General features: G+C 65.2%; 52 protein-coding genes (2 of these 52 only partly in view). 19 read left to right on the top strand and 33 right to left on the bottom strand.

Translation table 11 applies throughout. The annotated features are described in order from the left end of the window. A protein-coding gene (locus O6P39_RS18375) for a hybrid sensor histidine kinase/response regulator (protein WP_275607896.1) crosses the window boundary here: on the bottom strand, positions 1–871 show its 5' end (the start). 890 nt of this gene lie to the left of the window's left edge; 871 of the gene's 1,761 nt are visible here — the first part of the coding sequence; its start codon is at positions 869–871; its stop codon lies off the left edge, out of view. Positions 872–896: 25 nt separating this feature from the next. Here O6P39_RS18375 and O6P39_RS18370 point away from each other — a divergent pair, with 25 nt between their 5' ends. Beyond that, positions 897–1,553, top strand: a complete 657-nt coding sequence (locus O6P39_RS18370) for a response regulator transcription factor (protein ID WP_275607895.1) — start codon at positions 897–899, stop codon at positions 1,551–1,553. A 211-nt stretch (positions 1,554–1,764) separates the two neighbouring features. Further along, on the top strand, positions 1,765–2,397 hold the full coding sequence (locus O6P39_RS18365; RefSeq protein ID WP_275607894.1) for a LysE family translocator: 633 nt from the start codon (positions 1,765–1,767) through the stop codon (positions 2,395–2,397). 46 nt (positions 2,398–2,443) lie between these two features. On the opposite strand, the gene O6P39_RS18360 is transcribed toward O6P39_RS18365, so the two are convergent. Both O6P39_RS18360 and O6P39_RS18355 read right to left on the bottom strand, forming a co-directional pair. Further along, positions 2,444–2,725, bottom strand: coding sequence for a peptidylprolyl isomerase (locus O6P39_RS18360; protein WP_152222096.1), 282 nt, complete (start codon positions 2,723–2,725; stop codon positions 2,444–2,446). Between the two features lie 273 nt (positions 2,726–2,998). Then, the gene (locus O6P39_RS18355; RefSeq protein ID WP_275607893.1) at positions 2,999–3,589 is read right to left on the bottom strand and encodes an NAD(P)H-dependent oxidoreductase; all 591 of its coding nucleotides are present in this window, start codon (positions 3,587–3,589) and stop codon (positions 2,999–3,001) included. Positions 3,590–3,758: 169 nt separating this feature from the next. On the opposite strand from O6P39_RS18355, the gene O6P39_RS18350 reads away from it, so the two are divergent. Then, positions 3,759–4,058, top strand: a complete 300-nt coding sequence (locus O6P39_RS18350; RefSeq protein WP_275607892.1) for a putative quinol monooxygenase — start codon at positions 3,759–3,761, stop codon at positions 4,056–4,058. A 7-nt stretch (positions 4,059–4,065) separates the two neighbouring features. Here O6P39_RS18350 and O6P39_RS18345 read toward each other — a convergent pair whose 3' ends face one another. Beyond that, complete coding sequence (locus tag O6P39_RS18345; RefSeq protein WP_275607891.1) at positions 4,066–5,508, bottom strand: sensor domain-containing diguanylate cyclase; 1,443 nt, start codon at positions 5,506–5,508, stop codon at positions 4,066–4,068. A gap of 238 nt (positions 5,509–5,746) precedes the next feature. Here O6P39_RS18345 and O6P39_RS18340 point away from each other — a divergent pair, with 238 nt between their 5' ends. Further along, entirely contained in the window at positions 5,747–6,595 is an 849-nt protein-coding gene (locus tag O6P39_RS18340) for a CAP domain-containing protein (RefSeq protein ID WP_275607890.1), read from the top strand. Positions 6,596–6,599: 4 nt separating this feature from the next. Here O6P39_RS18340 and O6P39_RS18335 read toward each other — a convergent pair whose 3' ends face one another. The 4 genes from O6P39_RS18335 to O6P39_RS18320 form a co-directional block, all read right to left on the bottom strand. Beyond that, complete coding sequence (locus O6P39_RS18335; protein WP_275607889.1) at positions 6,600–7,121, bottom strand: hypothetical protein; 522 nt, start codon at positions 7,119–7,121, stop codon at positions 6,600–6,602. A gap of 340 nt (positions 7,122–7,461) precedes the next feature. Beyond that, complete coding sequence (locus O6P39_RS18330) at positions 7,462–8,298, bottom strand: bifunctional allantoicase/(S)-ureidoglycine aminohydrolase (protein WP_152222109.1); 837 nt, start codon at positions 8,296–8,298, stop codon at positions 7,462–7,464. 184 nt (positions 8,299–8,482) lie between these two features. After that, positions 8,483–9,367, bottom strand: a complete 885-nt coding sequence (locus tag O6P39_RS18325; protein ID WP_275607888.1) for a LysR family transcriptional regulator — start codon at positions 9,365–9,367, stop codon at positions 8,483–8,485. A gap of 73 nt (positions 9,368–9,440) precedes the next feature. Beyond that, complete coding sequence (locus O6P39_RS18320; protein ID WP_275607887.1) at positions 9,441–9,683, bottom strand: hypothetical protein; 243 nt, start codon at positions 9,681–9,683, stop codon at positions 9,441–9,443. A gap of 224 nt (positions 9,684–9,907) precedes the next feature. Here O6P39_RS18320 and O6P39_RS18315 point away from each other — a divergent pair, with 224 nt between their 5' ends. Next, the gene (locus O6P39_RS18315) at positions 9,908–10,231 is read left to right on the top strand and encodes a hypothetical protein (protein WP_275607886.1); all 324 of its coding nucleotides are present in this window, start codon (positions 9,908–9,910) and stop codon (positions 10,229–10,231) included. Between the two features lie 845 nt (positions 10,232–11,076). Here O6P39_RS18315 and O6P39_RS18310 read toward each other — a convergent pair. The 4 genes from O6P39_RS18310 to O6P39_RS18295 all read right to left on the bottom strand — a co-directional run bounded on the left by O6P39_RS18310 (position 11,077) and on the right by O6P39_RS18295 (position 17,253). Further along, a complete protein-coding gene (locus tag O6P39_RS18310; protein WP_275607885.1) occupies positions 11,077–11,544 on the bottom strand; it encodes a Bro-N domain-containing protein in 468 nt (155 codons plus the stop codon). A gap of 625 nt (positions 11,545–12,169) precedes the next feature. Beyond that, a complete protein-coding gene (locus tag O6P39_RS18305) occupies positions 12,170–12,391 on the bottom strand; it encodes a DUF2188 domain-containing protein (protein ID WP_275607884.1) in 222 nt (73 codons plus the stop codon). Positions 12,392–12,778: 387 nt separating this feature from the next. Next, positions 12,779–14,026 (bottom strand): ribonucleotide-diphosphate reductase subunit beta, encoded by a 1,248-nt coding sequence (locus O6P39_RS18300; RefSeq protein ID WP_275607883.1) that lies wholly within the window; start codon positions 14,024–14,026, stop codon positions 12,779–12,781. A gap of 335 nt (positions 14,027–14,361) precedes the next feature. After that, on the bottom strand, positions 14,362–17,253 hold the full coding sequence (locus tag O6P39_RS18295) for a ribonucleoside-diphosphate reductase subunit alpha (protein WP_275607882.1): 2,892 nt from the start codon (positions 17,251–17,253) through the stop codon (positions 14,362–14,364). Between the two features lie 770 nt (positions 17,254–18,023). Here O6P39_RS18295 and O6P39_RS18290 point away from each other — a divergent pair. The 6 genes from O6P39_RS18290 to modC all read left to right on the top strand — a co-directional run bounded on the left by O6P39_RS18290 (position 18,024) and on the right by modC (position 23,752). Next, entirely contained in the window at positions 18,024–18,728 is a 705-nt protein-coding gene (locus O6P39_RS18290; protein ID WP_275607881.1) for a response regulator, read from the top strand. A gap of 45 nt (positions 18,729–18,773) precedes the next feature. Beyond that, positions 18,774–19,289 (top strand): GNAT family N-acetyltransferase, encoded by a 516-nt coding sequence (locus tag O6P39_RS18285; RefSeq protein ID WP_275607880.1) that lies wholly within the window; start codon positions 18,774–18,776, stop codon positions 19,287–19,289. Then, positions 19,286–20,905 (top strand): ATP-binding protein, encoded by a 1,620-nt coding sequence (locus tag O6P39_RS18280; protein WP_275607879.1) that lies wholly within the window; start codon positions 19,286–19,288, stop codon positions 20,903–20,905. Before O6P39_RS18285 ends, O6P39_RS18280 begins: the two co-directional genes overlap by 4 nt. Positions 20,906–21,180: 275 nt before the next feature. Then, a complete protein-coding gene (gene modA / locus O6P39_RS18275) occupies positions 21,181–21,936 on the top strand; it encodes a molybdate ABC transporter substrate-binding protein (protein WP_275607878.1) in 756 nt (251 codons plus the stop codon). 24 nt (positions 21,937–21,960) lie between these two features. After that, positions 21,961–22,641 (top strand): molybdate ABC transporter permease subunit, encoded by a 681-nt coding sequence (gene modB, locus O6P39_RS18270; RefSeq protein WP_275607877.1) that lies wholly within the window; start codon positions 21,961–21,963, stop codon positions 22,639–22,641. Between the two features lie 7 nt (positions 22,642–22,648). Beyond that, complete coding sequence (gene modC / locus O6P39_RS18265; RefSeq protein WP_275607876.1) at positions 22,649–23,752, top strand: molybdenum ABC transporter ATP-binding protein; 1,104 nt, start codon at positions 22,649–22,651, stop codon at positions 23,750–23,752. A 243-nt stretch (positions 23,753–23,995) separates the two neighbouring features. On the opposite strand, the gene O6P39_RS18260 is transcribed toward modC, so the two are convergent. Both O6P39_RS18260 and O6P39_RS18255 read right to left on the bottom strand, forming a co-directional pair. Further along, on the bottom strand, positions 23,996–24,709 hold the full coding sequence (locus tag O6P39_RS18260; protein ID WP_275607875.1) for a 4'-phosphopantetheinyl transferase superfamily protein: 714 nt from the start codon (positions 24,707–24,709) through the stop codon (positions 23,996–23,998). 257 nt (positions 24,710–24,966) lie between these two features. Then, complete coding sequence (locus tag O6P39_RS18255) at positions 24,967–25,758, bottom strand: dienelactone hydrolase family protein (RefSeq protein WP_275607874.1); 792 nt, start codon at positions 25,756–25,758, stop codon at positions 24,967–24,969. Between the two features lie 169 nt (positions 25,759–25,927). On the opposite strand from O6P39_RS18255, the gene O6P39_RS18250 reads away from it, so the two are divergent. Both O6P39_RS18250 and O6P39_RS18245 read left to right on the top strand, forming a co-directional pair. Further along, entirely contained in the window at positions 25,928–26,599 is a 672-nt protein-coding gene (locus O6P39_RS18250; RefSeq protein ID WP_275607873.1) for a polysaccharide lyase family 7 protein, read from the top strand. A 17-nt stretch (positions 26,600–26,616) separates the two neighbouring features. Continuing rightward, positions 26,617–27,804, top strand: coding sequence for a lytic murein transglycosylase (locus O6P39_RS18245; RefSeq protein ID WP_275611979.1), 1,188 nt, complete (start codon positions 26,617–26,619; stop codon positions 27,802–27,804). 226 nt (positions 27,805–28,030) lie between these two features. On the opposite strand, the gene O6P39_RS18240 is transcribed toward O6P39_RS18245, so the two are convergent. From O6P39_RS18240 to napE, 6 genes are read right to left on the bottom strand one after another with little or no spacing between them, the layout of a single operon-like run. Continuing rightward, positions 28,031–28,630 carry a cytochrome c3 family protein gene (locus tag O6P39_RS18240; RefSeq protein ID WP_275607872.1) on the bottom strand — a complete coding sequence of 200 codons (600 nt, stop codon included), beginning with the start codon at positions 28,628–28,630 and terminating at the stop codon, positions 28,031–28,033. Positions 28,631–28,640: 10 nt separating this feature from the next. After that, positions 28,641–29,126, bottom strand: coding sequence for a nitrate reductase cytochrome c-type subunit (locus tag O6P39_RS18235; protein WP_275607871.1), 486 nt, complete (start codon positions 29,124–29,126; stop codon positions 28,641–28,643). A gap of 10 nt (positions 29,127–29,136) precedes the next feature. Further along, a complete protein-coding gene (gene napA / locus O6P39_RS18230) occupies positions 29,137–31,641 on the bottom strand; it encodes a nitrate reductase catalytic subunit NapA (protein WP_275607870.1) in 2,505 nt (834 codons plus the stop codon). After that, on the bottom strand, positions 31,638–31,940 hold the full coding sequence (locus O6P39_RS18225; RefSeq protein WP_331320122.1) for a chaperone NapD: 303 nt from the start codon (positions 31,938–31,940) through the stop codon (positions 31,638–31,640). Before O6P39_RS18225 ends, napA begins: the two co-directional genes overlap by 4 nt. 7 nt (positions 31,941–31,947) lie before the next feature. Continuing rightward, positions 31,948–32,424, bottom strand: a complete 477-nt coding sequence (gene napF, locus O6P39_RS18220) for a ferredoxin-type protein NapF (protein WP_275607868.1) — start codon at positions 32,422–32,424, stop codon at positions 31,948–31,950. Between the two features lie 10 nt (positions 32,425–32,434). After that, complete coding sequence (napE, locus tag O6P39_RS18215; protein WP_275607867.1) at positions 32,435–32,602, bottom strand: periplasmic nitrate reductase, NapE protein; 168 nt, start codon at positions 32,600–32,602, stop codon at positions 32,435–32,437. 201 nt (positions 32,603–32,803) lie between these two features. Between napE and O6P39_RS18210 the strand changes: the two genes are divergently transcribed. The 3 genes from O6P39_RS18210 to O6P39_RS18200 are packed head-to-tail and all read left to right on the top strand — an operon-like array spanning position 32,804 to position 35,488. Next, complete coding sequence (locus O6P39_RS18210) at positions 32,804–33,415, top strand: hypothetical protein (RefSeq protein ID WP_275607866.1); 612 nt, start codon at positions 32,804–32,806, stop codon at positions 33,413–33,415. 55 nt (positions 33,416–33,470) lie between these two features. After that, positions 33,471–34,148, top strand: coding sequence for a response regulator (locus O6P39_RS18205; RefSeq protein ID WP_275607865.1), 678 nt, complete (start codon positions 33,471–33,473; stop codon positions 34,146–34,148). After that, on the top strand, positions 34,145–35,488 hold the full coding sequence (locus tag O6P39_RS18200; RefSeq protein ID WP_275607864.1) for an ATP-binding protein: 1,344 nt from the start codon (positions 34,145–34,147) through the stop codon (positions 35,486–35,488). The genes O6P39_RS18205 and O6P39_RS18200 overlap by 4 nt, the downstream gene beginning before the upstream one ends. A 381-nt stretch (positions 35,489–35,869) precedes the next feature. On the opposite strand, the gene O6P39_RS18195 is transcribed toward O6P39_RS18200, so the two are convergent. Continuing rightward, positions 35,870–36,871 (bottom strand): AraC family transcriptional regulator, encoded by a 1,002-nt coding sequence (locus O6P39_RS18195; RefSeq protein WP_275607863.1) that lies wholly within the window; start codon positions 36,869–36,871, stop codon positions 35,870–35,872. A 370-nt stretch (positions 36,872–37,241) separates the two neighbouring features. Between O6P39_RS18195 and O6P39_RS18190 the strand changes: the two genes are divergently transcribed. After that, positions 37,242–38,543, top strand: a complete 1,302-nt coding sequence (locus O6P39_RS18190) for a dicarboxylate/amino acid:cation symporter (protein ID WP_275607862.1) — start codon at positions 37,242–37,244, stop codon at positions 38,541–38,543. Positions 38,544–39,187: 644 nt separating this feature from the next. On the opposite strand, the gene O6P39_RS18185 is transcribed toward O6P39_RS18190, so the two are convergent. From O6P39_RS18185 to O6P39_RS18175, 3 genes are all read right to left on the bottom strand, one after another. Further along, the gene (locus O6P39_RS18185) at positions 39,188–40,579 is read right to left on the bottom strand and encodes an adenylate/guanylate cyclase domain-containing protein (protein WP_275607861.1); all 1,392 of its coding nucleotides are present in this window, start codon (positions 40,577–40,579) and stop codon (positions 39,188–39,190) included. A 141-nt stretch (positions 40,580–40,720) separates the two neighbouring features. Continuing rightward, complete coding sequence (locus O6P39_RS18180; protein ID WP_275607860.1) at positions 40,721–41,305, bottom strand: HD domain-containing protein; 585 nt, start codon at positions 41,303–41,305, stop codon at positions 40,721–40,723. Between the two features lie 143 nt (positions 41,306–41,448). Continuing rightward, positions 41,449–42,252, bottom strand: a complete 804-nt coding sequence (locus O6P39_RS18175; protein ID WP_275607859.1) for a LuxR family transcriptional regulator — start codon at positions 42,250–42,252, stop codon at positions 41,449–41,451. A gap of 197 nt (positions 42,253–42,449) precedes the next feature. Here O6P39_RS18175 and O6P39_RS18170 point away from each other — a divergent pair, with 197 nt between their 5' ends. Beyond that, a complete protein-coding gene (locus O6P39_RS18170) occupies positions 42,450–43,814 on the top strand; it encodes an APC family permease (RefSeq protein ID WP_275607858.1) in 1,365 nt (454 codons plus the stop codon). A 15-nt stretch (positions 43,815–43,829) separates the two neighbouring features. Continuing rightward, positions 43,830–44,927, top strand: coding sequence for a P1 family peptidase (locus tag O6P39_RS18165; protein ID WP_275607857.1), 1,098 nt, complete (start codon positions 43,830–43,832; stop codon positions 44,925–44,927). A 193-nt stretch (positions 44,928–45,120) separates the two neighbouring features. Here O6P39_RS18165 and O6P39_RS18160 read toward each other — a convergent pair whose 3' ends face one another. The 9 genes from O6P39_RS18160 to gcl form a co-directional block, all read right to left on the bottom strand. Continuing rightward, the gene (locus O6P39_RS18160; protein WP_275607856.1) at positions 45,121–46,119 is read right to left on the bottom strand and encodes a sulfate ABC transporter substrate-binding protein; all 999 of its coding nucleotides are present in this window, start codon (positions 46,117–46,119) and stop codon (positions 45,121–45,123) included. Positions 46,120–46,305: 186 nt separating this feature from the next. After that, positions 46,306–47,553, bottom strand: a complete 1,248-nt coding sequence (sstT, locus tag O6P39_RS18155; RefSeq protein ID WP_275607855.1) for a serine/threonine transporter SstT — start codon at positions 47,551–47,553, stop codon at positions 46,306–46,308. A 205-nt stretch (positions 47,554–47,758) separates the two neighbouring features. Then, complete coding sequence (gene dapF / locus O6P39_RS18150) at positions 47,759–48,595, bottom strand: diaminopimelate epimerase (RefSeq protein ID WP_275607854.1); 837 nt, start codon at positions 48,593–48,595, stop codon at positions 47,759–47,761. 32 nt (positions 48,596–48,627) lie between these two features. Further along, on the bottom strand, positions 48,628–49,530 hold the full coding sequence (locus O6P39_RS18145; RefSeq protein ID WP_275607853.1) for an urea transporter: 903 nt from the start codon (positions 49,528–49,530) through the stop codon (positions 48,628–48,630). 418 nt (positions 49,531–49,948) lie between these two features. Beyond that, positions 49,949–51,379: a pyruvate kinase gene (gene pyk, locus O6P39_RS18140; RefSeq protein WP_275607852.1), complete on the bottom strand. Its 1,431-nt coding sequence runs from the start codon at positions 51,377–51,379 to the stop codon at positions 49,949–49,951. Beyond that, a complete protein-coding gene (locus O6P39_RS18135) occupies positions 51,376–52,647 on the bottom strand; it encodes a glycerate kinase (RefSeq protein WP_275607851.1) in 1,272 nt (423 codons plus the stop codon). Before O6P39_RS18135 ends, pyk begins: the two co-directional genes overlap by 4 nt. A 278-nt stretch (positions 52,648–52,925) precedes the next feature. Then, positions 52,926–53,816 carry a 2-hydroxy-3-oxopropionate reductase gene (locus O6P39_RS18130; RefSeq protein ID WP_275607850.1) on the bottom strand — a complete coding sequence of 297 codons (891 nt, stop codon included), beginning with the start codon at positions 53,814–53,816 and terminating at the stop codon, positions 52,926–52,928. Between the two features lie 105 nt (positions 53,817–53,921). Beyond that, the gene (gene hyi, locus O6P39_RS18125) at positions 53,922–54,704 is read right to left on the bottom strand and encodes a hydroxypyruvate isomerase (RefSeq protein WP_275607849.1); all 783 of its coding nucleotides are present in this window, start codon (positions 54,702–54,704) and stop codon (positions 53,922–53,924) included. Between the two features lie 96 nt (positions 54,705–54,800). Beyond that, on the bottom strand, positions 54,801–56,240 hold the 3' portion of the coding sequence (gene gcl / locus O6P39_RS18120; RefSeq protein ID WP_275607848.1) for a glyoxylate carboligase. It continues 336 nt past the right edge of the window; 1,440 of the gene's 1,776 nt are visible here — the last part of the coding sequence; its start codon lies off the right edge, out of view; the stop codon is at positions 54,801–54,803.

Genomic DNA, 56,240 nt, shown 5'->3' with positions numbered 1-56,240 from the left:
GCTCGCGGGCCAGCGGCACCACGCCGGCGTCGAGACGGGAGATGTCCAGCAGGCCGTTGAGCAGGCTGCCCAGGTTGCCGAGCATGGCGCGCAGGCGCGTGGCGATATCCCGTGCCTGCACGGCATTCACCGGCCCGCGCTCGGCCAGCGAGGCGAGGGCGCCGACGAACAGGCCCAGGGCGTGAATCGGCTGGCGCAGGTCATGGCTGGCGGCGGCGAGGAAGCGGGTCTTGGCGCGATCGGCGGCCTGGGCGCGGTCGCGCTGCTCGCGCAGGTCCTGCACCAGTTCCGAGTTCTGCTGGCGCAGGCGAATGGTTTCGCACAGGCTGCGGTAGGTCACCCGGCTGTAATACAGGTTCACCCCGGCCAGGCAGGCGATGAAGAAGCTGTAGGTGGTGAACTGCTCGCCAGCCTGGCTCAGGCACAGCACCAGCAATGGCAGGAGCATGGCGGCGAGCGAGCCGATGTAGGCCGGCGGATAGGCCGACAGCGATGGTACCGCGCCGCACACCAGGCCCGTCAGCACGATGCAGGTGAAGGCGAACAGTTGCGGGTCGCCATGGGCGAAGCCGGCCCAGCCGAGCCAGCCCCACAGCAGGCTGCTGGCCCATGACAGCAGGGTGGCCGTCCAGGGCCAATACTTGCCCGGCGTGCCCGCGGGGGCTTGCCGGAAATACGCGCGTGCCAGGACAATCCGCCCCAGCGTCAGCACATAGAGCGCGGCCAGCCAGACGCCCATCATCGTCGGTGACAGGGCGGCCCGGAAGATGTACAGCACGGGCAGGGGTATCACCAGGTTGGCGAACAGCACGGCATAGGACTGGCGGAACAACAGATCGACCAGTTCGCGCTGATGAAGGCGGCTGTGCATTTCGATGGCCTCAAGGAGACGAACGATGGAAGGGAAGCGCTTGCGGGTGCTGATCGCCGACGACCACGGCATCGTGCGCGACGGGCTGCGCCTGCTGCTCTCGACCCTGGAACAGGTGGAGGTGGTCGGTGAGGCCGGCGACGGCATTCGCTTGCAGGCGCTGCTGGCGGAGTGCCCGGCCGACCTGTTGCTGCTGGATCTGAACATGCCGGGGCTCAATCGCCTGCAGGTCATCCACGAACTGCGCCAGCGCCACCCGCGCCTGAAGATCCTGGTGCTCACCGCCAACACCGAGCTGGCCACCGTGCGCTCGGTGCTCGATGCCGGTGTGCAGGGCTACCTGAGCAAGGGCGAGGAATCCGGCGAGCTGCTCGAAGCGATCGACGCCCTGCGTGCCGGGCAGACGTACCTGGCGCGTAGCCTGCGGTTCATCCTCGATAGCCCCCACGTGCGCCCGCGCGACGAAGCCGACTTGCTGGCGGCGGTGGAACTGACCAAGCGTGAACGGCAGATTCTCACCCTGGCCGCCCAGGGCCGCAGCGCGCGGGAGATCGCCGAGCACTTCAGCATCAGCCCGCTCACCGTGCGCAAGCACCGCGAGAACCTGATGCGCAAGCTCGACCTGCACAGCCCCGCGGAACTGACTGCCTACGCCGTGCGCCTGGGTGTCCCCAGCGCCTGATCCTTGCCTGTGCGTGCCACGCGTGCGAGGGCGCATGCCGTCGATTCCTTGCAACCTGTGGGAACACAGCCTAGCGCCGCCCTGGCGTGGAAAAAATACGGCAACCGCCGTATGTGCGTAGCGGGATCACGTCCCTAACCTTCCCGTCACTGGCTCGCCGCTCCCTTGTGAGGCGCCAGACCCCACTCGCGATCAAGGGAAGGATCAGATCATGCTGCAATCTGCCTACTGGGCCTCGTTCGCCTTGGCGACGTTGGCCTTTGCCTGCATGCCAGGCCCCGCCATCCTCTACATGACCTCGCAGACCCTCGCCCACGGCCGTCGCTCCGGCCTGCATGCGGCACTGGGCATCCACCTGGGCTGCTACGTGCACATCCTCGCTGCCAGCGCCGGGCTCGCCGCGTTGCTGCACCATGCGCCCACCCTGTACCTGGCGCTGAAGCTGGCCGGTGCGGCCTACCTGATCTGGTTGGGCGGCTCGATGATCCTGGGCCAGCGCCGACTGCTCGAAGGCGCTGAGGAAGCGGCCGAGGCGCATCCGCAGGTGCTGCGCGACAGCATCGTGGTGGAGATGCTCAACCCCAAGACCGCGCTGTTCTTCCTGACCTTCCTGCCACAGTTCGTCGACCCGGCCGCCAGCCTGCCGGTGGGCCTGCAGTTCTTCATCCTCGGGGTGATCGTCAACCTGGTGTTCTCCAGCGCCGACGTGCTCGCCGTGCTGTTCGCCTCGCTGCTGCTGGGCGTACTGGGTGAAGGGCGCGGCAAGCGCCTGATGCCGCGTGTGTGCGGCTCGATACTGGTGGGGCTGGGGGTGATGCTGGCGGCCCGGGGCGGACCGGTGTGAGGGGAGGCGCCGCGCCCATCGACGGGCACGGCGCGGGCGAAGCGGATCAGTCCTCGCGGCTGGTCACTTCCACCAGGTGGTAGCCGAACTGGGTCTTCACCGGACCCTGGACGACGTTCAGCGGGGCGCTGAACACGACCTGGTCGAACTCGCGGACCATCTGGCCCGGACGGAAGCTGCCCAGGTCACCGCCGCTGCGGCCCGACGGGCAGGTGGAGTTGTCGCGGGCCACCTGGGCGAAATCGGCGCCGCCTTCGATGGCAGCTTTGAGTTCATTGCACTTGGCTTCGCTGGAAACCAGGATGTGACGGGCGGATGCACGGGCCATGGGATAACTCCTGAACAGGCAGTAGGAAAGGGCGAAGCCTAGCTGATTCGCGGGCGGAACCCAATGCCGGGCGTCCAGTGGTGCAGGAGATCAAGAGCCCCTCACCCTAACCCTCTCCCGCAAGCGGGAGAGGGGACTGTTCGGTGCAGGATGAGGCCATGGTGTCAGCCGGCACTGACTGCTCCCTCTCCCTGAGGGAGAGGGCTGGGGTGAGGGGAAACCGCAGGCTCGGACTTTCCCGGACGCAGGCCGTTGCACCTGCGAGAAGCGCAGTCAGGCCTGGGTGCCAAACACCTCGGCCAAGTGCCGCCGGTAGCGCTCCACATCGCCCTCGATATCCGGACGCTTCATCACGTCCACGCAGAGGAAGGTCGGCAGCGGGCTCATGCCCAGGAACTGGTTGGCCTTGTGGAAGGGGAAGTACACCGCGTCCACGCCCTTGCCCTCGAAGAAATCGGTCGGATCGTCGAAGGCTTGCTGCGGCGCGTTCCAGGTGGCCGAGATCATGTACTGCTTGCCCTGCAGCAGGCCGCCGCTGCCGTACTTCTGCGAGGCGTCGGAGCGGGTGCGGCCGTCGTTGGCGTAGAGGCTGCCGTGGCCGGCGGTGAACACCTCGTCCAGGTACTGCTTCACGGTCCAGGGCGCGCCCATCCACCAGCCTGGCATCTGGTAGATCACCACGTCGGCCCAGAGGATCTTCTGCACTTCTTCGGCAATGTCGTAGCCGCCGTCGACGAAGGTTTCCTTCACGTCGCAACCGGCACGGTCGAGGTACGCGATGGCGGCCTCATGCAGGGTGGCGTTGTAGCGGCCGTCGGAATGGGCGAACTGCTTGCCGCCATTGATCAGCAGGATCTTTTTCATCGAAGGGAGTCTCAAAATGACAAATTCTGGATGGCGGCAGGATATCGACGTGCACGAAGCGGAAAAACCCGTTTCCGGACAAAGGATACGTGCGTGAGACTCACGAATGCTGAGCATTGATTTGCGTCAGGATAGGCAATCTTTCCCGCCCATCCCGGAGCCAATCTTCATGTACGCCTTCATCCTCCAGGCCCACACTCGTCCGGAACAATCCGACGCCTTCGAGAACCTGTTCCGTGCCTACCTCGCACCGAGCCGCGCCGAAGACGGCTGCGTCCAGTACCACATGCTGCGCGATGCCCATGATCCGACCCTGTTCACCTTCTTCGAGGTCTGGCAGAGCCGCGAGCATCTGGCCGTGCACACCGCCCTGCCGCACATGCGCGAATTCCATGAACGGCGCATGGACTACCTGCGCCGCGATTTCGACATTCAGGAAGTCGAGGTGATGGCGCCGCTCGCGGGCTGAGGCGTACTCAGGCCACCACCTGGTTGCGTCCCGCCGCCTTGGCCTTGTAGAGGTTCGCATCCGCCGCTGCGATCAGCGTTTCGATGCTGTCCGCCGGGGTTGCCGAGGTGCTCGCTACGCCGACGCTCACGGTCACCACGCCGAGTTTGCCCTTGGCGTGGGGCAGGGCGGTTTCCTCCACGGCGCGGCGGATCGATTCGGCCACGCGCTCGGCGGCAGAGAGGTCGCAGCCGGGCAGGATGACCACGAATTCCTCGCCGCCGTAACGCGCCACGCCATCCTCCGCGCGGCGGCAGCCCTGGCGGATGAGGTGTGCCACGTTGACCAGCGCCAGGTCGCCGCGGGGGTGGCCGTAGTGGTCGTTGTAGGCCTTGAACTGGTCGATATCCAGCATCAGCACCGCCAGGTGGCCGTCACCGCCGCGGCGGCGCTGCCATTCGAATTGCGCCTTCTCGTCGAACCAGCGGCGGTTGTGCAGGCCGGTCAGCGGATCGGTGTCGGCCTCGGCGCGCAGGCGGTCTTCCTTGGCGTCGCGGCGGCGCAGATGGCGACTGAGGCGGAAGGCGAAGAAGATCGTCGCGCTGTTGATCGCCAGCAGCAGCCCGCTGGTGATCCAGTTGCGTGCGCTCCAGGTCTGGAAGATTTCCTCCCGGTACAACTCGACCGATACCGTCACTGGGTAGTCGCCAACGCGCCGATAGCCGCGCCAGTAGGCATCCGAACCATTGGACTGCTGGCGGAAAAACTCCTTCTCGCCGCTGTCGACGAAGCTGCGGAACATCCTGGCCTCATCCTCGCGGTTGCGCGTTGGCGCCGCCGGCCACTGTGCCAGGGCGGTGCCGTCGAGCAGGCGGATCGACACCACCTCGTTCTTGCCCAGGTCCAGTTCGCGGACGAAGGTTTCCAGATGCCGCAGTTCCTTGATCGCCGCGACCACGCCGAGAACCTTGCCGTCCTTGTCCTGCACGGCGCGGCTGAGCGCGGTGCTGGGCGAGGGCGTCGGATAGGAGGGCATGAACGGGTGACTCAGGAACAGGCGCGAAGGGTTGGCACGCGGGCCCTTGAAATACTCGCGCCGGGACAGGTCCCTGTGCGCCTCGCTGACGTGGTTGAGGTCCACCAGCAAGTGGCCGTTCGCGTCGGTCACCACCAGCGTGCCCGCCATCATGGAACTGGCGGCGTGCCCCTGCACCAGTTCCTGCAGCACCTGCCGGGACAGCTCGGGGGTGGCCGAGCCGGCAATGACGTTGGAGAGTGTCTGCAGCGTCTGCAGATGCACATCCAGGTCGCGGTGGAGATCCCGCTCCACCAGTATCAGGGTGTTCTTGCCGCTGGCTTGGGCATAGGCCAGCGCATCCTGCCTCATCTGCAGCATGTGCCAGCCGGCCAGCAGCGACGCAGCCACCGCCAGCAGGAAAGTAATGAAGAAAATCCGGCGCGGGTAGAACACAGCACCTCCCGCCTTGTTCGGAGCCTGTTTGGAAAACGCTCGGTTATTTTCATTGTCCGACAGGCTGGAGGGCGTGCAATCGAAGTCAATCAAAGCCTTGTCACAAATCAGGTCGCCCCGAGAAATAACCCACGTGCAGGCCGCAAAGGCTCCTGACGCGGCCCGGATTGCTCGCCAACGCAGCCAAACGCCAAAGAATCACGCATCATGTACGCCATTTCGCCAAGGGGAATCCCGCATGGGTGCCACGTCGTTCATCCCGCGTAGCCTTCTGTTCTCGCTGGGTCTGCTGTCCGCCACCTTCGCCATTGCCGCCGACCAGGAGCAACTGGTTGACGCCATCAACGCCTATCGCGGCGAGGTGCAGTCCTGCGCCGGCAGCGCCTCGCAGGCCTTGCCGCCGCTGGCGGTGGAGCAGCGCCTGGCGATCCCCGCCGGCGTCGGCGACTGGAAGACCGCGCTGAACCAGACCGGCTATCCCATGAGCAGCGTGCGCATGCTCAGCCTCACCGGTCCGCGCGACGCGAACGCGGCGATGAAGGCGCTGCAGGAAAGCTTCTGCCAGGTGCTGCTCGACCCGCAGTTCGTCGACATTGGCGTGAACCGCGAGGGCGACGACTGGCGCATTCTCCTCGGCCGTCCGCTGCTGCAAGGCAAGCTCGGCACCTGGGAGGCCGAAGGCCAGCAACTGCTGCAGGCGATCAACGCCGCCCGCGGCCAGGCTCGCCAGTGCGGCGGGCAGAACTTCGGCAACGCTCCCGCGCTGACCTGGAACGCCACCCTCGGCAGCATCGCCGAAGGCCATAGCCGCGACATGGCCAACAACAACTACTTCGACCACAAGGGCCGCGATGGCAGTACCCCCGGCGATCGTGCGGAGCTGGGCGGCTACAGCTTCCAGCAGATCGGCGAGAACATCGCCGCCGGCCAGGGCAATGCGCGCAAGGTGGTGGACAGCTGGCTGTCCAGCCCCGGCCATTGCGCCAATCTGATGAACCCGCAGTTCCGCGAACTGGGCGCGGCCTACGCCGCCGACCCGAAGAGCGACGCCGGCATCTACTGGACGGCGATGTTCGGATCGCCCTGAGCCGTCACCGACCGCCGCTGACAGAGCCTGGCTCGCCGGCCTGGCGCTTCACCTTCGCCGCGAGGATGGCCGCCTCCACCGCCGCCAGCGTGCCCGAGGCGGGGGGCCGCTCGAAGACGCGGCTCTCGGCGAGCGAGGAGACGCGCTCGCCGCCGTCCAGCGTGAACTCCACGAACGCCAGGTGCTCCGACCAGGAGCGATAGCGCCGCACCATGAACAGGCTGTGGCGGCTGCGTACCGAGCTGATCTTTTCCAGGGGGATCTGCCGGTGGCTGTCCTTGCCGCACAGCACCAGCTCGCCCTTGTCGATGAAGGCCGGCTCGGCTCGCGAGACCCGCAGCCATTCCACCGTGAAGCGCCCGACCAGCACCAGCAGGCACAGCGGCAGGGCGGAAAACAGCGCGATTACGCCGCTGAACAGCTTGATCAGCGTGAAGGCGACCATTGCCAGCAGGATCAGCAGGGTGACGGCGCGGTAGAAATGGACGTTGTCGAACTCGGTCTGCGGCAAGAACCGAACTTCCATGTGCATGCTTCCTCGGCGAGTACGAAATGTCTATCAGCCAGACTTTTTTAGCAGACCGCGCGCCGCTTGCCACGCGAGGCGCGTCACGGTACGCAGGGACGTAGGGCGTATACCGTTCCGCGTTATACGCCGATTGACCATGGCTTCGCGGGACTTCGAGTTCAGCTGCGGAGCCAGTGCTGGTCGAGGTGAGTCGGCGTACAACCGCGAACGGTTGTACGCCCTACCGAATCCCGGCCACTCAACCCCGAATGCCACCCAAAGAAAAACCGGCGCCTTGGCGCCGGTTTTTCATGTGTCGCTGCGGTAGTCAGAGAGACTTCCCGCCCGAACCTTTCGCTCAGTGCGCTTGGTTCAGGGTCAGGCGCATATGACGGTTCACATCCTTGTACAGCAGGTAGCGGAAGCGACCAGGGCCACCGGAGTAGCAAGCCTGCGGGCAGAAGGCGCGCAGCCACATGAAGTCGCCGGCTTCCACTTCGACCCAGTCCTGGTTCAGGCGGTAGACCGCCTTGCCTTCCAGCACGTACAGGCCGTGTTCCATCACGTGGGTTTCAGCGAAGGGAATCACGCCGCCCGGCTCGAAGTTCACGATGTTGACGTGCATGTCATGACGCATGTCGCTCATGTCGACGAAGCGGGTGGTGCTCCAGCGGCCTTCGGTATCCGGCATCACCTTCGGCTCAATGTCCTGCTCGTTGGTGACGAAGGCTTCCGGCAGCGGTACGCCGTCGACCTTCTGGTAGTGCTTGCGGATCCAGTGGAAGCGGGTGTGCTGGCCGGAGGTGTTGCGCACCTTGTAGTCCGCGCCCGGCGGAATGAAGGCGTAGCCACCCGGCTGCATGTTGTGGACCTGGCCTTGCAGGGTCAGGGTCAGCTCGCCTTCGACGATGAACAGCACCGCTTCTGCGTTGACGTCCTGCTCCGGCTTGTCGCTGCCGCCGTTGGGGGCCAGCTCGACGATGTACTGGGAGAAGGTCTCGGCAAAGCCGGACAGCGGGCGGGCGATGACCCACATGCGCATGTTGTCCCAGAAGGGCAGGTGGCTGGTGACGATGTCACGCATCACGCCCTTGGGGATCACGGCATAGGCTTCGGTGAACATCGCGCGGTCGGTGAGCAGCTCGGTCTGTGCCGGGTGCCCGCCGTGCGGCGCGTAATAGCTGGTTTTGGCCATGGGGGATTTCCTCATTGTTGTCTTGCTGCCCGTCGCATCGCGCCGGGGCGAACAATTCGTGCAGAGCGGCGCGCTGCCTGAGCGCTAGCCGTCGCTGAGAGCCACGATATCCAGCGGCGTGTTCATGCACAAATTAAATGTTGGAATCCGCCGTATTCATTTATCGAATGTGAGGGCGCGCCGCTCAGCCCTGCGTGTCCTGGGCCAGAACCCGCGACAGCACACGGGCGAGCTCCTTCACCTTGGGGTCCGCCGCCGGGCGATGCAGCAGCGCCACTTCGAACACATCCACCGAGGGCAGGCCGGTGTTCTTCGGCAGCACCGTGTGCTCTGCCGTCACCGCCCGTTGCGGCAGCAGACCGATGCCCATGCCGTCGGCAATGGCCGACTGGATGCCGGAGAGGCTCGAACTGGTGAAGCTGATATGCCAGCGTCGACCCACGGCCTCCAGCGCGGCGATCATCTCGTCGCGGTACACCCCGCGCGGCGGGAAGGTGACGATGGGCAGCGGGTCCAGCTCGATGCAGGGGTTCTTCGCGCTGTCCACCCAGCGCGTCTTCTCCGGCCAGCAGGCCACCGCCTCACGGGCGTTCTGCCGTTGCTTGAGCAGCACCAGGTCCAGCTCGCCGCGGTCGTAGCTGGCGGAAATATCGCGGCTCAATCCGCTGGTCACCTCCAGCTTCACCTGTGGATAGCGCCGGTTGAAGGCCGCCAACTGCTCGGTGGTGCGGCCGCTGGCGAAGTCATCCGGCACGCCGATGCGCACCGTCAGCGCCACCGTGGCGCCGGACAGCGCCTCGACCATCTCGTCGTTCAGCGCCAGCAGGCGCCGCGCATAACCCAGCAGCGTCTCCCCGGCGTCGGTGGGCAGCACATCGCGGTTGCCGCGCTCCAGCAGGCGATGGCCGGCCATTTCTTCCAGGCGGCGGATCTTCTGGCTGATGGTGGACTGGGTGGAGTGCAGGCGCGTGGCGGCCGTGGTGAAGCTGCCGCAGTCGGCCACCGTGACGATGGCCCGGAGCAGGTCGAGGTCGAACAGGCGGGTATTCGATTTTTCACTTTCGCTCATGGCGGTATCGACTTTCTGAATGTCGATTCCGCTTTTAACAGCTCCACCTCGATGCGGCAATCATCCCTGGCGGTTAGCTGTCGGTGAACTTCGACCAAGGGTCTGCCGACCCCGCACGCCGGTCGCCCTTGCGGCGATCCGCCTCGAAACGGATGCTCTGGCGCCGGTCGGTGCCGCTGCGGCGGTCCTTGCCGTGGCGGGTATCGACCATGAATTTCGGTTTGGCAGGCGCAGCAGGCTCGGCCGGGGCCGCCTCGTCCGGTTCAAGGGGAACCAGGCTGAGTTCGTCGAGGTTCAGTTTGCCATCGGTGCTCATCGCGTCACTCCTGTGCATCGCACAGCACTGAGCGTAGATCAGGGCAGCACATTTGTAGGAGCGAGCCTGCTCGCGAACTCGCGCCATTTGTCAGCATCCGCTCCCGGGGCGATCTCGGAGTACCAGGGGATATTTATGTGGCCAGTGCGCAGAACGATGTCGAATCCGCCATCTAGACTCTCCATGCCCAAGACATACCCCGTGGAATCACAAGGAGCGTCACCATGAAAGGTCTTTCCAAACTTCTGCCGCTGCTGGCAGTTACCGCCGCGCTGTCCGGTTGCATGAGCGATCAGGAATTCATCGCCTCCAACCAGCAGGCCGCCATCGGCGCCACCGAGTCGCGGGCGAAGTTCGAGCTCAATTGCCAGCAGGTGACGTCCAGCATCCTGTCGAGCAAGGTCACGCAGAACCGCATTGGCTACCAGCGCACCGAATACACCATCGGCGTTCGCGGCTGCGGTCGGCAGGCGACCTACCTTACCTATTGCCTTGATGCCACCAACTGCAATGCACTGAGCGATACCGCCCGCGTGGGGAACGAGTGAGTCTGCGCCGCTTCGGTGTGTGCTGAGAGTTTTTGTTTCGCCCCCTCGGGCGAGTCACTTTTCTCAAACGCCAGAAAAGTAACCAAAAGGGCTCGTCCCGGCATCCGGCCCCGGCTTCGCCGGGGTTCCCTCCTTCCGGCATCGCTCCGAGGGTCGGCGTAGAAGGGCCATCCATGGCCCTCTACGCCTCTCGCGGCATCCATGCCGCTCGCCCCTCTGCGCAATACCTCCACTCGGCCTCCTGACGGGACTCTGCGCGCGCCGGCAACTTTGGCTGCTTTATGCTGGATTGCTCTTCGTAGGAGCGAGCTTGCTCGCGAACCGCCTAACGCCGGTGCGGCCGGGTAATTCTGTTCGCGAGCAAGCTCGCTCCTACAGGTGTTCGTCCTGCAACGTGGGCGCAATGGTGGGCCTTCGCGGACAAGGTCCGCTCCTACGAAAGCATGCGCACCGCTCTGGCTCTGGATTTAAAGATTTCCAGAGAAATATCCGAGCGCGCCGGAGCGCCCCTTCAGGAGGCCGAGTGGAATCGGAGTTTCAGGGGTTGAGCGGCATGGATGCCGCGAGAGCCGCGATGGGCCAGGGATGGCCCTTCGCGGCGGGCCCCTGAAACTTCGATGGAACGAGGGAAGTCCCGCGAAGCGGGACCCGGATGCAGGGGCAAGCCTTCTTGGTTACTTCTTCGGCGTTTGGAAGAAGTGACTCGCCCGAGGGGGCGAAACAAAATCCCCCAGCACACACCGAAGCGGCGCATACACACCCAACCCGAAGCAAACAAAATCGCGGGCATGGCCCGCGACCCGTCACCACACGAAACGATGGGTTTCGCTCCGCTCTACACCATCCTACGAGGCCCCCTCCGGCCCCGGACTCAATACCGGCCACTGCTGATACGGCACCCAGACCACCCCCTGCCACTTCAACACCGACAAGCTCGTCGGCCCCTGGAGTATTTCCCGGCGCGGCTCGCCAAGGCTGATGGCGTGCTGGTCACGCAGGGCGGGGATGACGTGCAGCGAGAGCCACTGGCGGATGCTGCGGTTTTCCGGGTGGAAGTAATGGATCAGCGTGGCGTACATCGCCGATTCGCTGAGCAGCAGTTCATCGATGTACTCGCCGCTGCCGTCGAGCATCCAGGCGTGGCGGAACTGGTCCTCGTCCAGGTTGCGCTCCACGCGTTCGGCCAGCAGCGGAAAGCCGATCAGCCGGCCCAGGTCGTGGGCGCAGAACCAGCACTGGTCTTCCAGCAGCACGGCGCGCAGCTGGCGCTTGTGGCGGGTGAATACGGTGGGGATCAGGACCTCTTCAGACATGACGCACCTCCGGAAGGGAGGGGGAAGCGGTTGGGTACAGCGAAGCGCCTTCGGGGCGAAGGCTGGGGGCGAAAGGCATATCCATTACCTCTGGTCGCTTCTTAGGGCGTAATTGGAGTCGGGAGCTAAGAAACCCACCAGAGACGGGCCGGACGTATTCCCCTTGCGGGTCTTGTATTAGCCCACTCCCGACAGCGCGAGTGACCTTTCTTGCGGACGTGGCTAGGCCGCGGGCGCAAAAAAGCCGCAAAAGCTATCGGGTGCGGTGGACCGCTCTGGTTTAAGGCGTTTCTTAGGCGCCGGGAGCGAGGGTAGGGCGTTGGATAGCGAGGGTCAACTGCGCTGCGCATAACTGGCAAGCAGTTATGCGCAGCTGAGCCTTTTTAGGCCGTCGGAGATTTATTGGCAGTGGACTGTCGAGAGCTGAAGGCTCTCCAAGCTTCTGATGCACCGAAGCAAATCAGTGCAACCGGAAGCCCCCATTTAACGTCTGCACCGATAAGTCCGAAGACTTCGCACAAATACAGAACGCCAGAGATAAGAACAAATATCCCAAAAAACATAGCGATAACTCCTGTGCAGTGAATAGGTTGGAAGGCTCGTCCTTGAGCCAGGCACAGCGGTTTCAGCCTTTGGGCGGGTAGGGATCATTTCCGTAGCTATTACGCTCGCGGATCTGCCCCTTTTCATTGTGGATAAAGAGCTCGCTCTTCTGGTTGATCGCAATACCGCGAGCATGCTCAATCGCTTCGGCCTGGGTGTCGAACTCCTTGGTTACCTTGGAGTTTCCCTCACCTTTAACGGCCCAGTTGTCGCCATGTGGGACAACATGTTGATTTTTACTCATGAGAATTTCCTCATCGAACGTTTATGGACGAGCCCACTGGTTGGGCTCTGAGTGGGTGCTGGCGGAGCTTCCTCGTCAGCTGAGGTGCTGGCTCCGACGGCTAGCCGTTGACACCGCCTCAGGGTTGTCCATAATCACGTCCCGCATTTCCCCAAATGCTTACGTGATTTTGGTTAACCCCTGATCACGGCCCGTGTAGGTGGGCTTCGTTCACCTGCGCGGTAAAGACCCCCGGCATCCGTGACAGCGGGTGCCGGGGTTTTTTGTTTCTAGTCCATTCTGATTTCTCAGAAACAGCTGGCGCGTCCTTGTGCCACACATCGACTACGTCTTGCTTCAAAACACTCCTAATGCCCTTCCGTGGGCTTTTATGGTCTTGCCCCTAATTCAGTCCCAGCTCAGCGCGCCGCCGGTCTGGTACTCGATCACGCGGGTCTCGAAGAAGTTTTTCTCCTTCTTCAGGTCCATGATTTCGCTCATCCACGGGAACGGGTTGCTGGTGCCCGGGTATTCCTCTTTGAGGCCGATCTGGGTCAGGCGGCGGTTGGCGATGAACTTGAGGTAGTCCTCCATCATCGCGGCATTCATGCCCAGTACGCCGCGCGGCATGGTGTCGCGAGCGTATTCGATCTCCAGCTGGGTGCCCTGGAGGATCATCTGGGTGGCCTCGTCCTTCATCTGGGCATCCCACAGGTGCGGGTTTTCGATCTTGATCTGGTTGATCACGTCGATGCCGAAGTTCAGGTGCATGGATTCGTCGCGCAGGATGTACTGGAACTGCTCGGCGGTGCCGGTCATCTTGTTGCGGCGGCCCATGGAGAGGATCTGGGTGAAACCGCAGTAGAAGAAGATGCCTTCCAGGACGCAGTAGTAGGCAATCAGGTTGCGCAGGAACTGGCGGTCGGTCTCCGGGGTACCGGTCTGGAACTTGGGATCGGAGATCGAGCGGGTGTACTTCAGGCCCCAGGAGGCTTTCTTCGCGACCGAAGGGATCTCGTGGTACATGTTGAAGATTTCGCCCTCGTCCATGCCCAGCGACTCGATGCAGTACTGGTAGGCGTGGGTGTGGATCGCTTCCTCGAAGGCCTGGCGCAGGATGTACTGGCGGCACTCGGGGTTGGTGATCAGGCGGTAGACGGCCAGCACCAGGTTGTTGGCGACCAGGGAGTCGGCGGTGGAGAAGAAGCCGAGGTTGCGCATGACGATGCGGCGCTCGTCTTCGGACAGGCCGTCCTTGCTCTTCCACAGGGCAATGTCGGCGTTCATGTTCACTTCCTGGGGCATCCAGTGGTTGGCGCAACCATCCAGATACTTCTGCCAGGCCCAGTCGTACTTGAAAGGTACGAGCTGGTTGAGGTCGGCGCGGGCGTTGATCATCTGCTTGTCGCCGACTTGTACGCGGGCGGCGGAGCCTTCGAGATCGTCCAGGCCTTCCTGGATGTCCAGGGCGTCGAGGGCCTGCTTGGCACGGGCGACGGCGTCGGAGTCGGCGGCGGAAACGGCGCGGGCTTCTTCAACCGAGCCGGCGGCTTCGGAGTCAAGCTTGTCAGCGCTTTGCGCGGCGGCCTGGGCGACTGCCGGGGCGGCCTTGGTTTCGGTGGCGTCTTCTTTGTCGAATTCGTCCCAGCTCAGCATGGGTCCTCTCCTGTTCTGGATGGCCGTTCTGTGGCGGCCTGATGTCTGGTGGCGTGTGTGAGTGCACGCTAAGAGCTTGTGCTTCTTCCGCTGGCGAATCATCGCGGGCGGGGGAGGCTGTTGTTCTGAGGGCGACGGGGCCCTGAAGAGCCCCTCACCCTAGCCCTCTCCCAGAGGGAGAGGGGACTTTGAAACTCCGTGGTTTCGGCGGTGCCTCGGAGCGAGGCCGCGCTAGGCGCCTGGTAGGTCGGAGCCCCTGAGCGTACGACTGTACGTGATGGGGGCCGACCTGCCGGGCAACGACGCGCGGACCGTTCCGAGGGCCGCTTACACCCTTACTGGCAGGCTTCGCAGTCGGGGTTGTCGATGCTGCAGGCCTTGGGTACAGGGGCCGGCTGCGGCGCGGCGGCCGGAGCGGCTTGCAGGCCTTCGTCGCCACCGGCCGACACGGCGTTGAGCTTGCCGGTGTTGATGGTGGACTTCTCGGTGCTGGTGGCGGCCAGGGCACGGAGGTAGTAGGTGGTCTTCAGACCACGGTACCAGGCCATGCGGTAGGTCACGTCCAGCTTCTTGCCCGAGGCGCCGGCGATGTAGAGGTTCAGGGACTGGGCCTGATCGATCCACTTCTGGCGGCGGCTGGCGGCGTCGACGATCCACTTGGTCTCGACTTCGAAGGCGGTGGCGTACAGGTCCTTCAGGTCTTGCGGGATGCGCTCGATCTGCTGCACGGAGCCGTCGTAGTACTTCAGGTCGTTGACCATGACCGGGTCCCACAGGCCACGCACTTTCAGGTCGCGAACCAGGTAGGGGTTGATCACGGTGAACTCGCCGGAGAGGTTCGATTTCACGTACAGGTTCTGGTAGGTCGGCTCGATGGACTGCGATACGCCGGTGATGTTGGCGATGGTCGCGGTCGGCGCGATGGCCATGATGTTCGAGTTACGGATGCCTTTCTGTACGCGAGCACGTACCGGAGCCCAGTCGAGGGATTCGGTCAGGTCGACGTCGATGTACTTCTGGCCACGGGCTTCGATGAGGATCTGCTGGGAGTCCAGCGGCAGGATGCCCTTGGACCACAGGGAGCCGTCGAAGGTCTCGTAGGCGCCACGCTCGTCGGCCAGGTCACAGGAAGCCTGGATGGCGAAGTAGCTCACCGCTTCCATGGACTTGTCGGCGAACTCGATGGCAGCGTCGGAGCCGTACGGGATGTGCTGCAGGTACAGCGCATCCTGGAAGCCCATGATGCCCAGGCCGACCGGACGGTGCTTGAGGTTCGAGTTGCGAGCCTGCGGGACCGAGTAGTAGTTGATGTCGATAACGTTATCGAGCATGCGCACGGCGGTCTTCACGGTCTTCTCGAGCTTGGCGGTGTCCAGCTTGCCGTCGACGATGTGGTTGACCAGGTTGATCGAGCCCAGGTTGCAGACGGCGATTTCGTCGGCATTGGTGTTCAGGGTGATCTCGGTGCACAGGTTCGAGCTGTGGACCACGCCCACATGCTGCTGCGGGCTGCGCAGGTTGCACGGGTCCTTGAAGGTCAGCCACGGGTGGCCGGTCTCGAAGAGCATGGAGAGCATCTTGCGCCACAGGTCCTTGGCCTGGACGACCTTGAACACCTTGATCTTGTTGTACTCGGTCAGGGCTTCGTAATACTCGTAGCGCTCTTCGAAGGCCTTGCCGGTCAGATCGTGCAGGTCCGGTACTTCGGACGGGGAGAACAGGGTCCACTTGCCGTCGTCGAAGACGCGCTTCATGAACAGGTCCGGAATCCAGTTCGCGGTGTTCATGTCGTGGGTACGGCGACGGTCGTCACCGGTGTTCTTGCGCAGCTCGAGGAATTCCTCGATGTCCAGGTGCCAGGTTTCCAGGTAGGCGCAGACGGCGCCCTTGCGCTTGCCACCCTGGTTTACGGCGACGGCGGTGTCGTTCACCACTTTCAGGAACGGAACCACGCCCTGGGATTTGCCGTTGGTGCCCTTGATGTAGGAGCCCAGCGCGCGCACCGGGGTCCAGTCGTTGCCCAGGCCGCCGGCGAATTTCGACAGCATGGCGTTGTCGTGGATGGCGTTGTAGATGCCCGACAGGTCGTCCGGAACGGTGGTCAGGTAGCAGCTGGAGAGCTGCGGACGCAGGGTGCCGGCGTTGAACAGGGTCGGGGTGGACGACATGTAGTCGAACGAGGAGAGCAGGTTGTAGAACTCGATGGCGCGAGCTTCACGGTCCTTCTCTTCGATGGCCAGGCCCATGGCCACGCGCATGAAGAAGACCTGCGGCAGTTCGAAACGGATGCCGTCCTTGTGGATGAAGTAGCGGTCGTACAGGGTCTGCAGGCCGAGGTAGGTGAACTGCTGGTCGCGCTCGTGGTTCAGCGCGGCGCCCAGCTTGGCCAGGTCGAACTCTTTCAGCTTGCTGTCGATCAGCTCGAACTCGGCGCCTTTCTCGACATAGGCGGCCAGGGCCTTGGTGTAGAGGTCGGCCATCTCGTGGTGAGTGGCGCTCTCGGCTACGCCCAGGAAGCCCAGGGCTTCGGCGCGCAGGGTGTCCATCAGCAGGCGGGCGGTGACGTAGGAGTAGTTCGGCTCGCGCTCGACCAGGGTACGGGCGGTCATCACCAGGGCGGTGTTGACGTCCTTCTCGGCCACGCCGTCGTACAGGTTCTTCAGGGTTTCGCGTTCGATCAGGTCGCCATCGACTTCGGCCAGGCCTTCGCAGGCTTCGCGGATGATGGTCTGCAGGCGGCCCATGTCCAGCGGCTGGGTGCTGCCGTCGGCCTTGGTGATGCGGATGCTCGGGTGCGGCTGGGCGATGTCGCTGGCGGTGCCGGCGTTCTTGCGCTCGTTGGCACGGGCTTCGCGGTAGATCACGTAGTCGCGGGCGACTTTCTGCTCGCCGGCACGCATCAGGGACAGTTCGACCTGGTCCTGGATTTCTTCGATATGGATGGTGCCACCGGAGGGCATGCGGCGCTTGAAGGTCGCGGTGACCTGTTCGGTCAGGCGGCGCACGGTCTCATGGATGCGCGACGAGGCGGCAGCGGTGCCGCCTTCCACGGCGAGGAACGCCTTGGTGATGGCTACGGTGATCTTGTCATCGGTGTAGGGGACTACGGTGCCGTTGCGCTTGATCACGCGCAGCTGGCCCGGCGCGGTGGCGGCCAGATCCTGGGAGGATTCGGCGGCCTGCGGCGCTGCGGCCTGCGGGTTCTCGCGAGTGGTGTCGATTTGCATGGGTGGTGTTCTCCACGTTCTCGTAATTGGTGTGTTACTGGCACTGTCGGTGCCGGCCCGAAAATAAAGAGCGAAAAGAGCAGTGGCCCGCGGCAGGACCGCGAGCTGAAAAATTCTTTTGGAGCAGGGGGATAGAGACCCGAAGCGCCTCCCTGGCCCAAATCGGGTGCCGGCTTTACGGGCCGGGACCACAATACCTAGTGGTGTTGAAGCTATCGTTGCAACACCAGTACCGCGTTTCCATCGACATGAATCGCTCCTTGCGGGTCGCCCCGCCTGGTCCATCAGTACGGCTGGAATACGTTGTGGTTGAACCGGAGGAGCCGTGGAACAGGCTCGCGACTTCGACTTTCTTCTTGTGTCCGGCTCACTGTGACAAACCCAAGATGTAGGGGTAAGCCACAACGGGGATACAAGATAATGCGCTAGTGGGGGGTTTGCAAGGCGAGAGGCTTGGGAAAAGCTGTGGATAAAATGTGGGTGAAATGTGGGTGAAGCGGGGTAACTCGCGCCAGCCCGCATGCTGAGCGCCTTTCACCGTTCGTCGTGGTTGGTGACAGATTTTTCACTCAGTGGGGTGGCGTCGTGAGGGGGAGAACACTACCACAATATGTAGTGTTTTTGCCGCAGCAGCTCTTGACCTTTCCGGGCAATCTCTGTCCATGCCGCCGGCGTGCGACGCGGCGGGCAATCTGGCTACAATGCCGGCCGCTTTCGCGGGCTTTCTGCTTCAGTTAATCAGGAGGGCCCGCCCTGCATCAGGAGGCAAGGTGGAACAAGAAGCGCGCATTCTCATTGTCGAGGACGACCAGCGACTGGCCGAGCTGACCCAGGATTACCTGGAGAGCAATGGCCTGGCGGTGTCCATCGAGTCCAACGGCGCGGCGGCGGTGGAGCGGGTGCTGGCCGAACGCCCGGACCTGGTGGTGCTCGACCTGATGCTGCCCGGCGAGGATGGCCTGTCGATCTGCAAGCGCCTGCGCCCGGACTATGACGGCCCGATCCTGATGCTTACCGCGCGCACCGATGACATGGACCAGGTTCAGGGCCTGGAAATGGGCGCCGACGACTATGTGTGCAAGCCGGTACGCCCGCGCCTGTTGCTGGCGCGCATCCGCGCCTTGCTGCGGCGCAGCGAGCCGGTCGAAGCTGCTCCGGTTTCCGGTGGCAAGCGCCTGACCTTCGGCAAGCTGGTGATCGACAATGCCATGCGCGAGGCTTGGCTGGACGAGCAGACCATCGAGCTGACCAGCGCCGAGTTTGACCTGCTCTGGCTGCTGGCGTCGAACGCCGGGCGCATTCTTTCCCGCGAGGAAATCTTCAACCTGCTGCGCGGCATCGAATACGACGGCCAGGACCGTTCCATCGATGTGCGCATTTCGCGCATCCGCCCGAAGATCGGCGACGACCCGATGCATCCGCGGCTGATCAAGACGGTGCGCAGCAAGGGTTATCTGTTTGTCGGGGAGCTGTGAGCCTTGGCCGGCCAGGGGTTTCCTGAGCTGCACGGCGAGCGCTTCTTGCTGCGTGCGTTTTCCGATGCGGATCAGCCGGCGGTATTTCGCGCGCTGTCGCACCCGCAGGTGATCCGTTACTACGGTGTTTCCTACGCGACGCTCGAAGCCACCCGCGAGCAGATGGAGTGGTTCGAGCGCATCCATGAAGAAGGCAGCGGCATCTGGTGGGCGATCTGCCGGCCCGATACGCGTGCCGAGGTCATCGGTGGTTGCGGCTTCAATAACTGGCTGCAGGGACATCGTCGCCTGGAGCTGGGTTACTGGCTGATGCCGGAGTACTGGGGGCATGGTGTGATGAGCGAGTGCCTGCCGCTGATCCTGCGGCACGCCTTCGTCGAGATGAAGGTGCATCGCATCGAGGCCGAGGTGGAGACGGAGAACACCGCCAGCAGCCGCCTGCTGCTCCGGCACGGTTTCGTCCATGAGGGACGGCGGCGCGAGTGCGAGGTGAAGGATGGCGCGTTCGTCAGCCTGGATAACTTCGGCTTGCTTGATCCGGCGGCTGTGCCGCAGCCATGAAATCCATCTTCCTGCGCATCTACGGCGGCATGCTGCTGACCCTGGTGCTGGTGGCCGCCCTCGGCGTGCTGACCCTGCACCTGGTCAACGAGGTGCGCGGCGAGCGTTATCGCGAGGACCTGGCGCGCGGTACTTTCCGTCTGATGGCCGATGAGCTGTTGCCGATGGCAGAGGTGGATCGCAAGCGCGCGCTGACCCAGTGGAGCCGCCTGCTGGGCATTCCGCTGAAGCTGGTCAGCCTGGATGGCCTGGGTATGGAAGGGCGCAGCCGGGCGCGGCTGATGAACGACCAGGTGCTGGTGCAGGCCGTTGACGATACGCACAGGGTGGAGGTGCTCACCCAGGTCAGCGCGGCGGAGGGACTGATCCTTGCCGGCGAGGTGGAGCAGGTCAGCGAGCAGCTGGCGCGGGCGACTATCTACCTGCTGATGGATGAGCTCAAGCGTTATCCGGCCAGCGAGCAGCCTTACCATCTGGCGCGCATCGTTCGCGACAAGCGCTTCGGCTACGAGGTGCACCTGCTCAGCATCAAGGAAGTGGACCTCGACGACGACCAGAGCCGCCGCGTGGAGGAGGGCGACACGGTGATGGCGCTGGGCAAGGACGGCGATTCCATCCGCGTGCTGGCCGGCATCCTCGATACGCCCTGGGTGCTGGAGCTGGGGCCGATCTACCAGATGAACCCCTATCCGCCGCAGTTGCTGTCGATCATCGTGATCGTCGCCCTGAGCCTGATCGGCCTGACCCTGTACCTGCTGATCAGCGGCCTGGAACAGCGCCTGCGCAGTCTGGAGTCGGCTGCCACGCGCATTGCCCGTGGCAGCCTGGATACCCGCGTGGAGGCGCGCGGCGCCGACTCGGTGGGGCGCCTGGCGGGGGCGTTCAACCATATGGCGGAGCAGTTGCAGTTGCTGCTGGCGATGCAGCGCGAGCTGGTGCGCGCGGTGTCCCATGAGTTGCGCACGCCGGTGGCGCGCCTGCGTTTCGGCCTGGAGATGATCGAGTCGGCGGAGACCGATGCGGCGCGGCGCAAGTACATGGAGGGCATGGACGGCGACATCCAGGACCTCGACCAACTGGTGGACGAGATGCTCACCTATGCGCGCCTGGAGCAGGGCTCGCCGGCGCTGACCTACCAGCGTCTGGAGCTGGCGGCCTTGGTGGAGCAGGTGGTTTCGGAAATCGCGCCGCTGCGGCGGGAGATCGCCGTCAGCATCGCGCCGGGGCCGCTGGTGCCGTTCGACCAGGGCAGCTGGGTGGAGGCCGAGCCGCGCTACCTGCACCGCGCGCTGCAGAACCTGCTGACCAATGCCCTGCGTTATGCCGAGGGCCGCGTGCGGGTCAGCTTCCGGGTCAGCGTGGACCGCTGCCAGGTGGATGTCGAAGACGATGGTCCGGGGGTGCCGGAATCGCAGTGGCCGCGCCTGTTCCAGCCGTTCTTCCGGGCCGATGACAGCCGTGCGCGGGGCACGGGCGGGCATGGGCTGGGGCTGTCGATCGTGCGGCGGATCGTCCATTGGCATGGCGGGCGGGCGTCGATCGCGCGCAGCGAGAGCCTGGGCGGCGCCTGCTTCACGTTGGTCTGGCCGCGCCGGCAGGCGCCCAAGATCGAATGAGGCGGGCGCCCAGGTCTGGGTAAGTTGCCGCCAGCATATTCGCGATATTTGACCTTTAGGTCAAAAAATGCAGAATGCTGCCGATGTCGCCGACCTGGTCGGGGCGTTCCGCTTTAAGCCGCTTTCTTCCTTTCGCTTGAGTTCCCCATGAGGGGTATTGCAGCTTCGCGGCTATCGTTATGTAATTTTAGTTATAGCGAGCATGCCAGCGCAGCCGGTGCGTTCGTCCGTCTCGACCTCGAAGCCTGATAACAACAATCCACTGGAGCCTCACGATGAACCACCGCTTCGCTCGTTTCTCCCTGCTGGTCGCTTCCTGCTTCGCCCTGCACTCGGCGCTGGCAGATGAAGTGCAGGTTGCCGTCGCCGCCAACTTCACCGCGCCGATCCAGGCGATCGCCAGGGACTTCGAGAAGGACACCGGCCACAAGCTGGTCGCCGCTTACGGCGCCACCGGCCAGTTCTACACCCAGATCAAGAACGGCGCGCCGTTCGAGGTGTTCCTCGCCGCCGACGACAGCACGCCGAAGAAGCTGGAGGCGGAGAAGGAGATCGTCCCCGGCTCGCGCTTCACCTACGCCATCGGCACCCTGGCGCTGTGGTCGCCGAAGGACGGCTACGTCGACGCCAAAGGCGAGGTGCTGAAGAAGGACGGGTTCAAGCACCTGTCCATCGCCAACCCGAAAGCCGCGCCCTACGGCCTGGCCGCCACCCAGGTGCTGGACAAGATGGGCTTGAAGGACAAGGTCGCCGGCAAGCTCGTCGAAGGCCAGAACATCGCCCAGGCGTTCCAGTTCGTTTCCACTGGCAATGCCGAACTGGGCTTCGTGGCGTTGTCGCAGGTCTGCAAGGATGGCAAGGTGACGAGTGGTTCCGCGTGGATCGTGCCGGCCGAGCTGCATGACCCGATCCGCCAGGACGCGGTGATCCTCAACAAGGGCAAGGACAGTGCCGCCGCCAGGGCGCTGGTCGAGTACCTGAAGGGGCCGAAAGCCGCCGCGGTGATCAAGTCCTACGGCTACGAAATCTGATTCTCGAACAGGCAAGGAAGAGCGATGCCCCTGACACAGGAGGATTTGCAGGCCATCTGGCTCACCGTCGAGCTGGCGGCCCTGAGCACTGCGATTCTCCTGCTGATCGGCACGCCCATCGCCTGGTGGCTGGCACGCACCCGCTCCTGGCTGAAAGGCCCGCTGGGGGCGGTGGTGGCGCTGCCGCTGGTGCTGCCGCCGACGGTGATCGGCTTCTACCTGCTGATCGCCCTCGGGCCCAATGGCACCATCGGGCAACTCACCGAGAGCCTGGGGCTGGGGCGGCTGCCCTTCACCTTCGCAGGCCTCGTGGTGGGCTCGGTGTTCTATTCGTTGCCCTTCGTGGTGCAGCCGTTGCAGAACGCCTTCGAGGCGATCGGCGACAAACCGCTGGAGGCCGCCGCGACGCTGCGGGCGGGCCCCCTGGATACCTTCTTCTCCGTGGTCCTGCCGTTGGCGCGGCCGGGCTTCATCACCGCCAGCATCCTCGGCTTCGCCCATACGGTCGGCGAATTCGGCGTGGTGCTGATGATCGGCGGCAACATTCCGGGCAAGACCCGCGTGGTGTCGGTACAGATCTTCGATCACGTCGAGGCCATGGAGTACGCCCAGGCGCACTGGCTGTCCGGTGGCATGGTGGTGTTCTCCTTCCTCGTCCTGCTGGCGCTCTACGCGAGCCGTCGCAGCCGTTCGGCCTGGGCCTGAGGTGGCCATGAACGAAGCCATCGACGGGCGAGCCATCGAAGCGCGGTTCCAGATCGCCTACCCAGGCTTCAGCCTGGAGGTGGACCTGCAACTGCCGGGGCGCGGCGTCACCGCGCTGTTCGGCCATTCCGGCTCCGGCAAGAGCACCTGCCTGCGCTGTGTGGCGGGGCTCGAACGTGCGCCGCTCGGTCGCCTGGTGGTAAACGGGGAGGTCTGGCAGGACAGCGCCACGGGCGTGTTCCTGCCGCCGCACCGGCGTGCGCTGGGTTATGTGTTCCAGGACGCCAACCTGTTCGAGCACCTGTCGGTACGGCGCAATCTCACCTACGGCATGAAGCGCGTACCGCGCGACCAGCATCGCGTGGCGCTGGAGCAGGCCAACGAGCTGCTGGGCATCGGCCATCTGCTGGAACGCATGCCGGCGAACCTCTCCGGCGGCGAGCGGCAGCGCGTCGGTATAGCCCGCGCGCTGCTGACCAGCCCGCGCCTGCTGCTGATGGACGAGCCGCTGGCGGCGCTGGACCTCAAGCGCAAGGCGGAAATCCTGCCGTACCTGGAGCACCTGCATGACGAGCTGGATATACCGATCCTCTACGTCAGCCACTCGCCGGACGAAGTCGCGCGGCTGGCCGACCACCTGGTGCTGCTCGACCAGGGCAAGGCGATCGCCAGCGGGCCGGTCGTCCAGACCCTGGCGCGCACCGACCTGCCGATTTCGCATCTGGAAGACGCCGGCGTGGTCATCGATGGGCAAGTGCTGGAGCACAACGCCGAGTACGGTCTGCTGAGCCTGGCGCTACCCCACTGCGAGCAGCGCATTCGCCTGGCCCATGCGCCGATGGAAAAGGGCCGGGCGCTGCGCATCAAGGTGCAGGCGCGGGACGTCAGCCTGAGCCTGGAGCCGGCGGCGCACAGCAGCATCCTCAACGTGCTGCCGGCGACGGTGGTGGAGATGGTGCCCACGGACAACCCCGCGCACCTGCTGGTGAAGCTGGACGTGGCCGGCACGCCGCTGCTGGCGCGGATCACCCGCTATTCCTTCGACCAGCTCGGGCTGCATGCCGGGCAGGTGGTGTGGGCGCAGATCAAGTCGGTGGCGTTGCTGGCCTGAGGCTGCGTGCTTTTCGTAGGAGCGAGCTTGCTCGCGAACGGGGCCGCGACCCAGTGTCAGGTTGATAGGAAGAGCTTCGCGAGCAAGCTCGCTCCTACAGGATAGGCCCCGTGCCCAAAGGACACGGGCAAAGAAAAAGGACGACCAACACGGGCCGCCCTTTTTTCTTTCAGATTACGCCTTGCGCCCGTGACGAGCATCCTGGTCGCGCCGGGAGCCGGCGCCGATGCTGTGGCATGGCCGTCAGATGTCAGCGGGAATCGCCACCAGGCTGAGCAGACGATCACCGAGCAGGCTGAATTGCCCATCGATTTCCTTGCCGTGGTGCCACTCCGCCGACAGGTCGGTGAGCAAACGCAGGCGGGCATGGCCGCCGGCCGACCACTGGACCAGTTCGGCGTGCTCGAAGTAGAAGCGCTGGCGGACCAGCGGGAAGAGCGCCTTGAACAGGCTTTCCTTGAGCGAGAAGGTGAGGGTGACCTGCAGGGCGGCCTGCTCGGGGGCGAGCCGGGACAGCTCGTCCGGGGTGAGGATTTCACCGGCCAGGCGCTGGGCGCGGGTGCTGTCGAGGCGGCTCTCCACGTCCAGCCCCAGGCCGCGCCAGGCATGGCTCTGGGCGACCACGGCGGCTGCCCAGCCATCGCCATGGGTGATCGATCCGCAGAAGCCCGATGGCCAGATCGGTGCGCGCTCGTCGTCGGTGCCGGGCACCGTGGGGTCGGCACCGCTGGCCTGCAACGCCGCGCGGGCGCAGAGGCGGCCGGCGAGGTATTCGGCCTGACGCTTGGCGACGGCGCGCTGGATGTTCGCCGGGGCCGGCACCTGGCTGGCCTGGAAGTCATCGGGTAGCAGGCGGTTGCGATCGAAGTGAGTGCTGCGCAGCTGGCAGCCGGCCAGTGGAGTGGGCAGCGGCCAGTCGGCGGAGAGCGGGGTGCAGAAGGCGGGCAGGGTGGTCATGGCGAACATTCTGCCGCGCCGAAACGTGGCTCACCAGTCACGCGGCGATTACATTCCTTTGCAAACCTTCACCAAAGGCGTACGGATTCGCCGGCGCGGCTTTGCCAAACTGCCGGCCGCGTTTCCCAATGGGGACGCAGGTGAGGTTGTTGTCGGGGCGCCGCCAAGGCGGGCTCCGGCCTTTACACTTGATTGAGTGCGGGAGCCCCCAGGGGCTCCCGTTTTTTTTGCGCTGCGTTTTTGTTGACGGAGAAGGCTCAGGACTTCTCCTCGAAGATGTCCTTGAAGAACGCCTGCAGGTCCGCCCAGGACTTCTGGTCGGCGGTCTTGTCGTAGCCCACGTCGAGGCCGTGGCCCTTGTGCTTGTCGGCGTCCGGGTTGGTGAAGCTGTGCTTTGCGCCCGGCTGCACCACCAGCTTGTAGTCGGCCTTGGCGTTGTCCATCTCGCTCTTGAAGGCGGTCACGCTCTCGGCTGTCACCAGGGTATCGGCGCCGCCGTGCTCGACCAGTATCTTCGCCTTCACCGCGCCCGGTTGCGCCGGCGTGTCGGTGGCCAGCACGCCGTGGAAGCTCGCCACGCCGGCCAGCGGCAGGCCGGCGCGGGCCATGTTCAGCACCACCGCACCACCGAAGCAGTAGCCGATCGCGGCGATCTTGCTGGGGTCGGTCTGCGGTTGCTTCTTCAGCAGGTCGAGGCCGGCCTGGAAACGCGCCTTGGCGGCGTCGGGGTTCTTCAGGGCTTCGGCCATGAAAGTCTTGGCATCGTTGGGGTGCTCGGTGTGCTTGCCGCCGCCGTACATGTCGATGGCCAGCGCGCTGTAGCCCAGCGCGGCGAGGTCGCGGGCGCGGCGCTTGGCGTAGTCGTTGAGCCCCCACCATTCGTGCACCACCAGTACGCCAGGGCGGATGCCGGATTTGGCGTCGTCGTAGGCGAAGTAGCCGATCATCTTGGTGCCATCGGCGGACTGGTAGGGGATTTCCTGGGTCTTGATCGCGGCGCCGGCACTGGCGGCGAAGGCGAACAGCAACAGGGCGGTGAACAGGCGCATGGGACTCTCCGTGGCGGTGGCCGAAGGCAACCTTGAGAAGATAGACGCTTCTGCGGCGAGTGCTCGCCGACGTGGCGACGACCCGCTCAAGCTCGCGGCGATGGATGAAATGTAAGACGGCCTCGACTACCCTTGGCGCCATTCCCCGACCCCGGAAAGCGATTGGCCGATGCTGGACCTCAGTACCTGGAACCTGACCATTCCCCAGCGCGGCCCGGCCGCGACCATTTCCACTGCAATGCTGAATCGCGATTACCAGAGCCCGTACTTCCAGCGCAACGTCAACGGCGTGGAGCTCTGGGTGCCGGTCAACGGCGCGCACACCAACGGCACCGAGTACCCGCGCACCGAACTGCGCGAGACGGCGCGCAACGGTGCGCTGTCTTTCTGGCGCTATCCGAAGGCCGACAACCTGCTGGTGGCTACCCTGCGAGTCGACATGGTGCCGTCGTCCCGACGCATGGTGATCGGGCAGATCCACAGCAACGGCAGCGGCAGTGCCGAAGCGCTGCCGCTGGTGAAGCTGGTCTACCAGCAGCGCCTGAACCTGGGCCGCGTGCAGGCGCTGGTGCGCGAGCATCCCGATGATGTCTCCACCCGTACCTATACCGTGTACGAAGGCATCCCCCTGGGCGAGGCGTTCAGCTACCGGTTGGGCGTATCGCGCAGCGGCCTGCTGACCGTCCAGGTCAAGGACGGCCAGGTGACCCAGCAACTGGACCCGCAGTGGGCCTTCCAGGGGCTGTACTTCAAGGCCGGGCTCTATCTGCAGGACAATCGCGGACCCGCGAGCGAGGGTGGCCGGGCCACCTTCAGCAACCTGACCATTTACCACCAATGAGGATGTTTTCCATGGCGTTGCGCACTTCCCTGGCCCTTTCCCTCCTGTTGCCGGCCGCGCTGGCGCAGGCGGTTCCCGGCGACGACTTCGGCGCCTGCCTGGATCGCCTGCAGGACAAGGCCCGGGCCAGTGGCGTCAGCGCCGCCAGCTACGCGCGCTTCACCCAGGGCCTGCAGGCGGACATGAGCGTGCTGCCGCTGCTCGATGCGCAGCCGGAGTTCACCACGCCGATCTGGGATTACCTGGCGGGACTGGTGGACGAGCAGCGCGTGGCCGACGGCAAGGCGATGATGACCGAGCACGCCGAGCTGCTGCGCAAGGTTGCCGCGCGTTACCAGGTCGACCCGGCCGCCGTGGTCGCGGTGTGGGGCGTGGAGAGCGATTACGGGCGCATCACCGGCAAGCGGCCGCTGCTGGTGTCGCTGTCCACCTTGTCCTGCTACGGGCGGCGGCAGTCGTTCTTCCAGGGCGAGTTCATCGCCACCCTCAAGCTGCTGCAGGCGGGCGACATCCGCGACAGCGGCATCACCGGCTCCTGGGCCGGCGCCTTCGGCCAGACGCAGTTCATGCCGTCCACCTACGCGCGCATTGCCGAAGACTTCGACGGCGACGGCCATCGCGACCTGGTAGGCAGCACCGCCGACGCCCTGGCATCAACCGCCAACTACCTGCGCAAGGCGGGCTGGCGCGAAGGCCAACCGTGGGGCTACGAGGTGAAACTGCCAGCTGGCTTCGACCCGGCGCTGGCCGGGCGCACCAAGCGCCGGGCGCTTTCGGACTGGACCGCGCGCGGTGTGCGGCGCATCGATGGCAAGCCGATCCCGAGCCTGGATTCGAAGGCTGCCATCCTGTTGCCGGCCGGGGCGCAGGGGCCGGCCTTCCTGGTGCTGCGCAACTACGACGCGATCTACTCCTACAACGCGGCGGAGAGCTATGCGCTGGCCATTTCCCTGCTGTCCGATCGCCTGCGCGGCGAACCGGGGCTGCGCACTGCGTGGCCGACCGACGATCCGGGTCTGAGCCGGGTGCAGCGCAAGGAGTTGCAGGAACTGTTGCAGCAGCGCGGTTATGACATCGGCAAGGCCGACGGCATGATCGGCGACGTGACACGCCGGGCGATCCAGGAGGAGCAGCGCAAGCGTGGCATCAGCCCGGCGGATGGGCGGGCAGGGCAGAAGATTCTCAAGGCGTTGCAGGGCGGGTAATTGGCGTCGTCTCTACGTCCCAGACAGCAGAGGCCCCGGCATATGCCGGGGCCTCTGTTTTTGTAGGGGCAGCTGTATTCTTCTGGACAGCCTGTGCCGGTCCATCCCCTCACCCCAACCCTCTCCCGGAGGGAGAGGGGGCAGATCGTGCCGGCTGATGCCGTGGTTTCATCCTGCACCGAACGGTCCTGCGGGAGAGGGTGAGGGGCAGAGCCTTCCGACAGCCTCACTCCCAGCCCTTCACCCCGCTCATGTCCGGCAGGTGGTGGGCGATGCCCTTGTGGCAGTCGATGCAGGTGGCGCTTCCGGAGGCCAGTGCCGTGGAGTGCATCTGCCGGGCGCGCTGGCTCTGGCGGGTGAAGTCCATGGATTCGAAGTTGTGGCAGTTGCGGCATTCCAGCGAGTCGTTGGCCTTGAGCCGCGCCCATTCGTGTTCGGCCAGCTCGCGGCGGTGGTCGAGGAATTTCTCCCGCGTGTTGATGGTGCCGAAGATCTTGCCCCAGACCTCCTTGGACGCCTGCATCTTGCGCGCGATCTTGTCGGTCCACTTGTGCGGCACGTGGCAGTCCGGGCAGGTGGCGCGCACGCCGGAGCGGTTGCTGTAGTGAATGGTGTCCTTGAGCTCGACGAAGACGTTGTCGCGCATCTCATGGCAGGAGGTACAGAAGGCCTCGCTGTTGGTCGCCTCCAGTGCGGTGTTGAAGCCGCCCCAGAAGATGATCCCGGCGATGAACCCGGCCAGGGTCAGGAAGCCCAGGCTGTAGTGCACGCTGGGTCGGCGCAGGACGGTCCAGTACCCCATGAGCCAGGCGAACAGAGCTTTCATGGGCGCCTCCTCAGGGTTTGCCGTTCGCAGCGGCGTCGCGCTGGAGGATCGTGTCGATGTCTTCGAAGGTGTTGCCCACCAGCGGCTTCACGTCCTTCTGCGGGACATGGCACTGCACGCAGAAGTAGCGCCGTGGCGCGACGGCAGCCAGCGGCTGGCCGTCGCGGTCCATGTAGTGGGTGATGCTGATCATCGGCGCCTGCACCCGCGCGCTGTTGGAGCGGCTGTGGCAGGACAGGCACTTGTTGCTGTTGCTGTCGATGCGGTAGCCGACGATGGTGTGCGGGATGGTCGGCGGTTGCTCGGGGTAGTTGCGCTCGCGGCGGACGTCCTTGTTCTCGTCGTTGGCCAGCGGCGGCGCGGGACGGTCCTGGCTGATGGTGCCGCCGGGGCGGCGGCCGTCAGGGGCCGGGGCATCCAGCGGATAGTTCAGGTCGGCGGCCAGCGCGGTCAGGGTGACCAGCATCAGCACCAGGGTAGAGATCGTCTTGTTCATCGCGCGCTCCTCAGGCCAGGCTGACCAGTTCGATGCGCACCGCGCATTTCTTGTAGTCGGTCTGCTTGGAGATCGGGTCGGTGGCGTCCAGCGTGACCTTGTTGATCAGCTTGTTGGCATCGAAGAAGGGCACGAACACCAACCCTTGCGGCGGCTTGTTGCGCCCGCGCGTTTCGATGCGGGCACGGATTTCGCCGCGCCGGCTGATTACCTTCACCTCGCTGCCGCGCCGCATCTTCAGCTCGCGGGCGTCGTCGGGGTGCATGTACACCACGGCGTCAGGCACTGCCTTGTACAGCTCGGGCACGCGCTGGGTCATGCTGCCGGTGTGCCAGTGTTCGAGCACGCGGCCAGTGGCGAGCCAGAACGGGTACTCCTTGTCCGGCGCCTCCGCCGGCGGCTCGTAGGGCAGGGCGAAGATGATCGCCTTCTTGTCCGGGTAGCCATAGAACTGCAGGCCGCTGCCCTTGGCCACGTAGGGGTCGTAGCCTTCTCGGTAGCGCCAGCGGGTTTCCTTGCCGTCCACCACCGGCCAGCGCAGGCCACGGGCTTCGTGGTAGTCGTCGAAGGGCGCGAGGTCGTGACCGTGGCCACGGCCGAAGCTGGCGTATTCCTCGAACAGGCCTTTCTGGATGTAGAAGCCGAAGGCCTTGGCCTCGTCGTTCTCGAAGCCCTTGGCGACCTGGTCGGCGCCGAAGGCGTCCACCTGGCCGTTCTTGAAGAGCACCTCATACAGCGTCTTGCCCTTGAGCTGCGGTGCCTTGGCCAGCAGCTCGGCGGGCCAGACCTCGTCGGTGGTGAAGCGCCTGGAGAATTCCACCAGTTGCCAGAGGTCGGATTTCGCCTCGCCCGGCGCCTTCACCAGTTGATGCCAGAACTGCGTGCGGCGCTCGGCGTTGCCGTAGGCGCCTTCCTTTTCCACCCACATGGCGCTGGGCAGGATCAGGTCGGCGGCCTGGGCCGAGACGGTGGGGTAGACGTCGGAGACGATCACGAAGTTTTCCGGGTTGCGCCAGCCCGGCAGGACTTCCTGCATGACGTTGGGCCCGGCCTGCATGTTGTTGCTGACCTGGGTCCAGTACACGTTGAGCACGCCATCCTTGAGCATCCGGCTCTGCTGCACGGCGTGGAAGCCGATCTTTTCCTGGATGGTGCCGGCGGGCACTTTCCAGATCTTCTCGGCGGTCTCGCGGTGCTTCGGATTGGTCACCACCAGGTCGGCCGGCAGGCGATGGGCGAAGGTGCCCACTTCGCGCGCAGTGCCGCAGGCCGAGGGCTGGCCGGTGAGGGAGAAGGGGCTGTTGCCCGGCTCGCTGATCTTCCCGGTGAGCAGGTGGATGTTGTAGATCAGGTTGTTCGCCCAGACCCCGCGGGTGTGCTGGTTGAAGCCCATGGTCCAGAAGGACATCACCTTGCGCTTGGGGTCGGCATACATCTCGGCCAGGGCCTTGAGGCGTTCGGCCGGCACGCCGGTTTCCTTGGCGGTGCGCTCCAGGGTGTAGGGTTTGACGAAGGCGGCGAATTCCTCGAAGCCGATGTCGCTCCAGGTGTTGGCCTTGTCCGCGTTCTTCGCCTTCTTCTCCAGCGGGTCGGTGGGCCGCAGGCCATAGCCGATGTCCTCGGCGCCATGGGCGAAGCGGGTATGCTTGTCGACGAAGTCGCGGTTCACCGCGCCGCTTTCGATGATGTGGTTGGCGATGTAGTTGAGGATGTAGAGGTCGGTCTGCGGCTTGAACACCATGGGGATGTCGGCCAGGTCGAAGCTGCGGTGTTCGAAGGTGGACAGCACCGCGACTTTCACCTGCGGGGCGCTCAGGCGCCGGTCGGTGACCCGCGACCAGAGCACCGGGTGCATCTCGGCCATGTTCGAGCCCCAGAGCACGAAGGTGTCGGTGGCCTCGATGTCGTCGTAGCAGCCCATGGGCTCGTCCATGCCGAAGGTGCGCATGAAGCCCATCACCGCCGAAGCCATGCAGTGTCGCGCATTGGGGTCGATGTTGTTGCTGCGCAGGCCGGCCTTGAACAGTTTGTTGGCGGCGTAGCCTTCCCACACCGTCCACTGCCCGGAGCCGAACATGCCCACCGAGCCCGGGCCCTTGGCCTTGATCGCGGCCTTGAACTTCTCGGCCATGATGTCGAAGGCGGCATCCCAGCTGATCGGCTGGAACTCGCCCTGCTTGTCGAACTTGCCGTCCTTCATGCGCAGCAGCGGGCGGGTCAGGCGGTCGCTGCCGTACATGATCTTCGACAGGAAGTAGCCTTTCACGCAGTTGATGCCGCGGTTGACCTCGGCCTTGATGTCGCCGTGGGTGGCGACCACCTTGCCGTCGCGGGTGGCGACCATCACGCTGCAGCCGGTGCCGCAGAAGCGGCAGGGCGCCTTGTTCCAGTCCAGGCGGGTCATGTCCGCCTCGGTGACCAGGTTGCTGGCGGAACTCAGGATCGGCAGGCCAGCGGCGGCCGCGGCGATGGCGGCGGCGTTGGCCTTGGCGAACTGGCGGCGGGTCAGGTTCATCGGGCACCTCCGGCCTGGGCGGGAACGGGTTCGGGTTCGATCTGCGGGTGTTCGGGGGACTCGACGATCTCGTGGTAGATCAGCACCGCGTTGAGCACACCGGGCAGGTTCTGAATGGCATTGAGGCTGTCGAGGATGCTCTGCTCATGCTCGGCTTCGAGCACCACCACCAGCTTTCCCTGGGGGCTCTGCTGGTGCACTTCCAGGTGCGGCAGGCACTGCAGGTTGGTCTTCACCGCGTCCAGCAGCTCCGGGCGCGTGTGCACGATCAGGCTGGCGATCTGGATGCTCTCGGGCAGCGTGTTTTCAGGCATGTAGGGCCTCAGGGGTCAGGTGAATGGCGTTGCCGGGGCAGGGCGCGAGACAGGCGCCGCAGCCGGTGCAGAGTTCGGTGTCGAGGGTGGGCAGCGCCGGGCCGCCCAGCTGTGGGCGGAAGCGGATGGCGCGCGGCTCGCAGGCGTCGTCGCAACTGCGGCAATGGATGCCGGCCTGGGCCAGGCAGTGCTCGTCGATCCGCGCGCGCCAGGGCAGGGCTTCGCGGCCCAGGTCGAATACCGGGGCCTCGCAGGCGCGCGCGCAGTCGCCGCACAGGCTGCAGCCGGCGTGGCTGAAATCCAGCTGCGGATAGCCGCCGTCGCCCACGCGCAGCACCTGCTCCGGGCAGGCGTCGATGCAGGCGTTGCAGCGGGTGCAGCCTTCAAGGAAATCGCTGGCGGTCCATGGCGGGCGACGAATTTCGGACGCACCACCCAGGCGTCGCAGCAGGGCGCGGCGGGCAAGCACGGCGGCGCTCCTACGACGGCGGGCCGGGCGGCCCCGCCAGCAGCTGGAACATCCACACGATGAAGCCGTAGCCACCGACGATGGCCACCGACAGCAAGGGGAACAGGCAGATCACGAGGAACAGGAACAGCCGGGTTTCTTTGCCTTTATCCGCATCGGCGCCGGTCTTTTCGGTCATGGGGGTCAGCCTCCCGCCAACAATTGAGAATCAGACTAGACCCTGCTTTGTGTGTGGGCAAAGTTGCACAGGCGCTGTTCTTTTTTCCTATAGCGCTTTTCGTTCAGCCCTGGTTCAGCAGGCGGACAGGTTGCGTTCAGTGGCCCGCCCTTAACCTGCTCCCCGTCAACCAATCACTGAAGTCCTGACGGGAGAATCCCCATGAAAACCATGAAGAAAATCGCCCTCGCCAGTGCCATTCTCGGTGCCGGTTTTGTTGCCACCGCCGCTAATGCAGCCGACACCTTCGTCGGCATGACCTGGGGCGAAACCAGCAACAACATCCAGAAATCCGCGGCGCTGAACCGCAACCTGGACAACCCGAAGTTCGACAGCGTGATCAACAACAGCAGCACCTGGGGCGTACGCGCCGGCCAGCAGATGGAGCAGGGGCGCTACTACATCACCTATGAAAACGTGTCCGACACCGACAGTGGCCTGAAACTGCGCCAGCAGAATCTGCTCGGCAGCTACGACGCCTTCCTGCCGATCAATGACAGCGGCACCAAGCTGTTCGGCGGTGGCACCCTTGGTCTGGTCAAGCTGGAGCAGGACTCCAAGGGTTACAGCCGCGACAGCGACGTCGGTTACGCCATCGGTGCCCAGGCCGGTATCCTCCAGGAAATCGGCAGGAACGCCTCCATCGAAGGCGGCTACCGTTACCTGCGTACCAACGCCAGTACCGAGATGAGTCCGCATGGCGGCGGCAAGGTCGGATCGCTGGACCTGCACAGCAGCTCGCAGGTTTACCTGGGGGCCAACTACAAGTTCTGACCGATACTGCAACCGGGCCCTGCTGGCCCGGTTGCCTGATTCAGGGAGCACGTGCATGAAACTGCTGGTGGTGGAAGACGAGGCGCTGCTGCGCCATCACCTGTACACCCGGCTCGGCGAACAGGGCCATGTGGTCGACGCCGTCGCCGATGCCGAAGAGGCGCTGTACCGCGCCAACGAATACCACCATGACCTGGCGATGATCGACCTGGGCCTGCCGGGCATGAGCGGCCTGGACCTGATCCGCGAATTCCGCAGCCAGGGCAAGACCTTCCCGATCCTGATCCTCACCGCGCGCGGCAACTGGCAGGACAAGGTCGAAGGCCTGGCCGCCGGCGCCGACGATTACGTGGTCAAACCCTTCCAGTTCGAAGAGTTGGAGGCGCGCCTGAACGCGCTGCTGCGCCGCTCCAGCGGCTTCTCACAGTCGACCATCGAGGCCGGCCCGCTGGTGCTCGACACCCATCGCAAGCAGGCGCTGGTCAGTGGTGAATCGCTGCAACTGACCGCCTTCGAGTACCGCATCCTCGAATACCTCATGCGTCATCACCAGCAGGTGGTGGCCAAGGAGCGGCTGATCGAGCAGCTCTACCCGGATGACGACGAGCGCGATCCGAACGTGATCGAAGTGCTGGTCGGCCGTGTGCGGCGCAAGCTGGAAGCGGCCTCCGGCTTCAAGCCCATCGATACCGTGCGCGGCCAGGGCTACATCTTCAACGAGTTGTGCAAATGATCCGTTCGCTGCGCCTGCGCCTGATGATCGGCGCGGCGACCCTGGCGATCCTGTTCATGGCGGCCCTGCTGCCGGCGTTGCAGCGGGCGTTCAGCATCGCCCTGGAAGATGCCATCCAGCAGCGGCTGGCGGCCGATGTGGCGACGCTGGTGTCGGCCGCGCGCATCGAGGGCGGGCAGTTGAGCATGCCGGACCACCTGCCGGTGGAGGACTTCAACCTGCCCGAGTCCAAGCTGCTGGGCTACATCTACGACCAGCACGGCCAACTGGTCTGGCGCTCCACCTCGGCGCAGGACGAGAGCATCGACTACTCGCCCAAGTACGATGGGCTGGTCGACGAATTCACCCGCATCCGCGATCGCACCGGCCAGGAATTCTTCGTCTACGACGTGGAAATCGACCTGCTCGGTGGCAAGCGGGCGGCCTACAGCATCGTCACCATGCAGCCGGAGAGCGACTTTCGCGAGCTGGTGCGGGGCTTTCGCGAGCAGCTCTACGTGTGGCTGGGCGGGGCGCTGCTGGTGCTGCTGGGGATGCTCTGGCTCGGCCTGAGCTGGGGTTTTCGCTCCATGCGCGGGCTGCGCGCCGAGCTCGATCAGATCGAGGCGGGCGAACGCGAACGCCTGAGCGACGAGCACCCGGACGAAATGCTGCGCCTGACCGGCTCGCTGAACCGCCTGCTGGACAGCGAGCGCGCCCAGCGCGAGCGCTACCGCAACTCCCTGGGGGACCTCGCCCACAGCCTGAAGACGCCGCTGGCGGTGCTGCAGGGCGTCAGCGAGAACCTCGCCGCGCAGCCGCAGAACCGCGAGCAGGTGCAGGTGCTGCAGACCCAGATCGAACGCATGAGCCAGCAGATCGGCTACCAGCTGCAGCGCGCCAGCCTGCGCAAGAGCGGCCTGATCCGCCACCAGGCGCTCCTCGAACCGCTGCTCGATACGCTCAGCGGCGCGCTGGACAAGGTCTACCGGGACAAGCGTGTGGTGCTTGAGCGCGATATCCCGCCGGGGTTCGCCTTGCCGCTGGAGCGGGGGGCGCTGCTGGAAATGCTCGGCAACCTGCTGGAGAACGCCTACCGCCTGTGCCTGACGAAGGTGAAGGTCAGCGCCAGCAGGCAGGGGCGCTTCGTCGAACTGGTCGTCGAGGACGACGGCCCCGGGGTTCCGGCCAGCCAGCGCGAGCGCATCCTCAAGCGCGGCGAACGCCTGGACACCCAGCACCCCGGCCAGGGCATCGGCACCGCGGTGGTGAACGACATCATCGACAGTTACGACGGCGAGCTGGCGCTGGAGGATTCCGGGCTGGGCGGGGCGTGTTTCCGGATTCGACTGCCGGGGTAGTGACGTCGGTCGGTTTGGCGTAGGGCGTACAACCGTTCGCGGTTGTACGCCGATGAACCTTTGCGTATTTCCGGCCCCATGGCCCGGCCCGGAGTGCTTCTGCATCCGTAGGAGCGGACTTTGTCCGCGAAACTCTTATGCGGGATTTCGCGGATAAGATCCGCTCCTACGAGAGCGTCGCCCAATATCCGCGTCAACAGCATCTCCCTGTAGCGAGCTTGCTCGCGAACATTCCTCGCGTCGGAGGTGTGGTCGCGCCCGTGGGGCGGACCTACCGGTTGGCGCCGTGCCTTACCCGTAGGAGCGGACTCCGTCCGCGATAGCCCTGCGCAGGGCTCATCGCGGACGAAGTCCGCTCCTACAAAAGCATTCTCGCCAGCGTCACTCTCCCTGCTGCGCCCGGTACGCCCCCGGCGTCAGCCCCGTCCACTTCTTGAACGCCCGGTGGAAGGCCGAGGGCTCGGAAAAGCCGAGTTGGTCGGCGATGTCCTGGATCGACAGCTCGTCGCGTCCCAGGTAGTAGATCGCCAGGTCGCGGCGCAACTGGTCCTTGAGCTCCTGGAAATTCGGCCCTTCCTCGCGCAGGTGGCGGCGCAGGGTCTGCGGGCTCATGTGCAGTTGCGCGGCGACCTGTTCCAGGTCCGGCCAGTTGCGGCAGTCGCGGCCGAGCAGGCGGCGAATCTGGCTGGTCAGGCTGTCGCCACCGTCGGGGCGGGCGAGCAGGTCGGCGGGGGAGTCCTTGAGGAAGTGCTTGAGGGTGCGTTCGTCCTGCAGCAGCGGCATGTCCAGGTAGCGCGCCGGCAGTAGCAGGCTGGTGCTGTCGGCGGCAAAGCGCCGCGGGCAGGGGAACAGCAGGTCGTACTCGGCCTGGTGCTCTGGCGTGGGATAGCTGAAGGTGGCTTCCTCCAGGCGGATGCGCTGGCCGATCAGCCAGCTGGCCAGGCGATGCCAGATCAACAGCAGGCTCTCGGCGAGGAAGTGATCGGGGTCGCGCAGGTGGCTTTCGTCCAGGGTCAGGCGCGCCCGGTCGCCCTCGCGCATCAGTCGAATCGCCGGGGCCTCGGGAAACAGGCCATAGAACAGCGAGCCTCGGCTCAGCGCCTTTTCCAGCGTGCGGCAATGGATGATGGCATTGCACATCATGGCGAAGGTGCCGCGCTTGCTGGGGCTGCTGCCAAAGCCCATGTACTCGTCGTCCAGCGCCTCCCACAGGCGCTGCAGCAGCCGTGTGAACTGGTCGGGGTCGACGCGTGCGCGGGGCTCGTCGAGTACCGCCGTGGCGATGCCGGCATCGCGCAGCAGCGCCGCTGTATCCAGCCCCTGGCGCTGTGCGCCTTGTACGGCGGCACGGACGAAATGGCTGGCGATGGTGCGTTCTCGCATGGGAAGTCCTTGTTGTTCCGTCCGGGCGTCATTCGTGCGCGCGGTGTGCCCGGCTGCGTTGGGGCGACGGGGCCGGGGTCTACAATCTACGGTACGAAGGTCCTGGCGGATACCCGCCAGAGGGCGGGAAATCCGCCAGCCAGAAGGCGGGTTTCCGCCATTTCTGGTTGATAATGTGCCTTGCCTTTGCGTTCAAGTTATTGAAATTAAAGGATTAAATTGATTTTTAAAGGTCTGGCACAGCACTTGCCATAAGCGTTCAAGGCCTGCCTGTGGGCAAGCCCTGAAAACAAATTCTCCCAATGCAGGGAGATAACGCGTTCGGTCTTGCGTCCCTCTGCGGATGCACGCCCGTGAGGACAAAGCTGCCATGACCAAGCAACCCTTCTACAAGAGCCTGTACGTGCAGGTGCTGATCGCCATCGCCATCGGTATCGCACTGGGTCACTTCTACCCCGACACCGCCAAGTTGATGAAGCCGCTGGGCGATGGCTTCGTCAAACTGATCAAGATGGCCATCGCGCCGATCATCTTCTGCACCGTGGTCACCGGCATCGCCGGCATGCAGAACATGAAGGCCGTGGGCAAGACGGGCGGCATGGCGCTGCTGTACTTCGAAATCGTTTCCACCATCGCGCTGCTCATCGGCCTGTTTGTCGTCAACGTCGTGCAGCCGGGTGCCGGCATGCACGCCGACGTTGCCAGCCTCACCGCCGAAATGAGCAAGAACGCCACCCTGACAGCCTACGTGGCGTCCGGCGAGAAGCAGAGCACCATCGAGTTCTTCATGAACGTGATCCCGAACACCGTGGTCGGCGCCTTCGCCAATGGCGACATCCTGCAGGTGCTGTTCTTCTCGGTGCTGTTCGGCTACGCGCTGCACCGCCTGGGCGATTACGGCCAGCCGGTGTTCCAGTTCATCGATCGCATCACCCACGTGATGTTCAACATCATCAACGTGATCATGAAGGTCGCCCCGATCGGCGCCTTCGGCGCAATGGCCTTCACCATCGGCGCCTATGGCCTGGGTTCGCTGGTGCAACTCGGCCAACTGATGCTGTGCTTCTACATCACCTGCATCCTCTTCGTGCTGATCGTGCTCGGCGGCATTGCCCGCTACCACGGCTTTAGCATCCTGCGTTTCATCTCCTACATCCGTGAGGAGCTGCTGATCGTGCTGGGCACCTCGTCCTCCGAGTCGGCGCTGCCGCGCATGATCGCCAAGATGGAGAAGCTGGGCGCCGACAAGAGCGTCGTCGGCCTGGTGATTCCCACCGGCTACTCGTTCAACCTGGACGGCACCTCGATCTACCTGACCATGGCGGCGGTGTTCATTGCCCAGGCTACCGACACGCCGATGGACATCAGCCATCAGATCACCCTGCTGGTGGTGCTGCTGATTGCTTCCAAGGGCGCCGCCGGCGTCACCGGCTCGGGCTTCATCGTGCTGGCCGCGACCCTGTCCGCCGTGGGCCACCTGCCGGTTGCGGGTCTTGCGCTGATCCTGGGTATCGACCGCTTCATGTCCGAAGCTCGCGCCCTGACCAACCTGGTGGGCAACGGCGTGGCCACCCTGGTGGTCGCCAAGTGGTGCAAGCAGCTCAACGAGAAGACCCTGCACGACGAACTGGCCGCCGGCCCCGGCAACTCCACGGAGCTGCAGCCTTCCTGATGTGTGTATTCGGCCCGGTGAACGTGAAGCACCGGAGCCTTTCCAGCCCGCTCTCTTGAGCGGGCTTTTTTATGGGCAGGTGGATTGTGGGGGCGGTTGCAGGGGCGAGTTTTCCGGCAGCTCCTGAGCTGGGCGGTTCGCGAGCAAGCTCGCTCCTACAGGTGGGCGACAAACCAAGGCGCTTTCCTGTCAGCGCGGATTTCGCCGCGATGGATTTCGCGGACAAGGGCTAGGCGCCCCCGTCGCTCCTACGAAAGGCGGTTTCCAGAGAAGCATTCGCGCGCACCGGAGTGCCCCTTCAGGAGGCCGAGTGGAATCGGGGTTTCAGGGGGTGAGCGGCATGGATGCCGCGAGAGCCGCGATGGGCCATGGATGGCCCTTCGCGGCGTGCCCCTGGAGCAATGATGCAGGGAGGGAATCCCGGCGAAGCCGGGGCCGGATGCAGGGGCAAGACCTTTGGTTACTTTGCGTCGTTTGGCAAAGTGACTCGCCCGAGAGGGCGAAACAAAAAATCCCGGTGCACATCGAAGCGGCGCGGAAACACCCGACCCCCAGAAACGGCGGATAACGCTTTAGGCGTTATGCTCCCTACGAAGAGCGAAAGCATCGCGGACGGAGTCCGCTCCTGCGGGGATGGGGCAGGATCAGAGAATGATCTTGTCCTTGAGCTTCTCGGCGGCCTGCTGCAGCGCCTCGATGACCCGCTCCTTGTCGTAGTTCTGCACGTTGTTGGTGTCCAGATACATGGAGAAGCCCGGCACTTCGTGCTCGATGAAGCTGGGGTTGGAGCCCAGGTCGCGGCGGAAGTCGACCACCTGGTAGATCTGCACCGGCTTGCTGAAACCCTTCACCGTGATCTGGCCCTTGTCGCGGCACATCAGGATGTCCTTCACCAGCGAGTAGGTCTCGTGGCTGATGAGGATTTCGCCCGCTTCGGCGGCGTTTTCCAGGCGGCTGGCGAGGTTCACTTCGCGGCCGATGATGGTGTAGTCCATGCGCGTATCGGCGCCGAAGTTGCCCACGGTGCAGTAGCCGGTGTTCAGGCCCATGCGCACTTCCAGGGGCTTGGTGATGCCCTGGGCGCGCCATTGCTGGCGCATGACCTTCATGTGCTTGCGCATGGCGACCGCCATGGACACCGCTGCTGCCGCGTCCTTGCGCGCGCCCTGGGTGGAGGGGTCGCCGAAGAACACCATCACGCAGTCGCCGACGAACTTGTCGATGGTGCCGCCGTACTTGAGGGCGATCTTCGACATTTCGTTGAGATAGTTGTTGAGCATGTCGGTGAGGGCTTCGGCTTCCAGCTCTTCGGACAGCTCGGTGAAGCCCTTGATGTCGGAGAAGAACACGGTGAGCTTCTTGCGCTGGGTTTCCAGGCGCACGCTCTTCTTGCCGCTGAAGATCGACTCCCACACCTGGGGCGACAGGTACTTGGCCAGGTTGCTGGCCAGCCGCGCGGCTTTCTCCTGTTCCCGGGTGATTTCCGCGCGGGCCACGGCCAGGCGCAGGCCCTGCTGGTGAACGAAGAAGGCGGTGATGCAGATGTACAGCGTGGAGAACAGCACGCTGACCAGCGCCATGAGGGTCGGGGTGGCGCCCTTGTAGACCGGGGAGAGCAGCGCCGCGGTGAGGACCGAGGCGCTGAGCATGACCAGCAGGCCAAGGCCCAGGGAGCGCAGGCCGCCGATGATCAGCGAGGAGAAGGCCAGCACCAGCACCAGCATCAGGCTCGGTACTTCCGAGAAGCCCATCAGCGCCGTGGCGGCGCCGGCGTGCAGGGCGTCGACGAACATCAGGACCAGGCGCGTGCGCTGCGGGTGGTCGTGCTTGAAGCGGCGGCTCAACTGCTGGGCGAGGTGCGGGTAGAGCAGGGCGTAGGGGACCATCCAGAGGATGTCGTAGCCGAAGTACTGGCTGAAGGTGCCGGCGGTGATGGTCGCCGCCGTTGCGACATAGGCCAGCACGCGGGAATGGTATTCGCGCAGGGGGGCGGAGGAGAGCGGACCGGCGGGGCGCTCGGTGACGATAGGCTTCATGCGCAGGAAAAGTCCCTGGTTAGTGTCGGCGCAATCCACATTGGCGCCTCCCGCGCGATTGCGGGTGTAGGAATCTTATTCCATGCGCAGCCCGCTGGGCCAGCGGCGGCACGCGACGGCTCGTCGCGTGCCGCGGCCGTATCAGACCATGCTGCCGTCGGGCTTCTGGTAGATCGAGCGGCGTGGCTGGGCGAAAACCCGGCGTAGCATGGGTTCGAAGAACTCCAGGGGCAGCACTTCGCCGTCCGGATCGAAGGCGGCGGCGTCGTAGCGGGCACAGAACTCGATGGTCCGGGCGTACTGCGGGTGGTCCTTGAACTGCTCGCGCAGGTGCCGGTCCAGGCCCAGGTGATGGAAGAAGTAGTAACCCTGGAAGATCGCGTGCTTCTCGATCATCCACAGGTTCTCCTCGCTGACGAACGGTTTGAGGATGGCCGCGGCAATGTCGGCGTGGTTGAACGAGCCCAGAGTGTCGCCGATGTCGTGGAGCAGGGCGCAGACCACGTACTCCTCGTCGCGACCGTCGCGGTGGGCCAGGGTGGCGGTCTGCAGCGAGTGGGTCAGGCGGTCCACCGGGAAGCCGCCGAAGTCGCCGTCGAGCAGGCGCAGGTGGGTGAGGATGCGGTCGGGCAGCAGGGCGGCGTACTGGGCGAAGTCCTTGGCGATGATCGCCCAGTCTTCGGCGCTGCCGTCTTCCATGTGGGTGAAGCTGGCGCGTGCGTTCATCGGGCTGTGCTCTTGTGATTGTCAGGGGGATGGCACGACCCTGAGTCTAGAACCGGCGAGTGATGGCGCTAGTGGCCTGGCGCGCCAGCCGGGTGTCCCGGCAGCCCGTGAATGCTTCGTCAGCAGCGACGTCGATGATGGCCTCAGGGGTTCTCCGGATCGTGTCCCAGTGACTGCAGGAACAGCGAGAACAGCTCCGGCTGGGAGGAGATGTCGAGCTTGTTGTACAGGTGGCGGCGATGGACCTTGACGGTCTCCGGGGAGATCGCCAGGCGCTCGGCCATCGCCTTGGAGGAGTAACCCCGCAGGATCAGCCGGGCGATCTCCAGCTCGCGTTCGGAGAGCACGCCGGCGCCGAAGTGGCTCAGCGCGTCGCGGACCTGGGTCGCCACGCCGTCGCTGGTGGCCGGCAGCAGGCGTTGGCTGCGCTGTTGCCAGTGCTGCTGCATCAGCGCCAGTACCCAGGGGCAGAGCATCGCCAGCAGGCCGGTCTGTTCGGCGTCGTACAGCCGGCGCATGCCCAGTGACAGCGACAGCGCGCCCTGGCCGGGCAGTTGCAGGATGAACTGCACCTCATCCTCCAGCACGTTGTCGTGGAAGTAGCTGAGGAAGTATTCGCTCTGACGGAACTGGTCCGGGGAGATTTCCTCGAGCCGGTACAACCCATTGGGCACGCCCTCGCGGCAGGCCTGATAGAAGGGGTCGAGCTGGTACAGGCCGTCGAGGTAGATGGCCATCGCCGCGGGCCCGGCCGTGGGCTCGGCGTCGTACTCCTCCAGCGCCACCGGCGTGCCGTTGGCGGGGTAGAACATCGCCAGGGCGTTATCGAACGGCAGCCATTGGTGCAGCAGTAGGACCAGTTGCTTCCAGAAGCGCGGCTGGCCGATCTGCTCGACGGTGCGGCCGAGGTTGGCGTGCATGCCGACCTCGCGGAACAGGCTGTGCATGCGTTGGCTCCCCGTGGATTCGGCCCACGGTTTCCTCCTTTTACCTGCCCGCCGTCAAGGGGGCGTAACCCCAAATGGTGATTGGCCGCCACTGCCGCCGTGCCCAGACTGCACCCCACGCAGCGCCCCGGAGAGAGGGCGCGACAAGGTCTTCGTTCCTGCCTCAACCACCAATAACAACACGAGGAAACAACGATATGAGCGCTTCCCCTGCGCCACAGAGCGCGCTCAAGCCCAGCCTGGGCGTGCTCGATGTAGTCGCCATCACCGTCTCGGCGGTCACCCCCGCCAGCTCCGTCTTTGTCATCGCGCCCTTCGCCATCCAGCAGGCCGGCAGCGGTGCCTTCCTGGCCTTCGTCATCGCCGGCTTCCTGGCCCTGATGTTCGCCTGGTGCTATGCCGAACTGGGCCGCGCCCACAGTTCCGCCGGCGGCGAGTACGTCTACGCCAAGCGCGTGTTCGGCGGCCTCGCCGGCTACGCCACCTTCCTCACCGTGCTGGTCTCGCTGCTGTTCATCCCGCCGGTACTGGCCACCGGCGCCGCGACCTACCTCAACAGCGCACTGGGTACGAACTTCGACACCCAGACCGTGGCCCTGGCGATCGTTGCCGCCAGCTATGTGCTGGGCATTCTCAACATCCGCGTCAACGCCTGGATCACCGGTGTCTTCCTGCTCTGCGAAGTGGCTGCGCTGCTGGTGATCGTGGTGCTGGGCTTCGGCCACGTCAGCCAGCCGGTGAGTGTGCTGCTGCAGCCGCAGCACATCGATGGCGGCGTGCTGGCCGCCGCACCCTGGGCGTTGGTGATCGGCGCCGTGGGTACGGCACTGTTCTCCTACAACGGTTTCGGCGGCGCGGTGCTGCTGGCCGAGGACATGAAGTGCGGCGGGCGCAACGTGCACCGCGCGGTGATCTGGTCGCTGGCGCTGGTGGTGGGCATCGAGATCGTGCCGCTGATCGCCCTGCTGCTGGGTGCACCCTCGCTGCAGGAGATGATCGCCAGCCCCGACCCGGTCGGTTACCTGCTCACTGCCCACGGCAACGAAACGCTGTCGCGGCTGGTCAGCGCCGGCATCTTCCTCTCGGTATTCAACGCCATCGTCGCCATCGTCATTCAGGTCGGCCGGGTGATCTTCAGCAGCGGTCGCGACGAGCTGTGGACGCCGCTGATGAACCGCGCCTTCACCCGCATCCATCCGCGCTGGGAATCGCCCTGGCTGGCCACACTGTTCCTCGGCATCCCATCGGCAGCCCTGAGCTTCAGTTCGAACCTGGAGGAGCTGACCTCCTTCACCGTGCTGCTGCTGGTCATGGTCTACCTGGTGGTGGCGCTCTGCGCGCTGTTCAGCCGCGTGCTGCGCCGCGACCGCGAACACCCTTACCACATGCCGCTGTGGCCGCTGCCGGCGATGCTGGCGGTGATCGGCTCCGGCTACCTGTTGCTCAACCTGCTACTGGACGCTTCCTCGCGGGACGTCATGATCATTGTCGGGATACTGGCCGTGTCGGTGATTCTCTACGGCACCTACGGCAAGCTCAGCCCGGCCTTCCAGAAGCTGTAAATCGAAGGAGACAGCATGCGCGCTCGTCAACTCGGCATCACCCTGGGCCTGGGCACCCCCGGCCCGTTCAATGCCATCACCGATGTCCCCGGCATTCGGGTCGGCCACAGCACCCTGATCGGCGAGCGCGACGGCCGCGCCGTGCGCACCGGGGTCACGGTGGTCCAACCGCGCGACGGCGCGGCACGGCGGCAACCCTGTTTCGCCGGCTGCCATGTGCTCAACGGCAACGGCGACGCCACCGGCCTGGAATGGATTCGCGAGGCGGGGCTGCTGACCACGCCGATCGCCATCACCAACACCCACAGCGTGGGCGCGGTGCGCGACGCGCTGATCGCCGCCGAGCATGCCGAACTGGCGGACCCGTCCATCTACTGGTGCATGCCGGTGGTGATGGAGACCTTCGACGGCCTGCTGAACGACATCTGGGGGCAGCATGTCGGTCCGGACCAGGTGCGTGAGGCCCTGGCCGCCGCCGAGTCCGGCCCGGTGCGGGAAGGCCCTGTGGGCGGTGGTACGGGGATGATCTGCCATGAGTTCAAGGGCGGCATCGGCACCTCCTCGCGTCGGCTGCCGGCGGAGCAGGGCGGCTGGACCGTCGGCGCGCTGGTGCAGGCCAACCACGGCCAGCGTCGCGAGCTGCGGGTGGATGGCTACCCGGTCGGCCGCCACTTGGCTGACCTGCCTTCGCCCTTCGCCGAACAGGGCACGCCGGGGATGGGCTCCATCGTGGTGATCCTTGCCACCGATGCGCCGCTGCTGCCGCACCAGTGCCAGCGCCTGGCCCAGCGCGCCTCGCTGGGCATCGCCCGCACGGGTGGCGGTACGGATGATTCCAGTGGCGATATCTTCCTCGCCTTCGCCACCGGCAACCGCGACCTGCCGCCGGCGGATTACGGGCGCAAGGAGCTGCCCTTCGCTACGGCGCTGGAGATGGTCAACAACGACCACATCTCGCCGCTGTTCGCCGCCGCCGCCGAAGCGGTGGAGGAGGCCATCATCAATGCGCTGCTGGCCGGGTGCGACATGCGTACCGACGACGGCGTGCTGGTGCCGGCGTTGAGCGGCGAGCGGTTGCTGGCGGCCTTGCGCGAAGCCGGCTGGCGCGGCTGAGGCCCTGTCGAGCGCTCGGCGGGCTGGCAAAACCTGTAGGAGCGAGCTTGCTCGCGAACGAATTTCCCGGCGGCAGCGGAGTTGGGTGGGTTCGCGAGCAAGCTCGCTCCTACGGAAAGCACTTTCGTGCCATGAAAAAAAGCCGGAGCTGCTGGGCAGCTCCGGCTTCGTTGTTGGCAGCAGATATCCCCAATCAGTTCGGGGTGTAGATCTGGTCGAACACGCCACCGTCGACGAAGTGGGTCTTCTGCACGGTGCGCCAGTCGCCGAAGGTCTTCTCCACGGAGAAGAAGTCCACTTTCGGGAAGCGGTCGGAGAACTTGGCGAGGATTTCCGGGTTGCGCGGGCGCAGGTAGTTGTTCGCGGCGATGGTCTGGCCTTCGTCGGACCACAGGTACTTCAGGTAGGCCTCGGCCTCGGCGCGGGTACCTTTCTTGTCGACCACCTTGTCGACCACGGCCACCGGCGGCTCGGCTTCGGCGGAGACGCTCGGGTAGACCACTTCGAAGCCGCCACGGCCGAACTCGCGGGCAATCATCTCGGCTTCGTTCTCGAAGGTCACCAGTACGTCGCCGATCTGGTTCTGCATGAAGGTGGTGGTCGCCGCGCGGCCGCCGGTATCCAGCACCGGCACGTGCTTGAACAGCTGGCCGACGAATTCCTTGGCCTTGGCTTCATCGCCACCGTTCTTCAGGGTGTAGCCCCAGGCGGAGAGATAGGTGTAGCGGCCGTTGCCCGAGGTCTTGGGGTTCGGCACCACGACCTGCACGCCATCCTTGAGCAGATCCGGCCAGTCCTTCAGGCCCTTCGGGTTGCCCTTGCGCACGATGAACACGGTGGCGGAGGTGAATGGCGCGCTGTTGTTGGGCAGGCGCGCGGCCCAGTCCCTGGGCACCAGGCCGCCGTTGTCGGCCAGGGCGTCGATGTCGGTGGCCTGGTTCATGGTGATGACGTCGGCCGGCAGACCGTCGATCACCGCGCGGGCCTGCTTGCTGGAACCGCCGTGGGACATCTGGATGACGATGTTCTGGCCTTTCTCGGCCTGCCAGTGCTTCTGGAAGGCGGCGTTATAGTCCTTGTAGAAGTCGCGCATCACGTCGTACGAGACGTTGAGCAGGGGCTGGGCGGCCTGGGCCGCGGAGGCCAGGGCGAGGCCCGCGGCCAGCAGCGAGGCGCTGAACAGTCGTTTCACGATCCGATCCTTTTGGCAGTGTTGTTGGGGGGATTATGCCGTCGGGTTATATGGCCTTTAAATACTTAAAGGCTATTTGCTTATTCACCGCGTGCACGCGGGCAGCCGGAGATCGCAGCGTGATCAGCCTGCTGGGCGGGGGAATAGGTCGTGGGACGGCGGGGTGGGCCGCCGTCCCGGCCGGGGTCAGGCGCGTTCGCCGGCCTCGGCGCTGTCGGTGTCGCCCTCGGCCAGGCAGGCCGCGGCGGTGAACAGCACGTCGGTGGAGGAGTTCAGCGCGGTTTCCGCCGAGTCCTGGAGGATGCTGATGACGAAGCCGACGGCCACCACTTGCATGGCGACTTCGCTGGAGATGCCGAACAGGCCGCAGGCCAGCGGGATCAGCAGCAGCGAGCCGCCGGCCACGCCGGAAGCGCCACAGGCGCAGAGCGAGGCCACCACGCAGAGCAGCAGGGCGCTGGGCAGGTCGACGACGATGCCCAGGGTATTGGCCGCCGCCAGGCTGAGCACGCTGATGGTAATGGCGGCACCGGCCATGTTGATGGTGGCGCCCAGCGGAATGGAGACCGAGTAGGTGTCCTCATGCAGGCCCAGGCGTTCGCACAACTGCAGGTTGACCGGGATGTTGGCAGCCGAACTGCGAGTGAAGAACGCGGTGACGCCGCTTTCGCGCAGGCAGGTGAATACCAGCGGGTATGGGTTTCGGCGCAGCTTGACGAAGACGATCAGCGGGTTGACCACCAGCGCGACGAACACCATGCAGCCCAGCAGAACGGTGAGCAGGCGCAGGTAGCCCAGCAAGGCGTCGAATCCGGATTCGGCCAGGGTGCTGGCGACCAGGCCGAAGATGCCCAGGGGGGCGAAGGCGATGACGACGCGCACGATCAGCGTTACGCCGTTGGCCAGGTCATCCACCAGATCGCGGGTGGTCTGGCGCGCATAGCGCAGGGCGATGCCCAGGCCGACTGCCCAGCCGAGGATGCCGATGAAGTTGGCTTCCAGCAGGGCTTTCACCGGGTTGGTGGCGATGCTGAACAGCAGGGTGTTGAGCACCTCGCCAATGCCGCCGGGCGGTGTGGAGTCCGCTGCTGCCGCAGCCTTGAGAACCAGGGTGGAGGGGAAGGCGAAGCTGGCGGCCACCGCCACCAGGGCGGCGGCGAAGGTCCCCAGGAGGTACAGCAGCAGGATCGGCCGGATATGGGTGCGCTGGCCCTGCTTGTGGTTGGCGATGGAGGACATCACCAATACCAGGACGAGTACCGGCGCGACGGCCTTCAGGGCGGAAATGAACAGGTTGCCGAGCAGGCTGACCGCGCGTGCCGCATCGGGCCAGACCAGGGCCAGGGCGATGCCCAGGAGCATGCCGATGAAAATCCGCATGACCAGGCTGGTGCGCTTGAGTCGCTGCAGGAAGGTGGGGGCTGGAAGAGTCATGACATCTTTCGCTGCGTTGGAATGGGAACGCACCCGGTGCCGGGCGCGGAAGGGGGCGGATTATGCCGTCTGCGTCGGGGAATTGCGCGGTTACCCGTCGATTGAGCGCCAGGTTCCGCTCTGGTACATGCCGGATGGCAGTCTGAATGAGGGGGCGCTGACCGGCATTGATCCACGACGGTTACAACGGGATTAGCGGCAGTGGTCAGCTGAGGTCGCTGAACGATTCCGGGTCGAGGTCGATACTGGCGACCCGTTGCACCGCGCCACGCATGGTCACCCGGAAGTCGTCCGCGACACGGATATTCAGCAGTCCGCCGGCCAGGTGCAGGTCGATGTGCTCCTCGCACAGGCCCAGGCGCCGTGCCACGGCGGCGGCCGCGCAGCTGCTGGTGCCGGAGGACAGGGTGTAGCCGGCGCCGCGCTCCCAGATTTCCACGCGCAGGGCGTTGCAGCCCAGCCACTCGACGAACTGCACGTTGGTGCGTCGCGGGAACAGCGGATGACGTTCCAGCAGCGGGCCGAGGCGGCAGGCCAGTTCGCGGCTGGTCCGCTCGACGAACACCACGCAATGCGGGTTGCCCATGGACACCGCATTGATCTTCAGCGCTTCGCCATCGATTTCCAGCGGGTAGCCCAGGGCCTCCGGCGCATCGATCAGCACCGGTATGGCCGCGCTGGCGAACTCGGCGCGGCCCATGGAAACCTCTACGGTGCGCCCTTCGTCGAACACCTGGCTGGTGACGGTGCCGCCGGCGGTGACGATGTCGAACGGCTGGTCGGCGACCAACCCGCAGTCCCACAGGTAGCGGGAGAAGATGCGCAGACCGTTGCCGCTCTTCTCCGCCTCGGAGCCGTCCGGGTTGAGAATGCGCAGGCCGAAGGCGCTGTCGGTGTGCTGCGCCAGCAGGATGCCGTCGGAGCCTATGCCGAAGTGGCGGTCACAGACGCGGCCGATCTGCGCCGCCGTCAGGGCGAGCGGCGCGTCGCCCGCATGGACCAGGTAGTCGTTGCCCAGAGCCTGGTATTTCACGAAGTGCATGGCCGCGATCCGTCGCTGAACGAAGTCCTCGACTATACACGGGGACCGGCGCGTTCCGAATGCAGGTTGCGCAGCAGCGTCGACAGCAGGCGCTGGCCCAGGATCACCAGCCAGCAGGCGAAGATGAACGGCGCCGTGAATGCCGGCAGGCCGATCAGCGCAAAGCACGGCTGCAGCAGGACGGCGAGCAGGATGCCGCACAGCGGCGCCAGCGCGCTGCGGTAGCGCAGCGACAGGGCGATGCCGGCCAGGGCGCCGTTCAGCCCGAGCAGGCCGGCTTCTGCCGAGGCGGCCGGCAGCCCGAACAAGGGCGCGATGGCCAGCGCGCCGGCGGCGCCGGCCAGGGCCCAGAAGGCGGCACGGCGATCGGCCAGCAGCAGGCCAAGGGCGATGGTCAGGCCGGCCAGCGGCTCGCCGAGGAAGATCACTTCGCCAAAGCCCAGCGCCGTCGAGTCCAGCAGCGGGTTCAACGTGCCGCAGGACAGGCAGGCGAGACCGTCCGCCGGGGCCAAGCCGATCGCATTGCCGAGCGCCACCGAGATCCAGCCCAGCAGCACGAAGGCCGAGGTGTAGGCCGGCAGGCCCAGGCGCCGGCGCGACTGGCGCAGCAGTACGGCCTGTACCGCGACGCTGGTGAGGATGGCGGCGACAGTCAGCATCACCAGGCCCAGCGACCACTGGAACTGGAAGGGCAGCAGCAGGCCGATGAGGATCGGGTTGTAGTCGTGCAGGCCGGCGTCGATATCCGCCTGCGGCTCGCGGACGAAGCGCGCGGTGAGCGGGCCGAGCAGGGCGCCCAGCAACGCGCCGGGCAGCAGCTGCGGCGCGGACCAGGCGATGGTCAGCAGCAGGATCAGGCCGAAGCGGGCGTCGGCCTGCAGGTAGATCTGGCCGAAGCCGACCAGGCGGGTGCGGAGCAACTGATTGAGGGGCATTGGGGTTCTGGGCAGTGGAAAGTGATTCCGCAGCGCCTCGTGGGGTGTGGAGCTTCAAGGCTCCATCGGCGGGTGCTGCGTGAGCATTGTGTGACGCCGCCATACGGAGCCGCGCCACGGGGTTGGAAAAAGAAAAGAGGCTGTCGGCGGGATCACCGCCAACAACCTCGAAATTCCATGGCCTGCATGGGAGTTGCGCGTGGGGGCCATGGACCGACAAGCATTTGGTCAAGGTCAAACCCGGACGGACGGGGACGCGGCCCCGTATTCCCGGCCCCGTCCGTCCGGGAGTGACTCGGTGCGGAGGCACGCCATGGGGCGTGGCTCCAGAACTCGGTGTTTCCTGTGACTCTTCGTATCCTTCACCCCAGCCGTCTCCCGGAGGGAGAGGGCTGGGGTGAGGGCGCTCTTCTGACGCTTAACCTTCCAGTGCCGGCGCGATCGTCTCGATGCGCAGCATGTTGGTGCTGCCCGGCTGGCCGAAGGGCACGCCGGCGGTGACCACCACGGTGTCGCCACGGCGCGCCATGCGCTGGGCCAGGGCGATGTCCAGGGCGGTGGAGCAGATCTCGTCGACATGGGCGAGCTGCGCATTGACCACCGAGTGCACGCCCCAGGCCACGGTCAGGCGGCGGGCGGACTTCAGCTGCGGCGTCAGGCTCAGGATCGGTGCTTTGGGACGCTCGCGGGAGGCGCGCAGGGTCGAGGCGCCGGACTCGGTGTAGTTCACCAGCACCGCTACCGGCAGGATGCGGCTGATCCGGCGGATGGCGCAGCTGATGGCGTCGGAGACGGTGGCGTCCGGTTCCGGGCGGTTGAGTTCGAGCTGGGCCTGGTAGTCCGGCTCGGCCTCTACCTGGCGGATGATCTTCGCCATCATTTCCACCGATTCACGCGGGTACTGGCCCGAGGCACTCTCGGCGCTGAGCATCACGCAGTCGGCGCCTTCGCTGACGGCGGTGGCCACATCGGTCACCTCGGCGCGGGTCGGCGCCGGGGAGAAGCGCATGGACTCCAGCATCTGGGTCGCCACCACCACCGGACGGCCGAGCTGGCGGCAGACCTGGATGATGCGCTTCTGGATACCCGGTACGCTCTCGGCCGGCATCTCCACGCCGAGATCGCCACGGGCGACCATGATCGCGTCGGACAGGCGGGCGATGGCTTCGATGGACTGCACCGCCGAAGGCTTCTCGATCTTGGCCATGAGGAAGGCCTTGTCGCCGATCAGCGCACGGGCTTCCTCGATGTCTTCGGGACGCTGCACGAAGGACAGCGCGACCCAGTCCACGCCCAGCTCCAGACCGAAGTCCAGGTCACGGCGGTCCTTGGCGGTCAGCGGGCTGAGCTTGAGCACGGCTTCGGGCACGTTGACGCCCTTGCGGTCAGACAGCTCGCCGCTGTTCATTACGCGGGTCTCGATGGCGTCGGCGTGGGCGTTGACCACCTGCAGACGAATCTTGCCGTCGTCCAGCAGCAGGCTCATGCCCGGCTCCAGCGCCTGGATGATCTCCGGATGGGGCAGGTTGACGCGCTTCTCGTCGCCCGGTACGTCGCTGAGGTCCAGGGTGAAGCTCTGGCCCTTCTCCAACTGCACCGCGCCGTTGGCGAAGCGGCCGACACGCAGTTTCGGGCCCTGCAGGTCCATGAGGATGCCGATGGGGTAGTCCAGCTCGGCTTCCACTTCACGGACCCAGGCGAAACGCTGGGCGTGGTCGCTGTACTCGCCGTGGCTGAAGTTCAGGCGGAACAGGTTGGCGCCGGCTTCCACCAGGGCGCGGATGTCGTCACGGCTTTTGATCGCCGGGCCCAGGGTCGCCAGAATCTTTACTTTTTTATCCGGAGTCATTTGTCGTTCTCGAGGACCAGGATGGCGCGGAAGTCGTTGACGTTGGTACGGGTCGGCTTGGTGATCACCAGGTCGCCCAGTTCGGCGAAGAAGCCGTAGCCGTTGTTGTTGTCGAGCTCGTGCAGCGGGTTGAGGCCGGCCTTGGCGGCGCGCTTGTAGCTGCACGGACTCATCAGGGCACCGGCGTTGCTTTCCATGCCGTCGATGCCGTCGGTGTCCCCCGCCAGGGCCCAGATGTTCGGTTCACCCTTGAGGTCGGCGGTGAGGCTGAGGAGGAATTCTGCGTTGCGTCCGCCACGGCCGTTGCCGCGTACGGTCACGGTGGTCTCGCCACCGGAGAGGATCAGGCAGGGCGCCTTCATGGGCTGACCATGCTTGCGGATCTGCCGGGCGATACCGGCGTGGACCTTGGCCACCTCGCGGGATTCGCCTTCCAGGTCGCCCAGGATCAAGGTCGGGATGCCGGCGGCTTCGGCCTTGGCGGCCACCGCGTCGAGGGCATGCTGGGGCGTGGCGATCAGCGTGAAGTGGCTGCGCGACAGGCACTCGTCGCCGGGTTTGACGGTTTCCGAGCGCGGGTCTTCCAGCCAGGCACGTACATTCGCCGGGACTTCGATGCCATAGCGCTTGAGGATGGCCAGGGCGTCGGCAGAGGTGGTCGGGTCGCCCACGGTGGGGCCGGAGGCGATCACTGTGGCTTCGTCGCCGGGCACGTCGGAAATCGCGTAGGTATACACGCTGGCCGGCCAGCAGGCGCGGGCCAGGCGGCCGCCCTTGATGGCGGAGAGGTGCTTGCGCACGCAGTTCATTTCGCTGATCGCTGCGCCCGATTTCAGCAGCGCCTTGTTCACGCTGCGCTTGTCGTCGAGGCTGATGCCTTCGGCCGGCAGGGCGAGCAGGGCGGAGCCGCCACCGGAGAGCAGGAAGATCACCCGGTCGTTCTCGGTCAGGCCGCTGATCAGTTCCAGCACGCGACGCGCGACGCGCTCACCGGCGTCGTCCGGCACCGGGTGCGAGGCTTCCACCACTTCGATGCTGCGGCACTCGGCGCCGTAGCCGTAGGGCGCCACGACCAGGCCCTGGACCTGACCGTTCCAGTGTTTCTCGGCGACTTCCGCCATGGCTCCGGCGGCTTTGCCGGCGCCGATGACGATGGTGCGGCCGCCCTTGTCGGTGGGCAGGTGCTGCGCCAGTACCTGGGCCGGATGCGCGGCGGCGATGGCGGTGTCGAACAGCTCGCGCAGGAAGGCGCGTGGGTCCAGGCTCATGACAGGCTCCCGTGATTCTTGTTGTGGTGTTCCATGGCTCAGGCTTCTGCTTGCAGAAGACTCAGCGATGGAATCGAACGCCCCGGCCGGCGAGGCCGTGATTCCCTACGGCCGGGTGTTCGAATCGCTCTGCAGCGTGACGGGCGACGTCACTCCCATAACCTCGCCCGGCACCTTGCTCTTGCTGGCGGATAACGCCGTTGGCGTTATGCGCCCTACGCCTTGCTCTTCGTAGGATGGGTATCGCTTCGCTCCACGCCATCCTGCGAACGCACTTCTCAGTCCTTGCGGATCGAGAAGTTGGCCATGTGCTCCAGGCCCTTGATCAGGCCGGAGTGGTCCCAGTTGCTGCCGCCGATGGCCGCGCAGGTGCTGAACACTTGCTGGGCGTTGGCGGTGTTGGGCAGGTTCAGGCCCAGTTCGCGCGCGCCGGCCAGGGCCAGGTTGAGGTCCTTCTGGTGCAGGCTGATGCGGAAGCCCGGATCGAAGGTGCCCTTGACCATGCGCTCGCCATGCACTTCGAGGATGCGCGAGGAGGCGAAGCCGCCCATCAGCGCTTCACGCACCTTGGCCGGGTCCGCGCCGTTCTTGGCGGCGAACAGCAGGGCTTCGGCGACGGCCTGGATGTTCAGGGCGACGATGATCTGGTTGGCGACCTTGGCGGTCTGGCCGTCACCGTTGCCGCCGACGCGGGTGATGTTCTTGCCCATGGCCTGGAACAGCGGCAGGGCGCGTTCGAAGGTGTTCGGGCAGCCGCCGACCATGATGCTCAGGGTGGCAGCCTTGGCGCCGACTTCACCGCCGGATACCGGGGCGTCCAGGTACTGGGCGCCGGTGGCCTTGATCTTCTCGGCGAAGGTCTTGGTGGCGGTGGGGGAGATCGAGCTCATGTCGATCACGACCTTGTTCGGGCCCACGCCTTCGGCGATACCGTCCTTGCGGAACAGAACGTCGTCGACCTGCGGGGTGTCCGGAACCATCACGATGATGAATTCGGCTTCCTGGGCGACTTCCTTGGGGGTGGCCAGGGCGACGGCGCCGGCTTCTACCAGGGAGGCCGGGGCTGCATCGTGATGGGTGGAAACGAAGATCTGGTGACCGGCTTTCTGCAGGTTCTGAGCCATGGGCAGGCCCATGATGCCGGTGCCGATGAATCCGATTTTGGCCATGAGGTGTTCTCCTGGTTTCTCTTGTTGGGTTATCGGGACCCTGCGCTGGCGAGGGTGACGGGGTTCCCCGTCATTCCCGCAAAGGCGGGAACCCGGCAAAAAACATCAGATGACGTTGTGGCTCTTCAGCCAGCCCAGGCCGGCTTCGGTGGTGGTCTTGGGCTTGTATTCGCAACCGATCCAGCCGCGGTAGCCGATGCGGTCCAGGTGCTCGAACAGGAAGCGGTAGTTGATCTCGCCGGTGCCCGGTTCGTTGCGGCCGGGGTTGTCGGCCAGCTGGATGTGGTTGATGGCCGGGAGGTTCTTCTCCATGGTGCGGGCCAGGTCACCTTCCATGATCTGCATGTGGTAGATGTCGTACTGCAGGAACAGGTTGGCGCTGCCGACCTTCTCGCGAAGCTCCAGGGCTTGCTGGGTGTTCTTCAGGTAGAAGCCGGGAATGTCGATCGTGTTGATCATTTCCATGACCAGCTTGATGCCCGCGGCTTCGAGCTTGTCCGCCGCGTACTCCAGGTTGTTCAGGAAGGTGTTCTCGATGGTGGCGCAGTCATAGCCCTGCGGACGGATGCCGGCCAGGCAGTTGACCTGCTTGTTGCCCAGCACCTTGGCGTAGGCGATGGCCTTGTCCACACCGGCGCGGAATTCCTCGACGCGATCCGGATGGCAGGCGATGCCGCGCTCGCCCTTGGCCCAGTCGCCGGCGGGCAGGTTGAACAGCACTTGTTCCAGCTTGTTGGCGTCCAGGCGGGCCTTGATCACCTCGGCCTCGACGTCATAGGGGAAGAGGTACTCGACACCGGTGAAGCCGGCCTTGGCGGCGGCGTCGAAGCGGTCGAGGAAGTCCACCTCGGTGAACAGCATGGACAGGTTGGCGCAGAAACGGGGCATTGTGTGACTCCTTGATGGCGTGTTGCTCGAACAGCCCCCTCTCGGCAAGGAGAGGGTCAGGGGAGAGGGCCTTGCGACGCCTCTCCCACAGGGGGATCAATCCAGCAGCGAGATGGCGGTCGGGGCGTCGGCACCCTTGAGCGCCAGTTCCTCGAACTCGTTCACCGCGTTGATCTCGGTACCCATGGAGATGTTGGTGACGCGCTCCAGGATGACTTCCACGACAACCGGCACACGGTGCTTCTGCATCAGCTCGCGGGCCTGGGCGAAGGCAGCGCCGATCTGCTCCGGGTCGAAGACGCGGATGGCTTTACAGCCCAGGCCTTCAACCACCGCAACGTGATCCACGCCGTAGCCGTTGAGTTCCGGTGCGTTGACGTTGTCGAACGCCAGCTGCACGCAGTAGTCGATCTCGAAGCCGCGCTGTGCCTGACGGATCAGACCCAGGTAGGAGTTGTTCACCAGCACGTGGATGTACGGCAGGTTGAACTGCGCACCGGCCGCCAGTTCTTCGATCATGAACTGGAAGTCATAGTCGCCCGACAGTGCGACAACCTGACGGCTCGGGTCGGCCTTGACCACACCCAGGGCAGCCGGAATGGTCCAGCCCAGCGGGCCGGCCTGGCCGCAGTTGATCCAGTGACGCGGCTTGTACACGTGCAGGAACTGGGCGCCGGCGATCTGCGACAGACCGATGGTGCTGACGTAGCAGGTTTCCTTGCCGAAGAACTCGTTCATCTCTTCGTAGACGCGCTGCGGCTTGACCGGCACGTTGTCGAAGTGGGTCTTGCGCTGCATGGTGCGCTTGCGCTCACGGCAGGATTCCACCCAGGCGCTGCGGTCCTTCAGCTTGCCGGCGGCTTTCCACTCGCGGGCGACTTCCAGGAAGACTTCCAGCGCGGAGCCGGCGTCGGAAACGATGCCCAGGTCCGGGGTGAAGACGCGGCCGATCTGGGTCGGTTCGATGTCCACGTGGACGAACTTGCGGCCCGCGGTGTAGACGTCGACCGAACCGGTGTGGCGGTTGGCCCAGCGGTTGCCGATGCCGAACACCATGTCCGATTCCAGTACGGTGGCGTTGCCGTAGCGGTGTGAGGTCTGCAGACCGCACATGCCGGCCATCAGCGGGTGATCGTCTGGGATGGTGCCCCAGCCCATCAGGGTCGGGACTACCGGTACGCCGGTCAGCTCGGCGAACTCGACCAGTTTGTCGGAGGCATCGGCGTTGATGATGCCGCCGCCGGCGCAGATCAGCGGACGCTCGGCGTCGTTGAGCAGGGCCAGGGCTTTCTCGGCCTGGGCGCGGGTGGCTTTCGGCTTCTGTACCGGCAGCGGCTCGTAGGCGTCGATGTCGAATTCGATTTCGGCCATCTGCACGTCGAACGGCAGGTCGATCAGCACGGGGCCCGGACGGCCGCTGCGCATTTCATAGAAGGCCTTCTGGAAGGCGTAGGGCACCTGGCCCGGCTCCAGAACGGTAGTAGCCCACTTGGTGACCGGCTTGACGATGCTGGTGATGTCCACGGCCTGGAAGTC

Origin of the sequence: Pseudomonas sp. PSE14 (assembly GCF_029203285.1) — a bacterium.
In the GTDB taxonomy this organism is placed as follows: domain Bacteria; phylum Pseudomonadota; class Gammaproteobacteria; order Pseudomonadales; family Pseudomonadaceae; genus Pseudomonas.
The sequence above is the reverse complement of the archived record's forward strand: the minus strand, read 5'-3'. Positions and strand labels throughout refer to the sequence as shown.

Bases quoted from the DNA above. Each gene is read 5' to 3' on its own strand.
- modB (WP_275607877.1), top strand. From the start codon at position 21,961: ATGCCCCTGACACAGGAGGATTTGCAGGCCATCTGGCTCACCGTCGAG.
- O6P39_RS18315 (WP_275607886.1), top strand. From the start codon at position 9,908: ATGAAAGGTCTTTCCAAACTTCTGCCGCTGCTGGCAGTTACCGCCGCG.
- O6P39_RS18130 (WP_275607850.1), bottom strand. From the start codon at position 53,816: ATGGCCAAAATCGGATTCATCGGCACCGGCATCATGGGCCTGCCCATG.
- O6P39_RS18340 (WP_275607890.1), top strand. From the start codon at position 5,747: ATGGGTGCCACGTCGTTCATCCCGCGTAGCCTTCTGTTCTCGCTGGGT.
- O6P39_RS18255 (WP_275607874.1), bottom strand. From the start codon at position 25,758: ATGCGCCTGTTCACCGCCCTGTTGCTGTTCGCCTTCGCCGCCAGTGCC.
- O6P39_RS18200 (WP_275607864.1), top strand. From the start codon at position 34,145: ATGATCCGTTCGCTGCGCCTGCGCCTGATGATCGGCGCGGCGACCCTG.
- O6P39_RS18180 (WP_275607860.1), bottom strand. From the start codon at position 41,305: ATGAACGCACGCGCCAGCTTCACCCACATGGAAGACGGCAGCGCCGAA.
- O6P39_RS18175 (WP_275607859.1), bottom strand. From the start codon at position 42,252: ATGCACAGCCTGTTCCGCGAGGTCGGCATGCACGCCAACCTCGGCCGC.
- O6P39_RS18325 (WP_275607888.1), bottom strand. From the start codon at position 9,367: ATGAGCGAAAGTGAAAAATCGAATACCCGCCTGTTCGACCTCGACCTG.
- napE (WP_275607867.1), bottom strand. From the start codon at position 32,602: ATGACCGAAAAGACCGGCGCCGATGCGGATAAAGGCAAAGAAACCCGG.
- O6P39_RS18305 (WP_275607884.1), bottom strand. From the start codon at position 12,391: ATGAGTAAAAATCAACATGTTGTCCCACATGGCGACAACTGGGCCGTT.
- napA (WP_275607870.1), bottom strand. From the start codon at position 31,641: ATGAACCTGACCCGCCGCCAGTTCGCCAAGGCCAACGCCGCCGCCATC.
- O6P39_RS18310 (WP_275607885.1), bottom strand. From the start codon at position 11,544: ATGTCTGAAGAGGTCCTGATCCCCACCGTATTCACCCGCCACAAGCGC.
- O6P39_RS18280 (WP_275607879.1), top strand. From the start codon at position 19,286: ATGAAATCCATCTTCCTGCGCATCTACGGCGGCATGCTGCTGACCCTG.
- O6P39_RS18300 (WP_275607883.1), bottom strand. From the start codon at position 14,026: ATGCTGAGCTGGGACGAATTCGACAAAGAAGACGCCACCGAAACCAAG.
- O6P39_RS18330 (WP_152222109.1), bottom strand. From the start codon at position 8,298: ATGGCCAAAACCAGCTATTACGCGCCGCACGGCGGGCACCCGGCACAG.
- O6P39_RS18365 (WP_275607894.1), top strand. From the start codon at position 1,765: ATGCTGCAATCTGCCTACTGGGCCTCGTTCGCCTTGGCGACGTTGGCC.
- O6P39_RS18295 (WP_275607882.1), bottom strand. From the start codon at position 17,253: ATGCAAATCGACACCACTCGCGAGAACCCGCAGGCCGCAGCGCCGCAG.
- sstT (WP_275607855.1), bottom strand. From the start codon at position 47,553: ATGACTCTTCCAGCCCCCACCTTCCTGCAGCGACTCAAGCGCACCAGC.
- O6P39_RS18165 (WP_275607857.1), top strand. From the start codon at position 43,830: ATGCGCGCTCGTCAACTCGGCATCACCCTGGGCCTGGGCACCCCCGGC.
- pyk (WP_275607852.1), bottom strand. From the start codon at position 51,379: ATGACTCCGGATAAAAAAGTAAAGATTCTGGCGACCCTGGGCCCGGCG.
- O6P39_RS18205 (WP_275607865.1), top strand. From the start codon at position 33,471: ATGAAACTGCTGGTGGTGGAAGACGAGGCGCTGCTGCGCCATCACCTG.
- O6P39_RS18355 (WP_275607893.1), bottom strand. From the start codon at position 3,589: ATGAAAAAGATCCTGCTGATCAATGGCGGCAAGCAGTTCGCCCATTCC.
- O6P39_RS18195 (WP_275607863.1), bottom strand. From the start codon at position 36,871: ATGCGAGAACGCACCATCGCCAGCCATTTCGTCCGTGCCGCCGTACAA.
- O6P39_RS18250 (WP_275607873.1), top strand. From the start codon at position 25,928: ATGCTGGACCTCAGTACCTGGAACCTGACCATTCCCCAGCGCGGCCCG.
- O6P39_RS18320 (WP_275607887.1), bottom strand. From the start codon at position 9,683: ATGAGCACCGATGGCAAACTGAACCTCGACGAACTCAGCCTGGTTCCC.
- O6P39_RS18235 (WP_275607871.1), bottom strand. From the start codon at position 29,126: ATGAACAAGACGATCTCTACCCTGGTGCTGATGCTGGTCACCCTGACC.
- O6P39_RS18240 (WP_275607872.1), bottom strand. From the start codon at position 28,630: ATGAAAGCTCTGTTCGCCTGGCTCATGGGGTACTGGACCGTCCTGCGC.
- O6P39_RS18360 (WP_152222096.1), bottom strand. From the start codon at position 2,725: ATGGCCCGTGCATCCGCCCGTCACATCCTGGTTTCCAGCGAAGCCAAG.
- O6P39_RS18260 (WP_275607875.1), bottom strand. From the start codon at position 24,709: ATGACCACCCTGCCCGCCTTCTGCACCCCGCTCTCCGCCGACTGGCCG.
- O6P39_RS18170 (WP_275607858.1), top strand. From the start codon at position 42,450: ATGAGCGCTTCCCCTGCGCCACAGAGCGCGCTCAAGCCCAGCCTGGGC.
- modA (WP_275607878.1), top strand. From the start codon at position 21,181: ATGAACCACCGCTTCGCTCGTTTCTCCCTGCTGGTCGCTTCCTGCTTC.
- O6P39_RS18145 (WP_275607853.1), bottom strand. From the start codon at position 49,530: ATGCCCCTCAATCAGTTGCTCCGCACCCGCCTGGTCGGCTTCGGCCAG.
- O6P39_RS18350 (WP_275607892.1), top strand. From the start codon at position 3,759: ATGTACGCCTTCATCCTCCAGGCCCACACTCGTCCGGAACAATCCGAC.
- modC (WP_275607876.1), top strand. From the start codon at position 22,649: ATGAACGAAGCCATCGACGGGCGAGCCATCGAAGCGCGGTTCCAGATC.
- O6P39_RS18135 (WP_275607851.1), bottom strand. From the start codon at position 52,647: ATGAGCCTGGACCCACGCGCCTTCCTGCGCGAGCTGTTCGACACCGCC.
- O6P39_RS18370 (WP_275607895.1), top strand. From the start codon at position 897: ATGGAAGGGAAGCGCTTGCGGGTGCTGATCGCCGACGACCACGGCATC.
- dapF (WP_275607854.1), bottom strand. From the start codon at position 48,595: ATGCACTTCGTGAAATACCAGGCTCTGGGCAACGACTACCTGGTCCAT.
- hyi (WP_275607849.1), bottom strand. From the start codon at position 54,704: ATGCCCCGTTTCTGCGCCAACCTGTCCATGCTGTTCACCGAGGTGGAC.
- O6P39_RS18335 (WP_275607889.1), bottom strand. From the start codon at position 7,121: ATGGAAGTTCGGTTCTTGCCGCAGACCGAGTTCGACAACGTCCATTTC.
- O6P39_RS18190 (WP_275607862.1), top strand. From the start codon at position 37,242: ATGACCAAGCAACCCTTCTACAAGAGCCTGTACGTGCAGGTGCTGATC.
- O6P39_RS18185 (WP_275607861.1), bottom strand. From the start codon at position 40,579: ATGAAGCCTATCGTCACCGAGCGCCCCGCCGGTCCGCTCTCCTCCGCC.
- O6P39_RS18210 (WP_275607866.1), top strand. From the start codon at position 32,804: ATGAAAACCATGAAGAAAATCGCCCTCGCCAGTGCCATTCTCGGTGCC.